This window comes from Pedobacter africanus, assembly GCF_040548825.1.
GTDB classification, from domain to species: Bacteria; Bacteroidota; Bacteroidia; order Sphingobacteriales; family Sphingobacteriaceae; genus Pedobacter; species Pedobacter africanus_A.
On sequence record NZ_JBEPSL010000007.1, the window covers coordinates 115,344 to 171,786 of the forward strand.

Consider the following 56,443-nt stretch of genomic DNA (forward strand, 5'->3'; position numbering starts at 1 on the left):
AAACTGATCGGGCTTAAGCTCCCGGTAACAGAAGATCATCCCTATGCCATGAGCTGGCAAAGCCTGATGTCGGGCGCTGCTGCTGCAAAAGCAAATGGTAAATCAAAGCCCTCGCGTGGGGCAAGGCCCGACAGGGGCCCCCGTCCTGAAAAAACAGAACGTCAGCCCAATTTAAGTGGCGCTAAAAAGAAGCCCTACAGGGGCAACCGCCATTGGAGTAAAAAATCATAAAAAAAGGTCCCGATATTTCGGGACCTTTCTGTTTATTCCTTTTTCGGCTCAGGAGCCTTTTCTATCAGTTCCATAAACTGGTCCAGTTTAGGTGTAATGATGATCTGGGTACGCCGGTTTTTTGCCTTTCCGGCCTCTGTATCATTGCCTGCCAGGGGGTTATACTCGCCCCTTCCACCTGCAGTTAACCGTTTCGGATCAACACCATAGGTATTTTGCAGGGACTGTACTACTGATGAAGCCCTCAATGCACTCAAATCCCAGTTGTTTCGGATATTGGTTTGAGAAATGGGCACATTATCTGTGTTTCCTTCGATCAATACATCATAGTCGCGATAATCTTTAATAATCTTGGCAATTTTGCTCAGGGTCTCTCCTGCTTTAGGCAATATTTCATAGCTACCCGATTTATACAGCATATTGTCTGAAAGGGAAATGTACACCACCCCTTTTAATACCTGTACATCCACGTCCCTTAACTCTTCCCGGCTTAAGGAACGGGTAAGATTATTGGTTAAAACCATATTCAGGGAATCGCTTTTGTTTTTGGTGTTTACCAGGTGCTGGATGTATTTATTAGATGAATTGATCTCATCAACCAGTTTGGAAATATTTACATTTCCCTGTTTGGTAGAGGACAGGCATTTATCTAAGGCTGCTTGTAGCGCGGCTACATTTTTACGCTCGGCAGCAATCTGCTCTTCCAGGCTTTTTACCCGGGCAGAAGAACCCGACAAATCCTGCTGACTGCCCTGATATTTCTGGTTCAGTTCGCGTCCGCGTTGCTGCAGATCAGCGTATTTAGCTTCCAGTTCCTTATACTTTTTATTACTTACACATCCCTGGAACAATATCGCCAGGGCAAGTGTACCCATCAGAAGATAATATTTCATGACTTATTATTTAATAAACAATAGCGAAAGCATTGCTGTTATAACGCCTGTCATCCAAAAATGTTTCGTTTGTCTGGCTATTACCAATCCACCTGCACACCCCAGACATTTACCAGGTCACCTGGTTTGCCGAGCGTGGACAATAAAAAGCGGCAAATGATCATTCGATCATTTACCGCCATCTAAATTAACGCTCTCTATATTAAAACAACTTTTTTTCCCGATTGTTTGAATAAATCATTAATTTTTATTCAGTTGTTCGGCCAGGCCAACCAGCAGTCCTTCGGTTCCACGAATGTAGCAGAGTTTGTAGGAATTCTCATATACTACTACTTCCCCAACTAGCTGAGCGCCACGTTTGATTAGCCTGGATACCAGTTCGTCAATATCCTCAACCGTGAACATCACACGTAAGTAGCCAAGCGAGTTTACAGGAGCAGTCCGGTGATCCGAAATAACAGCCGGATCGAGAAATTTCGAAAGTTCGAGCCTGCTATGGCCATCCGGGGTAACCATCATCGCAATCTCTACGCGCTGATTGCCCAGTCCGGTAACCTGGCCGGCCCATTCCCCTTCAATCATGGCCCGCCCTTCAAGCTTCAGGCCTATTTCCGAAAAAAATGAGATCGCATCGTCAAGGGATTCTACAACGATCCCCATATTGTCCATTCGCAGTAAGTTATTTTTTGCCATATTGTGTGTTTTAGCTTATTTGTTCACTATTTTTCAAATACTGAATTTCTCAATTAATTCCCACATATAACAACAAAACCCAGATGTTGTTGCGGAAAGTTTACCAAAACAATTGTGGAAAACCCACTGAATGTTAAAATCTATTTTAAACAATTACCAGCCTTCAGGGATTATACAAACATTAAATAATCAGACTTATGCAGAAAACTACACACAACAGCACAGACCTTCAAAAGTTTATAGAGAAATTTGAACCAAACAAATTTAAAATGCTGGCCAGGGGCATCGAGATCAGAGGGAACAACGACCTGCACCGCAGTATAACTTTTGCAAAAGAACTGATTGAGCGGATGAAACTGAAGCTCACTGTTCAGCATTCTGCCGAGATGGCATTGTATGGCGGATTTGAGGTTGTTTACGCGTAAACGATCCTAACTTCCTTTTCGCCGGGCCAAATTGCCTTTCTGCCTATTGTTCATTTCATGAGGCGGGCATTGTCGCTATTTTTGAGGGTATCTTAAGCTAAAATCTAATGGATACCCTCTTAAAAAAGACAATGATCAATTTTGAATGCCTTTATTTCCTGGACAGTCCGCAACTCTGCATTATTGAAATCAGCACGACGGACCTGCTCGCCGAAGTTCAGGACCACTATCAGTGGCTATTGATCAATAAAATGACCCTGGATGTAAAAGAACTGCAATTCAAAGCTATGGATGCCTCACACGAGATTGAAGAACGTTTTTTCGACCTTGGCTACCTGAAATTCGACACTGAAAAAGGGGTTTACATTTCCAAAGAACCTGCGGCGCAATACCCACTCCAAAATACGAGCTGTGATGCCATACCTGGCGACATTATGGAAGCCATTGCCCGGCATTTAAACGGGAACAGTATTATCTTTCTGTAGCATCCCTTTACATCAGGGCATACACCATTTATTAATCATTTTTTAATACAACCTATGGTTATTTTTTAATAACTTGTATAAGGCAATGAATTAACATTGCTTAAAAATTCTACTTAAACCATGAAAAAAATGATGAACAGAACAATGGCCATCCTGGTGGCCTTTACTGTAATTGCCGCAGCATTAACAGGCTGTAAAAGCAAACCAAAAGATGCCGATGTTAAAGCTGCTGTAGAAACAGCCATACAGGGAAACCCGGCTGCTTCAGGCACCACTGTAACGGTTGACAAGGGTGTGGCCACCCTTAGCGGAGAAGTTGCAACCGAAGCTGCCAAAGAAGAACTGGGCAAAGCCGCTGCAGCCATTGCTGGTGTAAAATCGGTAACCAACAACATTACCGTTGCCGCCCCGGCACCTGTAGCCATCACCATGGATGATCCGCTGACTGCGGCTGTAAAAGATGCCACCAAAGACTTTCCTACAGTTGCCGCTACTGTATCGGAGGGAGTAATTACCTTAAAGGGAGAGATCCAGAAAGCCAATCTTCAGAAATTAATGATGATGCTGCAGGCATTAAAACCTAAAAAGGTAGACAACACGCAATTGGTAATTAAATAATCAGGGGAGGAATAAAAATGGCTTTACAAGAAAAATATAAAGAACTGATAGACGCCGCCAATACCGCAGGCGTTTCTGATTTGAATGTACGCGAACAAGACGGTGTACTGTATATAGATGGCGCAACTACCGGCACTGTAAAACAGCAGTTATGGGATACTTACGAGCGACTGGACCCTAATTATGCATCGGGCGACCTGGTGATGAACATCAACAGTGTAGCCGGCGTTACGGAAGGCGCCAAACTGAAAGTAACCACCAACAGCTCCAACTTAAATATCCGCAAAGGACCCAGCACCAATGACGAAATTGTTGGAAAGGCTGCCCGGAACGAAGTGGTTACGCTTGTTAGCAAGGCCAGCGACCAATGGTGGCTGATCAGGACCGATCAGGGAGAAGAAGGATATTCCTTTACCCAATACCTCACACCATTAGCCTAAATAAAAACAGGGTTCTTACAGAAAAGAACCCTGTTTTTATTTCACTGTTAGCTATTTCTTCATCTTCAGCAGTCCTGCTTTCAGCGCCTCAACCACCTGCCTCAGTTCTTTTTCATCCATAGAGGCGAAACCAAACCGGAATGCATTTTCTTCCTTATCCCATCGGGTAATTTTAATCTGGCTGCTTGCCGCAAGTCGGGCAACAGGAAAATCGGCCCTTAGTTTTATCCAGATTGCCATTCCACCAGTAGGCATCGTATAGGAAACAGATTCACTTAATTCTTCTTTCAATAGTATATCCAAAAAATCCCTGCGCTGATGGTAACACTTCTTTGCTTTTTTCAGATGCCTTTTAAGCGCTCCCTCTTTGATCAAAGTAGCCAGTGCATTCTGCATATATCCATCACCACCAGCATCTATGATTTTTCTCAAAGCGGTACATTGTTCAACAAAATTTTTCGGAGCAACCATAAAACCAATTCGCAACGAAGGATCTAACATCTTGGAAAAAGAACCGATATAAATTACGTTTCCATTGTGACTGCCACTGGCCAAAGGCAGGTAAGGAGCAGATGTATAGTGATACTCGTAGTCGTAGTCATCCTCAATAACGACAAATGAAAATTGCCGGGAAAGTTCCAGTAACTTCACCCGTCGTTCTACGCTTAGTGTTACAGTTGTCGGGTAATGGTGATGTGGTATGACATATACGGCATCAATTTTTTTTCGCTTACATATGCGCTCAATAGCGAGGGTATCTATTCCTTTGTCATCTACGTTTACTTCTATAATTTTAGCGCCGGTTTGCTCAAAAGCCCTATCTGCAACAGCATAACCGGGTGTCCCCACAACAATAGTGGACGCAGCACTTAAAAGCAGCTGGGCAGCCAGATAGATGCTCATTTGTGCGCCATGTGTAATCAGCAGGTTATCCACCGAAATATTCAGCCCCCTGGTTACAGACAGATAGTTAACCAGTTCTTCCCTGAACTTCAGCGTTCCCTGCGCGGTTCCTGTATGGGCACTTTTAATGGCGTATTTTCTGGAAGTAAGCAAACGATAGGTTTTCAATAGATCATCGATTGGCGATAAACGCACATCCGGGTACCCGTCATCTATAACCACTTCAGAATAGGCAACCCCATTTTCACCTATCGGGTCCGCTTGCATCATCTGAAATGGAAGGTCCAGATCATGATCATAAGGAGCCTGTATACCGGTATAACTCCACTTCCGGGGTTTAAACAAAGGGATACACTCCGAAACGGCAACGTGTTTTCTTGGAACAACAGTAATCCAGCCCTGTGCATCCAGTTCCTCATATCCGGCAATCACCGTTTTGCGGTGTATACCAAGCATCTTAGCCAATTCGCGGCTACCCGGCAAATGCATCCCGGCTTTCAAAGTACCATTCCTGATTGCATTGCTGATCGAAATGGCAATTTGCCTGTAAACAGGGATTTTACTTTCTCTATCCATACGGATAACGTGTTCGTAAGGGAACATACTGGACTACCTTTTATATCTGAACTGGACCACAAAGGTAGTCCTATTAAAAAATAAATTTGCGCCATCAATCAAAATAATTAAAGTTATGAATTACAAAATCAGGAAAGCAGGTCTGGAAGACTTAGAAAAAACATCAGCATTATTTAATCTGTACAGGGTCTTTTATCGCCAGGCAGATGATTACGAAAAGTGCAGAAAATTTATACAGGAACGGCTAAATAATGAGCAGTCGCACATCTTCCTGGTTTATGTGGGAGATCAGGCAGTCGGGTTTGTCCAGTTGTACAAACTCTACCATTACATTAAGCTTGAAAAGCAGTGGTTGTTGAGTGATTTGTTTGTTCATCCCGATTACAGGGGCAAAGGACTTTCAGTAGCTTTGATAGACCGCAGCAAACAATGGTGCAATGAAACAGGGGCTTGTGGTCTGATGCTTGAAACCGAAAAAACCAACGATGTTGGGAACAAACTATACCCACGTTGCGGTTTTGAACATGATGGTTTACACAATTACTACTATTGGTGGAATTAGGGCTGTATTGCCCTAATTCGTTTTTCTGATGGTAATGATCCGCATCCAGTGCATCACTTTCATTAGCGGATAGGTCGGATCAAACTCAAACCAACGGGTAGCAAAATTTGGGTTGTTCGGTTTTTTATGGTGATTGTTCTGAAACAGTTCTCCGAGCATCAGAAAATCAAATGGCAGAGAATTTTTGCTGTGATCATTGTTGTCATGATTGGAATAACCATATTTATGACCACACCAGTTCACGATCGCGCCATGTATAGGCCCCATTAAAAAATGGATTGGCAGCAGCAGGAACATCCACCATGCCGTAGCAAAGGTAGCGTAGAACCATACGTAAAAACCGATAAAAACGATCCTTGTATACCAGGAATCCCCGATCTTATCGATCAAAGGCCAGGAAGGATATTTATCCCTGAACTGCTCTTCAGGCTCAACATTATACTTCGAGTAGTTTAAATAAATATTCTTGGTCTGTATCATCATACCCCATACATCCTTTACAAAATGCGGCGAGTGCGGGTCTTTTTCCGTATCGCTGAAAGCATGGTGCATGCGGTGCAAAATGGCATAGGCACGTGGATTCAAAAAAGAAGAACCCTGCGACAAAAAGGTTAGAATGTAAAAAAACTTTTCCCAGAAGGTGTTCATCTTAAACATCTTATGCGAAGCATAACGGTGCAGGAAGAAAGTTTGGGAAAACAGGGAGAGGAACCAGTGTAAAAGAAAAAAAGCCAGTATGATCATTATCTTCCGAAATCGTCCTGAACCCTAATAATATCGCTTTCATCTGATGGGTTCTCCAGGTCGGTATGCTGCCATATTTCCGAAACAATGCCCCAATCGTCAAGACCGATCAAGCGGTGACGTTCTCCTTGCTTCAATTTGATGGTCTGCCCCGGCGAAAACTGCTCTACAGGTCCTTGTTCATCATTGTCGCTTCTGCTAACCCCTACGGTTCCGTTTACCACTCTCCAGATTTCTGCGCGACGGTGGTGATATTGCCAGGAAAGCCTGGTATTTGGTGCAACAATTAGAATTTTAGGGCTCAGTTTACCCGAAATCTTCAGGTCATCTACATTCAGTTTATCAAAATATACATTTGCAAACTGCTGTGCCTGATTTTCATCTATTACAAAAAAACCTCCCCATGGGCGGGTCTCATCACGGTTAACAACATTAAAACCTTCAATTTTTAAACGTTGTGCTACACTATCGAATATTTCTTTTTTTTGATCTGACATCTTATTTTCAGTATTTTCCAATCCCCAAACTTAGATAAAATGCTTGGGCATTCATGAATACAATTGAAAAAAATTAAGATATTTTGTCGATATCCAGCAGGTCGGTATTTAAATCTGCGATAAGATCATACAACAGGTCTACATTTTTATCATTTGCCTGCAGGCTTTGGTTCAGCAGTTCAGTATACTTATCCAGGAACTCATCATCGTAAAACTCATCCGGAAGTTCAATCTGCCCCATTCTTAACTGGGTAGCAGTATGGTACAGGAGCCTGGATATGGTAAAATAAACCGCGTTGAGGTTCACGAGCACATCGTCGTAATCTTTATTTTCCCACTCAATAATGTAGATATAATAGTTATCAGAAGCCAGCTGATTGTATTCCTCATTTTCCATCACCTCAAGTTCATCGAGGTTGTTGATCAGGAAAAAAGTTTTGGAACAGTTGATCACTTTATCAATAGACCTGAGCAGCAATTGCACCACCTCATCATCAACAGCATCCAGCAGTTCAAAATCTTCAGCCGCAATGGAATCCGGTTCAATAAGCCCCTTCAAATCAGACAAATCCTTCTCATATGCAAGTAAAAAACCATACTTACAAAATTCGCTTACAATAAAGCTCAGCACATGGGGCACCAGCCCCTTTATCGCATCTTCCAAATTCCGTTCCGTTAATAATGGAATTGAAGTTAATTACATCGCGCGACTTTACAAAATCTATTGGGCAGGAACCTGACCGAAAGCTCCCGCTTTTCGCAGGGCCAGGAGCGCCGCGCCCGTAAAAACAACAGACAGGAGCCCGGCAAAACAACCCAGGAAAACAGCCAGCGAAGTACCGTTAAAACCGTAACCTTCAGGCAAGTTAAAATGCAGAACCAGCATGACCATCAATGAAGCTGCCAGGGTAAAACCACCATTGACACCAGCGGCCTTGAACATAAACGGGTACCTGGTAACTTTTTCCGGCAATGCCGGTCCGGCCCTGCCCGATGCATAAAGCACACTTGTTTTTTTAAGGATATCGAAGGTAATGATAAAGGGCAGCAATAAGGCCATGGGCAGCAGGAACCTGGCAAAACAATATTCACCCTCAAACAAATAAACAGTAGCTGTATTTTTGAAACTGAAGTAAGGAACAACAGTGTTAAAAAAGACATTGGTAAACAGGTAAAACAGCAGGTTCCGCTTAACCAGCAGCTGAAAAGCTTTACTCCCTGTTTTAAACATAACTCGGCTCCAGCTCTTTCAACAATATCACCATTGCAGCTTCTTTTATTGCCCTGGCCTCCTCCTCAGCTAAAAAAGCATCATTGGAGAAAAACGTAAAATCCATTTCATCTTTAAAGGTACTCACCACCAGGGTATTCGCATTTCTCCATGGAAAGCCAACAGTGGGACTGTATATGGTTTCCACTTCAAAAGAACTATAACCGCCGGGTATGGGTAGCCTGCCCATGTTAGACAGGGTTACATCATGCGTACCATCGGTTGACCGGAGGAACCTTACCATCCGGCTTACCGAAGCATGAAAATATTCGCTCATCACCAGCAGTTCATGAACCTTCATTTCTGCTACTTTTTTTACGAGGTCATCTTTTAACCTCCTGGCCTTTGTCCACAAATCTCCGCCCATTTTTGGGTTAAGGGAAAGTTCTGCTATTGGGGCAAATGCAAACATATGATCGGCTTTGATCTCGGGCACAAATTTCCGGACGTCGACCGGGCAGATGACTTTGCCATGGGCTTTTGCTCCCCTCACCTGTTTAAAAGCGTCCAGAAATGCCACACATAGCGCGGCATGAACTGTTGCACCGGCCGTGCGGCACGCAGCAGTAAGGGCGCCGGTGTCATCAGCGTTCAGCTTCCAGTGCAGCATGTAGGTCTTCCCTACAGGTTGCTCCCTTCTGGTCGATTTTAACAAAAAGAACAGCCTGGCCAGCATGGCAAAAAACTTTGCTTTAAAAACCTTTCCGGTACTGCGCGAAAATGTGGGGGCAAGCAGGCTTTCAATAGAACCAAAGGTCTGGTAGCTATCCAGTTCCAGTCCGGGCTGATCCAGCAGCATCAGCAACTCCCTCATCAGCGTTACAAATGTTGTCCCGTCGCAAACGCAATGCGGACAAACCAGCAGCAGTTCCGACACGGCTGTTCCCTTCAACCAGACTACCCTGGCCAAAGGCATATTTTCCCCATCAAAAAGCCGCTCCCATTCCAGCCTGGATTGCTCCTGCCAGTCTTCATCGCCCATACGTTCCTGCACCCTTACCGGAATTTCGTTTATCCGGTTGCTGCTTACAAAGTAGGGTACACCATTGCCATACGTTTTAATGCTGCTGCGAAGCAAAGGGTGTTTCTGCTGCAGCTTAAACAAAGCTTTATGCAGCGCTTCCCTACTGAAACTTCCGCAGATCTTAACTGCAAAAACACAATTGAGCGGGGTCAAAGCATCCACATACATGATCCTTTCCCCTACTATCATTCTTCTTTTCATACCTGTTGTGTTAAGATGGCCATCATCTGGTTTTTGATTGCCTGCGCTTCTTCATAGGGAATAAAACCCTCACTGGCAATAAAAGTAAAATCCATCTGGCCGCGGTAGGTTGAAGTAACCATGGTGGTGGTATTGCCCAAAGGCCCTATTACAGAAGGGCTGAATAGGGTATCCAAAGTAAACGAACGGTATACATGGGGGATATTGATCCGGCCCAGGTTAGAAAACATACAATCGTTGCCAGACTTTCCGTACTTCAGGAACCTGGTAAAGTTATTCAGGGCCGGATGTGAGGCTTCCATCATCATAATGGTGTCGTAGGCGTTCAGACTGGCAGTTTTCCGGTCTATGGCATTCTGCATTTCCCGCGCACAGTCAAAAAAGCCAGGCATTTTACCCAGCGACACCACGAACATCAAACCAAAAGCAAAAATGTTATCCTTCTTTATCCCGGGCGCAAACCTGCGGATGTCTACCGGGCAGGATACCTTATTGTGAAAATTCTCTTTTCTTACGGCTTTGAACGCCAGCAGCAAGGCGGTACACAAGGCTGTATTTACGGTAACCCCTTCAGCCTTACACCTGGCAATAAGCGGATCGCTCAGTTCTTTTTCTACCTTCCAGTGGATCATGTAATCCCGTTTTCGTTCAACCAGCTTTTTTTTCAGCGGGATCATCCACAATACAAAACTGGCCAGGCCACCGATCAGCTTTGCTTTGGCTCTTTTTCTTTTGCTCTTCAGAATTTCCTGCGGGATGATGTCGCTGGCATCCATAATTGGTTCTTCTACAGCAAAAGCTGCATCCGGATTGTCTGTCAGTTCGAGCAGAGCGGTTAAAATGGCCATCGCCGATCCTCCGTCGCAAAGGCAATGGTGGATTACCAGGATCAGCTCCGAATACACCTCTCCCTTTACCCAGATTACCCGCACCAGGGGACCTGTGGCCGTATCAAAAGGGATAGCCCATTGCTTTTCAGAAATGGTTTTCCAGTCCTCCTCTGATGTCCGTTTGATTACATGTACCGGAATTTCCAGACTTGCAGGATCTGTCAGCACAAACCAGGGCATAGCTGCCGCATCCTTTTCTACAAATGCATTCAGCAAGGGGTGTTTGTGCTGCAGTTTCCGCAATGCCCCTTCCAGATTTTCCGGAGCTATGTTTCCCTTAATCCGGAAAGGTATTACCGCGTTAAAAGGTGTACGGCCGTCTCCATGAAGCATTCTTTCTGCAAATAACAGTTTTCTCTTTGCGTTTTTCATGGCAGTTCATCAATGGTTATCACTGCCGCCTCGGTTTGCGCAAACGCCTCCAGCAATTGCAGGGCTCTGTCGTTTCCTCCGGCGGCAATAAACGTTTCTTTTATCTTTTCGGCGGCCATGCGGTATGCCGGATTTTCCAGCAGTTCAAATACAGCATTTTTGAGGTCGGCCACCCGCAGTCGTTTGTAGCGGATCTTGATGCCGCAGCCCGCATCCTCAATCAGTTTTGCGGTATGGAAATGATCGTAGGCAATAGGTGTGATCAGCATCGGCAGCCCATTCATAAAAGTATCGTTTACAGTATTAAAGCCGCCATGGCAAATCACCGCATCCATTTTTGGCATCAGCTCTGCCTGGGGAACAAAACCACTTACGATAAAATTATCGGGCCAGCTTTCAAAAATATCCGGGTTGGTGGCAGCCACTATGGTTACCGGGGCATCGGCAAAAGCAGCTATGAGCTTTTGAAAAAAGGCAGCCCTGATGTCTACCAGTAAGGTACCCAGCGATACAAATAGCTTAGGTGTAGTGGCCTTTTCCAGGCGCTCCCAGTCGAAAGCCACAGGATTTGGCCTGCCCTTTACCGGGCCAACAAAGTGCATATGTGGCATGGGGTCTTTAAGCCCGGCAAATTCTGCCGAGGTGAATACCAAATTCATTTTACGTGAATGGATATGGATTTCATCCCCATAAACGCCAAATTCATTTTGAAGCCCCTTGATCAGCCGCTCCTGCCATTCAAACACCTTTGGTGCGTTATTGGCGGTATCGCCCATCACATCAGGCGGTACGGGTGTAGTGGTTACGCAGGGTATCCCTTTGATGTGGGCGCATAAAGCACCGGCAAAAGTAATGCAATCGTTTACGATCACGTCAGGCTTCCATTCATCGGCAACTTTTGACAAGGGTTCCATCATCATGCGGGCAATAGGCACGTAGGTTTCCTCGAGGGCCAATTTCATCACTTCCGGGCCCGAGCATGCCGGACCATCATCCTGGCGCTTTAACAATTGCTGTAAAGCTTCCTGGTGTTGTAGTAAACCGGCCTCCGGATAAATGTATTTTCCACCTTCGGGTATATGGGCATCACTTAAGGGCACCACACCAAACCAGTGTACCTGGTGGCCTTTGGCGATGAGGCTGGCGCCAATGCTCAAAGTCGGACTGATGTGCCCGAAGAACGGGGGTACCACAAATAAGAACTTAGACATAAATTTCTGTTTTAATTAATAAATCGGCTGCAGCAGTAGTTCCGCCGGCCTCTTCAAATGAGGCCTTTATTTGCAGCGCGGCGTTGCGGTAATCGGGCTTACCCAGTATTTCTCTTACGGCTTCCTGCAGGTGTGCAGCCTTAAAGCGGTTAAAGTTGAGCCGCAAACCGGCGCCAACCCTGGCTACCCGGCCCGCTACGTGCGATTGGTCGTAAGCAATAGGGATCACCACCAGGGGCAGTCCGAAACTCAGCGTTTCGCATACCGTGTTGTGGCCGCCATGACAAACCACGGCATCCAGATGTGGCAGCAGTTCCAGTTGTGGGACATTGCGCTGTACTATAAAATTGGCGGGCCATTCCTCAAACAGTTCCGGATCAGAAACCACCAGTACCGTTAGGGGCTCATTGCCCAGCGCAGCAATTACCCGGGCAAAAAAACTTGTCTTATGCGCATGGTCAAAGGTAGTTCCTATACTTACCAGCAGCTTTGGCTGTGTTGTTGTTTGTAAGCGATGCCAGTCAAAAATGCTTGTATTTTTTCTTTTATAAATTACCGGCCCAACAAAGCGGTAATGTTCCGGCAGGGCCATCTCCCCAAAAAATGCTTTTGAAGTCAGCACCAGGGTGAGCAGCCCCGAACAGGCTACTGAATTTTCGCCCGCAATGCCCAGTTCCTTTTGCAATCCTACGATCTGGTTTACCTCCCATTCATGAATTTTAGGAAGTTCTTCCATCACCTTAATGGCCGCGGGTGCGGTTACAGAAGTTACATAGGGGATATTTTTATGGATGGCGGCGATGGCCCCCGCAAACAGCTGATGATCGTTGATCAGCACATCTGGCGCGTATCCTTCCAGAAGTTCCACAATCCCTTCATAACAATACCGGTTTAAAGGGATCAGGACTTCTTCGTATAAAAACTTAAGGCTGTCTATTCCGTACACGATTTTTTTTGTGATCGCATCCAGGTATTGTGCCCCATCCTGCTTCTGCCGGTCGTGTTTCGTATAACGGATCAGCAGCAATTTCCCTCCTTCCGGAAGCTTTTCTGCCAGATCAGGATCCAGACTGATCCAGGCCACTTCATGCCCCAGCCTCAGCAGCTCGGCACCGATACTTAGTGTAGGGTTCACATGACCCGTTAAAGGCGGTACCGTAAATACAAATCTTGCCATAAGCCTATTCCTTTAAAAATGCGTCTATCAGTTCTCCTACTGCTACAGGCTGCTGTATCGGGATGTTATGGTCCCCATCCAGTGTCAGCAACGCAGCATTTTTTATTTTTTCTTTGAGTTGCCGGCCAGCTTCCAGGCAGTTGGAATGCTTTCCATACAGCAGCAGGGTTTGATGGCCCAGCTTTTCTATTGTGCCGTAATCAAAAAAATCCCTTTCCTGCAACATGTCTTTTTTAATGCTGGTTTTCTGAAACAGGTATTCGTACATCCGGTGGTTACGCTCCATCTGCCGCTTCCCCATTCTCAATCTGGTGGTATCTGCAAAGTTCTCTACATAGTGTTCCAGAAACTCTCTGCTGTATTCGTCAATAACATTCCTGGTTCTGTCGTCTTTAGGGTTAGGCGCTTCCATGACCACCAGTTTCTTTACCCGGCCGGGAAAACGTACGGCCATCTTTAAGGCAATCAGCCCACCGAAACTGTAACCCGCCAGGTGCACCCGTTGCAGGCCCCTGCTTTCCATTAAGGCCAGCAGATCATCGGTCATGCTGTCCAGATCATAACCTTCCGGTGTCCTTTCACTCAGGCCATGGCTCTTCAGATCATACATCAGCACATGAAACTGCTCTGCTAAAATCCCCGCTATGTTAAAATAGTACACAGAAAGATTGCTGAACATGCCATGAACAAGCAATACCGTTTCCTTTGCAGCCCGGTTCAGCTCCTGAATGTGGACGCCCCTGTTTTTTACTTCAATGACTGGCATTCTTCAATATAATTCACAATATCCCCAAGCTTCAGATTGATCAGCTGATCAAGGTCCATGCCCGACAGCCAGCCGGTAAAATCTATATCTTCCCCAAAATGTGCTTTGATCTTTTCAGAGAACGAGACGATCTCTATGCTGTCCATTTCAAGGTCTTTGGTAAAAGAACTTTCCAGGCTAATGTCCATTTCTTCAACAAATTCTTCTCCTATTACTTCGGTAATAAATTGCTTAACCAGTGTTATTGTGTCCATCCTATGATATAATTTTTGTGTTTAATTGTTTTTATCCAAATTCCGCTGATGTTTAATTCTTCGCCCTGCACAGCGCTTACCACATAAGCTTTAGGATTGCCCTGCAGGCCCTTGCCCAGGTACTTGCCGTAAGCCTCTTTGGCTACCCAAAAGCGGGTTGCCCATTCATCTTGCGCTTTACCGGCCAGCAAAGTTCTTTCAGCCTCCGAAAATACCAGCTCACAGAAACCTTCGCTTCTGGCCTCAATACGTTCGATGTCAATCCCCACCGGTTTGTCGTATTGCGCTATACCCACGGCATCTGTGCCTTTGTGCGCCAGTGAAACATATATGCCGTTGGTGATCTGACCTTCCGGGTAAGGCCTGCCCAGCTCGTCAGATTTCAGTTCAAACTCGATGGGGAAACAGGCCTGATTTTTTGTTCTGTTCAATAAATTTCTTACTGCATCCTTTACCGCAACCCTGCTAATGAGCCATTCTTTTCGCTTATTTGGCATCAGGCTAAGGTGGTGGGCCTTTTCCTGCCGGTTAAAATATCTTTTCAGGATAAAGTCCCAGGAGACCACCCTGTTGTAAGCATTGTGGAACATAAAAACGCCGGGGGCTACCTCTTCTGATAAACGGTTGTTTAAAGGCGACATAGAGATCCGCCATAGCGGGCCGTCAATTTCCAGGCGTCTGTTTTGCCAGCCGGTAATGGCAGCCCATACCTTTCCTTCACGTTTTAAGATAAAATCGGCAGTTGCAAATTCATCTGTAAGTTCCGTTAGCTGGCAACTGCATTCAAAATTTCCCTGCTGGTCTTTAAAATCGCCATAAAATTCAATCTCCTGTATTTTTACAGGAAAGGCGATCCGCTCTTTGGCCAGTGTTAGCTGCAGCCACAAGCCAAACAACTGCCCTGCATTGTCCAGCAATGAACCTTTACCAGCGTCTCCTGTTATTGTTCCGCTGATGCCATTTTCGCCTATATGCGTAATTTCCTTTATCCCCTGATAGCCTGGCCCGTGGAACATATGCGATTCATAGATCTGTTCGCGGCTTTTGCTGATGTCAAGGGCTTTCCCCAGATCAAATTGTTTTAAGGGTTCCTGCGCATATTGTTTGCCCAGCAACACCTCGGCATTGGCAAAGCGGTCCAGATCAAGATAGGCCAGCTGCTGGTTTTTCCAGCTGCCTTCAATGGTTTCCCGGAAAGGCTTTGCCACATTCATCCACTGAAAAACCTTAATGTTCATGATCTTTTGCACGAGTTCTGTGGGCGACTGCTCAGCTGCAGTCTCTGCAAACAGTTCGAAGATCATCGTCATGGGAATTACAGGGTCCATATCTTCCACATCTGGCCAGCCTTTTGGCTGCCTCAATAAAGAATGGTCGATCAGATAGGGGCAGTTTTCTAAACTGATATCCAGTTTTTTCGAAAAAGGTACACGCCTGGAGATCACATTGGCAGCTGCTGCCTGGGTTTGCACAGGTGCTGTCAACCGGTCCTGGAATAACTGCAGCAGTTCGTTCTGTAGCGCTGCCATTTCTTCCACATTCTCGTTAAAAGCCTTCATGAGCGGATGCACAGCGTCAGCTATAACCTGTTTCTTCGTTTCCGGCTGCCGCAGGGCCAAAGCCTTCAGGCCCGGCATATTGCTGATCAGGGCTGAGCCCAGTTCAAGCCGGATGCCCCTGGCAGCTTTCTTTTTTGGATTGCAGTCCATAAGCCTGTCTCCCACAACCCTGCCTTCGGCAAATAAAGCTGCCATCACCCGCTGCAGCTGGGCTATACCGGAACGTAGGGGTACATTAGCCGATATGGTACTGATGTTTCTCCCCCGCAGTGTATCGTCAATAAAACCGATCAGGCCGCCCGATCCAACCTGGATGAACACCCTGGCGCCTTCGGCATAAAGCTGCTGGGTAAGTTCCCTGAAACGCACCGGCTGCAACAGATGGGCTACACTCAGTTCCCTGATGGCTTCAAAGCCTTCAGGGTAGTGTTCCAAAGTGGTGGCCGACCATAAAGGAATTTTTGTTTTTTTAAACTGCATGCCCTTCATCCCTTCCAGCATCGCATCCAGTTTATCTGCGATAAAAGGCGAATGAAAGCCCGACTGGAATGGCAACACCTGGTGAAAAATCTGCTTTGATTTCAACAGGGGCACAAGCCTGTCCAGCGCTGCATTTGTACCGCAGAGAATAACCTGTTGCGGACAATTGTCGTTAGACAGGTACAGGTCTTGAATACCTTCCATCAGCGGCTTAAGGATATCCAGTCCGCAGCCCACTGCAATGAACCTTGAATCTTTGAGTTCGAAGGTATCCGGGTTCAGGTAATTCAGCAGCTGTAAAACAGAGGATTCTTCTGTAAGTCCGGCCGACCTGGCCGCCAGCCATTCCCCTAAGCTATGTCCGGCATTCATATCGGGCAATACGCCCAATTGTTTGAGGGCAGTATCCAGCACATTGCTCTTGTACATTATTTTAAGCGCATCATTCAGCAAACCCTCAGTTTGCTTTTCGCTGCTGGTTGAAATGTTAAAATAGGAAGCCATGTGCTCCATGCTTTCCATAGCCCCGGCTCCACCCAAACCGTCCATTCCCGGAAAAACAAAAGCCACCTTGCCTCCGCTGGTCAGTAAGGGTTCATTATTATACCAGATGTCCTGCTTGTTTCTCCAGGGTTTGTTTTTGGCGACGATTTTCAGGGCTTTATTGATCCGCTCAGTGCTGGGCTCAAATACTGCAATGCGGTACGGGCCTTCGCCCTGTTCCCAGTCTTGTGTTTCCAAAGCGGTCATCAGCGCGGCATGACTGGGCCTGGCCAGCAAAAGTACCTCGTCCTTTTTAATTTCAGTTTTAGGGCCTGCACCGGTATAGGCTTCCAGCACCACATGTGCATTTATTCCGCCAAAGCCAAAAGCATTTACCCCGGCAATTTTAGGCAAGCCCGTATGCTGCCAGTCCTGCGCTTCCTGCACTGCTTCGAAACGGGTATTTTTCATTTGCGCTACCGGATTCTGGCAGTGCAGCGTAGGTGGTAAAATACCGTGATGTAAAGCCAGGGCAGTTTTAATTAAACCCGCTATCCCCGAAGCCGGCATGGCATGGCCGATGTTCGACTTTACTGTACCTAACCCAGCTTTGGGCAAGTCGGCACCATATCCGAAAAACTGGCTTAAAGTTTCCAGTTCCGTTTTATCCCCAAGCGCAGTACCTGTGCCATGTGCTTCAATATAACCAATGTTTGCCGGTTCCAGCCCCGATCTTTCCCAGGCCTGCGCAATGGCCTTAAGCTGGCCTTTTACCGATGGGCTCATCACACTTGTGCCGCTGCCATCGCTGCTCAGGCCCACGCCTTTCAGTACCGCATAGATCTTATCTCCGGCAGCTACGGCTTCTTCCAGGCGTTTCAACACCACAAAGCCGCAGCCTTCGGCTATCAATAAACCGTCGGCATCTTCATTAAAGGGACTTATTTTCCCTTTTTTGGATAAAGCCCCAAGCTGGGCAAATATACTCCAGAAAGCAGCATTCTGCCCTACATGCACACCGCCTGCAATCACCATATCACAACGCATGCTTTGCAGCTCCTGCACCGCCTGGTCTACTGCGATCAGCGAACTTGCACATGCCGCATCAAGCGTATAAGCTGCACCGCCCAGGTTTAACCTGTTGGCCACTAATGAAGCCACCAGGTTGGGTATAAGCCCCATTGCCGTGTCTGCACTAAAGCGTCCTTTGCGTGCCTGGTATTCCTGTTTAACTTTTTCAATCTCCGCATCCGCCAGGTATGGCATCAGGTCTTTGAGTACCCTGGCAATCTGCTCTCCGGTCCTTACCACTTCAATTGCACGAGTAGCACCGGGCCCTGCATAATTGCCTTTGCCAATTATAATTCCCGTTTTATCGAGTGAAAGTCCCTTCTCAAATACTCCCGCATCTTCCAGTGCCTGCTTTACCAGGCCCAGTGTAAGCAGGTGGTCGGGTTCGGTTCCTTCAACCGACAGGGGGAGGATACCAAAAGCCGGGGCATCGAAATCAAAATCAGGTATAAAACCGCCCCTGTTGCAATAAAAACGATCTACCCCGGTGCCGCCGTTCTCAAAATGAACAGGGTCAATCCTATCGGCAGGCACTTCGGTTGTCGCATCTACTTTGTTAACGATGTTCTGCCAGAAGGTATCTACATCTGCTGCACCCGGAAAGATGCAGGACATTCCTACAATGGCTATATCTGTTCTTTTCATTTTACAGACCTACCAGTTTGTTCCTGCCATGATCAGTACCTGGCTTTCGTTTCCGTATTTCAATTCATTTACAAAAGTCTCCATTCCCTCTTCCAGCGGGATCAGCTCTATTCCCCTGCGCTCATATTCTTTTTCGAGTGTAGCCGAAACCATACCTGCCCCCTTCCAGGGGCCCCAGTTTATGGCCATTACCTTTCCTTTTATTTTTTCTTTCAGCGCCCAGGCGTAACGGTCCATCACGCTATTTGCGGCAGCGTAATCGGTTTGCCCGCGGTTGCCGTATACAGAAGCGATGCTGGAAAAGAAAGTGACAAACTGTGTATCAGGCCTCAGTTCTTCGGCCAGTACCCGCAAAGGGTTCACCTTGGTATCGAACACCCTTTTAAAGGAATCCAGGGTCTTGCTGCGGAACAGCTTATCTTCCAGCAGTCCGGCACCATGAATTACACCATCCAAACGGTTGTATTGTTTATAGATACTGCCTATCAGTGCTTTTAAGGCAGTTTCATTCCTTAAATCCAGCGATACATAATCTACAGTTGATCCGGTGGCTTCCAAGGCTGTTATGGTTTCCATAACCTGGTTATTTTTAAAGACCCTCAGTGTTTCCTGTTCTATTTCTGCAGGTTTCTTAAGTTCGGCCAGCCTAACCAGTTCAGCCCTGATCTCTTCTTTAGTCTGCATTGAAAAAAACTGTTCCAGCCCGGTCAATCTCGGATCAGCAGAGCGGCCTACCAGGATGTACCTGCAAGGGTACTCCATCGCCAGGTGCCCCACCAGCTTGGCTGTGATGCCCTGCGCCCCGCCAAGTACCAGCACAACTGCCTCTTTTTCGAGTTTGATGTCTGATTCCTGTAAACCGGCAGCCAGGCGGGAAGATACAAGTTCAAAAACTTGCCTGTTACCGTCGTTGTAGATTACCTCCGATGGTTCGTCAGGGTTCAAAAGCTCATTTACGGCAATCGCAGCCACATCATCTGCCGAAAGTTTGGAGGTCAGGCTAATCAGCCTGCATTTTGTATTTTCATATTCTTTATCCAGGCTTTTGAACAGGCCTGAATAGCCCTGAAAGTTGCGCAACAGGCGTACATCAGCTGCATCGTCCATATGCCCTTTCGTATCTGAGATCAGGTACACCCAGTTCATTTGCTCAAAATCAAGTCCCTTGATCATAGCGATGTAATCAATGATGTTTACCTTATCAGGCGCATTGAACATGTTCAGGATTACCAATCCCTGGTAGCCGTTCAGGTTGTCGCTTACCGCTACAATATCTGCCTGCGCGCCCTGAGCCATCAATTGATCCCTTATCGCCACTGCCTGCTGGCCTTTATCATCGGTAATGGCAAAACGTAAACCTTTCAGCGTAACTTGTCCGGTACCGGTACGCGCTGAGGGGCTCAGTTCAAAACGAAGTCTTGATAGTCCTTCATTCGCTGTGGCAGTCTTTTCAGCAGCATTATCATTGATCCAGCTCACAAGACCGTTCAATGTTTTAATTCCTGCCAGTTCTTCCATAAAGCTGTCTTCACTTTTATCCGTACTGATGAATCCGCCCAGTTCGCTGCGTAAGGCCCCAATAATTTCCATACGCTTAATCGAATCGATGCTCAGATCGGCCTCCAGATCCATTTCCATGCCCAGCATTTCCTTAGGATAGCCTGTTTTGTCACTTACAATCTGCATCAGCAATGCCTTTACATCGGTCTGTACCGGAGCAGGTTTTTCCGCAACTTCTGGCAGTTGCCGGACCGGGGCAGGCATCTCCGGGCTTTGCTGAACCACCGGCTGCTGCACAACTACCGGTTGCGGCGCAGCTAAGGGCTGAATGAACTGCTGCTGATCAGCAGGCGGGTTTCCCGATTGTTGTCCAAGGAACTGCAGCATCACATCACGCTGTGCCTGGATCATCATTTTCATGCTGCTCAGGTATTCCTGCATCATCTGTTCAGCAGCATTTGCCGGGGTATTTATAATTTCTGTTCTGATTTCTTTTTCCTTCATTTTAATTGGGGTTATAATGGGCGTTGCACCGTAAGCCGGAAGCTTGCCGCTTAGTGGTACAGCATGCTGACCGTCGATGATCCATGTTGTGGCACTCTTTCTGTATTTTCCTGGCTCATCCAGGTTCAGAAACACTGCATTCCGGTCTTCAAAAAGTTTTTCTATTTTAACATTGCGGCCGGTTGCCATATAAGCGGCAATGGTACACAACAAATGTGTGATCTTGTTTTGTCCGCTATCCTCGGCATACAACAGCAGTTCGTCTTTACCCAGGCAGGCTTTGGTTAACGCGGTTAAAACTTTACCCGGGCCAACTTCTATAAAGATCCTGGCGCCATCCGCATACATTTGCGTTAGCTGCTCAGCAAACCTAACCGGTTTTACCAGGTGATCGGCAAGTCGTTCTTTGATGCCTTTTGCTTTTTCTGGGTATAAGGCAGCAGTAGTGTTAGACCAGACCGGCAGCTGCAGGTCATTGAATACAACACCTTCCAGCACCTGGGTATACAGGTCTTTAGACCGTGCGAGCAGCGGGCTGTGAAATGCACAGGCCACTTCCAGCCGCCTGAATGAGATCCTGTCGGTTTTCAGCGCTTCACTCAGCTTTTCAATTGCAGGGGTAGTTCCTGCAAGTACCAGTTGCGATGGGGAATTAAAGTTCACGGCGTAGATATCCTCCATGCCTTTAATTCTGCCGAGCAGTTCCTCTTCTCCGCAATTTACCGCTAGCATAGCCCCTGCATCATCTACATCAACTGCATCCAGAATGGCCTTTGCCCGTTGTTCGCTCAGGTAAACCAGCTGCTCTTCATCATAAGCTCCCGCAAAACATAAAGCAGGCAGTTCACCGTAACTGTGTCCTGCAACCATATCGGGTTCAATACCCAGATCTTTCAGAAAATTGGCCAGGGCCAGGTCTACGATGCCCAAAAGCGGCTGCGCCATCCTGGTATCTTTAATCCGTTCTTTCTGCGCTTTCATTAGGGCTTCATTAAATACCGCATCTGGAAAGAGCACCTGCTCATAATCCTTATGGATTTTCAATAGCCTGCGCATTTCAGGAAAAACCACAAAAAGGTCACGGGCCATATTGATGCGCTGACTGCCTTGTCCGGGAAACATGAAGGCCACTTTACCCTCTCTTTTTTTGGTGATGTAAGTGTCTTTGCTTTCTACTCCAGATAGCGCCAGGTCAATTTTCATGATCAGGTCTTCTGCCCTGTCGGCCACAATGCTCAGTTGAACCGGTTTGTCGTTCTCTGTAGCAAGGCTGAAAGCAATGTCCTTCAGGCTAATCTGATCGTTATCGTCTACCAGGCTTTTCACATTCAACAGCCGTTGTTTTGCCTCTTCATAATCATTACCTCTGAAAACAAAAAGTTCTGAAGGCCATGATTTTAAAACAGCACCTTGCTCTTCCCTTGTAGCCGGACTTTCTATTACCGCATGAAAATTTGTGCCGCCGAAGCCAAATGCACTCACACCGGCATAACGTTTTTCCTCCATCCACAAAGCCGCCTCTGTATGAAAGGCAAAGGGGCTGGTTTGGGGGTTATAATAACTGTTTGGATTTTTTAAATTAATGGTTGGGGGCTTTACACCATGGTAAACCGCCAGGCTTGCCTTGATGAGGCCGGCCAGTCCGGCTGCACATTTGGTATGCCCTATCTGTGTTTTTACTGAGCCCAGGTGCGTCTGACCGGTAGTGGCACCTGCCTGGCTCAGCATGTCCGTTAACGCGCTCAGCTCTGTGCGGTCGCCCACCACTGTACCCGTACCGTGCGCTTCTACCAAGCCAAGCGCTGCAGGCGATATACCGGCCTGGTTGTAAGCCCGCTCCAGCGCCTTCTGCTGCCCGGATTTGCGCGGTGCGGTAAGCCCCAGACTTTTGCCATCACTGGATCCGCCTATGCCTTGTATCAGCGCATAAATCCTGTCGCCATCCCTTAACGCATCTTCATGCCTTTTCAATACCACCATTGCAACACCTTCGCCCAGGGCTATGCCATCAGCTTCAGCATCAAAAGTGGCACATCGTCCCTTGCGCGACAAGGCATGGGTACTCGAAAACATCAGGTAATCGTTGATGCCATTGTGCAGATCGGCACCACCGGCAAGCACCATATCCGATTTTTCAAGAAACAGTTCCTGGCAGGCCAGGTCAATCGCTGCCAGCGAAGATGCGCATGCAGCATCCACTGTAAAGTTTCTTCCCCCAAGGTTCAGCCTATTGGTGATCCTGCCCGAAATCACATTTGCCAGTATCCCCGGAAATGAATCTTCGGTTGTTTTTGGCAATGCCGCATCCAGTTCGGCAGGCATCTCACCAAATACCTGCTTATAAAAGCCCCTGAAACTGTAACTGTTGGCCAGGTCATTCCCGCCCTCGGCACCAATAATAACCGATACATTTTCAGCATTAAAGCTTCCATCGGCATGACCGGCATTTTCAAGCGCCTGTTTAGCAACCATTAAACTCAACAGCTGTGTGGGCTCTATTGCAGCAAGCGATTGCGGAGGAATACCATATTCCAGCGGATCAAAATCTATAGCAGGGATAAAGCCGCCCCATTTTGAATGTGACATATCTGCAGCCGTTGAATCCGGATTGTAATACAAATCCTTGTTCCAGCGCTCATCTGGCACTTCAGTTACTGCATCTTTACCCAATATGATGTTACGCCAGTATTCTTCCAGGTTCTTTGCCCCCGGAAAAATACAGGCCATACCTACTATAGCCACGTTAAGTGACTTTTTGGTCGCCCGTGGCTGCTGCGGCAAAACGGCATCCAGCACATGCTTGTAATTTCCTTCGGCCACATCCTGGTGCAGGGCAGCAATTGGTACAATTTCATTGCGCATTGCGGCAACCTGTCCAATCATGTACATCCCCAGTTGCAGTTGTTCCTGCGCATCAACGCTCACCAGTTCGGCACCTCTGCGTTCAATTCCTTTGGCAGCAATCCGTAAGCGGCCCACGTTCAGGCTTTCCAGTCTCGCCCAGATCTCTTTCTTGTCAACACCCGCTTTCCCGAGCCTTTGCTTTTCCTCATTAAAAAAGCCGGCAAAGGCCGAGTCCAGGCAGCGGGTTTCATGCCCGGGTGCTGTTTCAAGCAATATGGTATCTTCAGCAAGCCTGGCCTGCTCCTGGAAAGTGTGCTGTATAGCCCCTGTATGCACAGCTTCGCTGGTATACAGATAGGCAGTCCCCATCAGCACCCCTACTTTTACACCCTTTGCAGCCAGCGGAGCAGCCATTACGGCAATAAATGCCGATGAAAGTGCATCGTGGATACCGCCGGCAAAAAACACGCTGATCTGTTCAGGATGATCTTCTGCCAGCAAACGTTCAATCTGCTTTTCCCAAAGTACCATGCTCGACAATGGACCTACATGCCCGCCGCATTCCCGGCCTTCAAATACAAACCGTTTTGCACCCTCTTTCAAAAACATATCCAGCAGGGCTACTGAAGGCACATGCAAAAAGGTTTTTATGCCCAGTTTTTCAAGAGGCCGGGCCTGTGAGGGTCGTCCGCCTGCAATCAAAACCACCGGCGGCATTGCCGTCTTAATGTACTCCAGCTGTTCATCGCGCAGCTCCTGTGGTGCAAAACCCAGTATGCCTATGCCCCAGGTCTTTCCTGCAGCGAGTTTTTTTGTTTCACTGATCAGCTGTTTTGCAGGCGCTCCTTTTAAAAGCGACAGGGCAATAAAAGGGAGCGCCCCGGCCCCGGCCACTGCATCTGCAAAAGGGGCCACATCACTTACCCTGGTCATGGGTCCCTGCGCAATCGGATAGGTGATGCCCAGGTCCTTGGCCAGGGGATTTCCGGTACTGATCACATTTAATGCTTTGGCCTGTTTCAAATGACCATACATGGCTTCCTGAAGGCCAAAAATAAGCTGATCTAATTTCTTATAGCGGTTGTGCAGATCGGAAGCAATTGCAATATCCTGCCCCATAGGCAGGTAATGTTGTTCCAGGTTCAGTCCCCCAAGATATTTTTCCAGCTCTTCAAACCCGGGGTCATCCGATAGCATTGGTGAATTTGGGCGCACCAGCAACCTGTAATTATTAAAAAGCCTGGTTTCATTGCCATTTAGTTTTTCACATACCTGCTTCAGGTTTTTTGGCGCGGTACATTCGGGGAACAGTACCAGCTGGCTATCCAGCACAATCCCTTTGGCACCCAATGCCGTTAATGCGGCTGCAGTGTGGCTGCCTATTCCGCCCTGCACATATATATCGGCATCCGGAAGCGCTTTTATCACACGCTGAAACAATACGTAAGCAGATTCGTAGGCCACTTTTCCGGCAGCCTCATTACCTTTTACAATAATGCCATCTGCAGCTTCGGCACTGGCCTTTAAGGCCTCGTCTATATTGTGAACCTGGTAAAATAGTTTTACCGCATTGGTCCGTTTAAATTTTAAACCATAAGGGACAATCACAATTGCTACCTTTTCAGGAAGAACAATGTCCTTTAAACCTTCGGAATTCAGGCAAACACCAAATTCGTCCGGGCATATTTGTGCCAAATGCGCAAGCGCAAGCTCGGCAGCGGCTTTATCTCTTCCAAGATGAAGCACAGAAAAAGCTTTTGCATCCGCTAAACTGAGCGCCAGATTTACATCCGGCTGTTCAAATGGCGTAATTCCAATAATTACAGGGGTTTTCATGTTATTGAGGGATGATTTAGGGTTCAACTTTCAGATGTTGCAGCAAATTGGCAAAACAACATCAACAGAAGCAGGACTTTTATACAGAAAACGCTATAAACTTATTCGAAATAGCTCTATACCAATAAATTCATATGTTTTAAAGAAGAAAATTTCACAACATTCTACAAAAACACAATTAAAAGCAATAATCCTACGCTTAAGTACCGGCGAAATTACTACTAAAGCCCTTCAAACCACCAGAAACACCGAAAATGAACAAAAAGAACAACCTAAAAATGCCGCTTTCAACAGCATCAACACAATAATTTAATACAACATTAATAAAATGCTAACATCTTCTGCAAAAGGGCTACCTGGCCATAACAGAAAATAAAAAAAATAAAGATGCCTTTGGTCAAAACTTCCCTGCAACTGGTCAATTAATTTTATTTAAAAGCCGGCTTCATCCTTTCTTCGCGAAGATTTACAAATCACAGCGATAACATATGAAGACTTTGAATTATTACCTGCTCCTGGTGGGGCTAGGATTGGGCATCACAACACGGGCACAAACAGGTTTTTCGGGTAGCCTTAAAACAGAATACGTACCTTTTTCCAACTATGTAAGGCCGGTAGACAGCGTTAAAACAGGATCTACCAGCGATTTTAAACGTATGCAACTGGCCTTTAACCTTCCCCTTTCCTTTAAAGTGGATACAACCGGCAGGCCAAAAATGTGGGCCCTTACCGCCGAAGGTTCCTATGCAAAAATGACCAATAGAAATTATGAGGAAACGTTATTTCCAACAAAAATGCTGAACGCCCAAATTGGGCTGGTACACATGCGCCCGTTGGGTAAAACCTGGTCTATACTGGCAATGGCCTCTGCAGGGGTATTTACAGATATGGAACAGATCAATAAGGATGACATCCTGGCGCAGGGCGGGGTTTTATTTATCAAACACTTTAACCCCAGGATAGCTTTTGGCTTTGGGCCCGTTGTAACCAATACTTTTGGTGTACCCATGGTACTTCCCGGACTTTATTTTAACTGGGTTACCCCTGGCAGGTACCAGCTGCGTGTCAATTTTCCGGAAGGCATAACATTTGGCATGCAAATGACACCTTCGGTCTCGTTAAATACAGTGGTGGAACTAAGTGGTATGACTGCCGAAAGAAACGTAAACAACAGGTCGTTTTTACTGGGCTATCAGCAGATCATTGCAGGTTTACGTCCTGAATTTAAACTGGGCAAATCATTAAGCTTTCAACTCACCGGCGGAACAACCCTGGCCAGGTCGTTTTCTACCACCAGCAGAAAACTAAAAGACTTCTTTAAATTCAAGGAAGAAGCCGATCCAAGGTTCACCACTACTTTTTACGGATCTGTTGGCCTTAAATGGGACTTCAGTAAAAAATAAAGCATTATTTACCAGGCTGCTTAACGGCTAAGCAGCTTGGTATATACCACTTCCTTTAGCAGTTCTTCTCTGCGGTTTCTGGATATGGGAAGTTCATTTCCATTGATAAAAACCCTTCCCCCTGAAACTGAATCGATATGCGCAATATTGATCAGGTACGACTTATGGATCCTGAAAAAGTTATCGGCCGGCAAGGATGCTTCCAATGAGATCATCGTTTGATGGATAACCAGCTCCCTGTCTTTAAAATATAGCTTGGCATAATTCTGCATCCCCTCAATGAACAGAATGTCTACCCAGGAAATCTTTTTAAAACCATCTCCCTGTCTGATGTATAAAAAGGTATCAACCGGCTGTGGTAATTTAACGCTTGCTGTGGCCAGGTGAAGTTGCCTGGCTTTTAAAGCTGCCTGGTAAAAACGTTTAAAAGCAATGGGCTTCAGCAAATAATCTACAATTTGCAGGCGGTAGCCCTCCAATGCGTGCTCAGAATAGGCTGTGGTCAAAATGGTAAGCGGTGCATGTTCCATAGATTCCAAAAATTCAAGTCCCGAAAGGTATGGCATATTGATGTCCAGGAACATCAGGTCAATATTCCCCTTTTGAATGTAATCTGCGGCTTCCAATGCAGTACCGCATGCGCCGGCCACCTGCAAAAAATCAAGCTGCGCACAAAAATCAATAATCCCTTCCCTGGCCAGGGGCTCGTCGTCAACAATAAGACATTGTAACGGGCTATCATTCCCGATTTTTGAAAGGTTCAAGCTCATAATGCAGATGTTTTAACAGGTAACGCTATGTTCAGTTTTACACTAAACAATTCCATTGTTTTCTCTATGTTCAACTCGTGTGAATCGGGGTATAACAGTTCCAGCCTTTTTCTCACATTCTCTAACCCCAGGCCATGATTGTTATGCTTTCTGGGTTGCTGCGCAGAGCTGGAATTTTCTATCACAAAAACCAGTTCCTGCCCGAGCTGCTGTAAATTCAGGTTTACAAAACCTTTTTTTGAAGGAAGGCGGGCCACATGCTTAAATGCATTTTCTACAAAAGGCACCAGCAAAAGCGGGGCTATTTGCGCGCGTCCATCATTAATGTTCCAGCAGCAATCTACCTGCAACTCGTCGCCCCAGCGTATTTTTTCAATGTCTACCAGATCTTTCAGGTATTTAACCTCACGTTCAAGTCCTACAGATTCGCTATTGCATTCGTATAACTGATATCTCAGGATGTCAGAAAATTTGATCAGCAAGGTGCCAGCCAGGCTTACATTTTTTTGCATCAGGATATGGATATGGTTCAACACATTGAACATCAGGTGCGGGTTGATCTGATCCTGCAGCAAGCGCAGCTGCGATTCCAGGTGTGCCTGCTGCAGCAATGCATGGTTCTTTTCAATTTTCTCATGTTCACGGTAAAAAGTCAGGCCGCAGGCAGCGCCGTTAATCAGGATAGCCAGTGGAAGTGTGCCCGTCAGTTTAACCCAGAATATGCCGTTATCCCTCATCAATGCAGCACTATCGTAAACAGAGCCATGCACAAAAAACCAGTAAAGCCCCACCGTACCGCCAGCAAGAATAAATGCCATAAACAACGTTATAACGATAAAACTAATGGCAAAAAAACGCATACCGCCGTTTGCTATAGCCCTTGGAAGCAATACATCGCTAAGCAAATGGGCACAAACCATGGAGCTCAGTATAATGAGGCAAACGGTATAAAGTGTTGGCAAATGTGGATAGTCGCGCACCACCTGCGACCAGAACGTAAGTCCCAGCAATAACCAGAATACACCGGCAATGAGCCAGCGTTTTTTAAGTGCAAATGTTTTCATCGGGCAGGTCAATTCATTAAGGGGATAAAAATACAATCAAAAAAAACAAATCTACCTGTGGGAAAAGAAACAATTTGACAAAGTGCAGTTATGGATAGACAGATGGTTGTATATTTGTTTTAATGAAGAACCTCAGCTTAAGGTGGTCAGACCTCGACCCCAATTTTCATCTGCGTCACAGCAGCTATTACGATCTTGCTGCCCAGGAAAGGATAGAGATCCTGCACCAGTACGGCATCACTATTGGCCTGTTACAGGAAACCCATATCGGGCCTGTCCTGTTTAAAGAGCAATGCGAATTCAGAAGAGAAATCCATCTGAACTCAAAAGTACACATCGTTACCAAATTACTAAGGATGCGCAAAGACGGCTCAAGATGGGTCATCAGGCACGAATTCCTATCAGACGAAAACCAGCTTCACGCCACCATTCAGGTTGAAGGCAGCTGGATAGACACCCTAAGACGGAAAATAGCCAGGCCAGTACCAGAAGCTATTCTTAGCGGATTGGAACGTTTCCCTAAAACCGAAGATTTCGAATACCTGTAATTTACACGATCATGGCAGACTATCTTTTTGAAATTGAGTTAAAAGTAAGGGATTATGAATGCGATCTGCAGGGCATCGTTAACAATGCCATCTACCAGTCGTACCTGGAGCATGCCCGCCATGAATACCTTGCTACCAAATCTGTATCGTTTAAAGAACTGACAGACAAAGGTATTTTGCTCATGGTTTCCAGGATAGAAATGGACTTTAAAAGATCCCTTACCAGTGGAGACCGCTTTGCCGTAAAACTAAGAACAGAAAGGCAGGGATTGAAGCTGGTATTTTACCAGGACATTTACAGGCTTTCCGACAATGCCCTGTGCCTGAAGGCAAAGGTAGATGTGATTGGCCAGATCAATGGCAAGTTAAACAGGGGCGATATTTTTGACACCCTTAATTTTTAAGCCCCATGCCTTTCCAAGCTAGCCTGTCAATTCCATACCCTAGGGTCTATTTATACAGACGGATTGTTCAGGCGAAGCTTTTCATAGACAACAATTACGCTGAGAAATTAGACCTCAACAACATTTCAGACGAAGCCTATTTCTCCAAATTCCATTTTCTGAGGCTGTTTAAGTCGGCCTACGGCAAAACACCGCATCAGTATTTAAAGTACGTAAGGATAGAAAAGGCAAAAGAACACCTCAAAAACGATATTCCTGTTACCGAGGCCTGCTTTCTGGTAGGCTTTGAAAGCCTGTCTTCCTTCAGCGGGCTTTTCTCAAAACTAGTGGGCAAATCCCCGTCAGCTTATCTGAAACACCATCAGCAAACTAAAAAGAACATCAGCAAAACACCCCTTGCTTTTGTACCCGGCTGTTATGCCTACCAACATGGCTGGCTGGAAAATAGCAATTTTGAAGAAACCGACAGCTGATTTATTGCTGATGTTTGTGGTAAGTTTAACATCAACCCGAAATACCATGATCACAAAAATGACCGTTACCAACATTCACGTTATTAACCAGGATAGCGCGTATGACTTCTATGTAAACAAATTAGGCTTCAAACTCGTAGACGATATTCCTATGGGGCCGGAAACACGCTGGCTAACGGTGTCGCCGCCGGAACAGCCCGACTTGCAACTGGTATTGTTCCCGGTTACCGTAAGCAAAATGTTTCCAAAAGAAGTTGCAGAGAATTTAATAGACCTTATCAAAAGAGGCATCTTCGGCTGTGGGGTATTAACCTGTAAAGACATCTTTGCTACTTATGAAGAGCTGAAAGCCAAGGGTGTTGAATTTATAAAACCCCCTTCCAAAGAATTTTATGGAACAGAGGCCTTATTCAAGGATGACTCCGGCAATTATTTTTCCCTGCAACCCTTAAACAATTTCGACAATGAAAACAATGTTTAACGCGGATGTAAGAGCTGAATTAGTATCAAGGGTAAATGCGCTTGATGAAAACAGCAAACCACTCTGGGGCAAAATGAACGTTTACCAGATGACCAAACATTGCAGCATATGGGATGAGTGGATCCTGGGGAAAAACAATCCTGTTTATAAGCAAGAGTTCCTGGGTAAGATTTTTGGCAAAATGGCACTCAAGAGCAATACCAAAGACGACAGGCCATTGGGCAAAAACATGCCGGCAGGCAAAATGGCCGTAAAAGAAAAAGCGGGCGATGTAAATGCCCAGAAGGCAATCTGGGCAGGCCTAATTGCCGATTATGGCCATTATTCCAATGAAAATTTCATTCATGATTTTTTCGGAAAAATGACCAAAGAACAAATCGGCATATTTGCTTACAAACATGCCGATCATCACTTAAGGCAATTTGGGGTATAAAGAATTGCGGGGCCTTAAGGCCCCGCAGTATTATTGAATTTCTTTCAGTTGTTCCAGTAATACCTTCATGTCACTTGGTCGTTTTGCATCCCAGTTAACTATTTCTCCTTTAGAATTGAAGATCAGGTACCGTGGTATCCCGACAAATTTAGGCACCTTTGCATCAATATCTTTTTTTAATGCTGTACCCGAACGAAGATTTATTCCTTTTAACGGAAACCCCTTCACCATCTCCTGCCATTTTGCGTCTGCATTGTCCCTGTCAATAGATAGGTAAACCGGTTTAACCCCCAGCTTTTCAAGCTCTTCATGGAGTTTAATGCTGTATTGCAGTTCCAATTTACACGGCCCACACCAGGTAGCCCACATGTCAACATAAGACACGCTGCCTTTCAAACGTTGCCCCAGCTCCTCAAGTGAGCTGATCTGTGCATAGTCCTTTAAAAACACAACCTCTTTTGGTGTAGCGAGCAACGATTTATGGTAGGCTTCAACCTTCTGCATTCCGGGTATTAATGCATTCCGCAGCTTACTCTTCGGAAAGGTTTGTTTGAATTCAGCCCAGTTGCTGAGCCAGACTTTCTCATTTTCATTATTACCTAAGCCTGTAGCAATGCCATTTGCCCAGGCATACTCCAGAGCATCCCCTTTTAACAGTACCTTAAAATCCCGGATCATTTGCAGGGCATAAGGAATGTCCTTTTCTTTTGGTGATTTATCTTTCAGATGCTGCAGGCTGGAATACCTCCCCATCAGCATACTAAAAAACTGTGATCTTAGCCAGTTTTTATTGCTGTTTACATCCGCATAGACAGCTGTCCATGCTTTCACGAACTCCGGATCAGGAGGATTTTTTGTATCCGCGGTTTCACTGTACACACCCGATCTCAGGCTAAAAAACATATCGGTAGAAAACAGTAACCTGTAATACATATCTGCTTCTGTTTCCATATACCTGTAAAATGTAGTATTGATCTTTTTATCGCTAAGTAAAGCTTCGAACTTTTGCAGGTCCGCTTTTTTCAGACTATCACATACCTGAAGACGCTTCGCAGCAAGCGGGTATTTATCCAGGTCCTGAAACCTTGACCGGGTGTTGTCCTCAAACAAGGTATTATACAGTTCCTGTCCAGTCGCATTATTCCCTTTAATCTGAACAGCTTTTTTACCCGGAACAAAAGTCAGTTCATATTTCTCACCGGCTTGCACCACCAGAAAAACTGAACGGAAGTCGTTGCTAACTTTAACAACACCGCCAGTATTTAATGGTACTGTGAAAAGTACCTTGTTATTGGCGTCCAATGTTTTGGTGATGGTATTGGGTTCAAAATAATTGCCATCAACAGGTAAGGAAATCACTACAGCAGGATCAGCAGCGCCGGCGGCCCCTACCTGTATTTTTACGTTTTGCTGGGCAAACGAGGGAACTACGGCACATAGTACCGCAATGCCCAATATTAATCTGATCATTATAATTTCCTATTTATTTTGCTGAATATCCGTTGACAAAGCCGACTCCGGTAAATGCAGGGTATAAGATGGACTATTTGGTTGCAACTCTATAAAGGTTCCGTTGGTAAAATAATGGCGTGCAGTAAAACCAAAATCAGGGTCATTGTTCAGTCTTCGCATGTCAAACCAGCGGGCGCCTTTAAACAGCAGTTCTTTTCTTCTCTCCAAAAGCACTTTTCTGATCGCATCTTTTTGATCGCTTGCGCTAAGATCGGTATAGTCTGCAGGTCTGTACCGGGTTTTGCGCAAGGTGTTCAGATCGGCCATAGCTGCTGTCAGATTATTGCCCCGGGCATATGCCTCAGCCCTCACCAGGTACATCTCGGGTACAGAAATACCCGGATTTACGTAAATAAACTGATCCATATAGGTATATATACCATCCCAGGTTATGTTGGCCTCTACATAAGGAATGAGGAAAACCCTTCTTAGGTCTTTGGCATCAAACAGCTGTTCTGTTGTTTTGGCAATAGGCTGATTAAACATCCCCCCGGTATAGGTGTACAGCTGTGCGAAGATATTTTCAGGGACGGTTAACCTGTCGGAAAAAGTAGTTACCCCGGTCTTTATACCAATATAAGCTACACCGTTTGATGCGGTCTTATTCGAATACACTGTATTGTAGTCTATCAGCCTGGAATTAAAAGAAAGCGCCTTGTCTGCAGCTTCCCCAGCCTTTACATAGTCCCCCAGCATCAGGTAAGTCCTGGCCAGGTACCCGTAAACTGCTGGCTTTGAAATTAAATAAGCATTGGCAGCTGCAATGGGAACATCATTTAAAGCTTCTGTGAGGTCTTTTAATATAAAATCATAAGTTCCCTGTACACTTCCCCGTCCAGGAAGATTTTTGGTCACTTCATTAGCAGTTACCAAAGGCACACCCGGGTCTGTTGATGCTGTTTGCTTATTGTAGGGCTTTGAGTAAAGATTAACGAGGTACCAGTATGACAGTGCCCTGCCAAATTTTGCCTGCGCCTTGGCACTGGCCACCCTGGCTGGCGTGGCGCCTTCAGCTTTATCAATACCATTCAGAATGGCATTGAACTGATAAATGTTGCTGTACAATGCCGCCCAGAAAGAATATTTGATTTCCTCTCGGGTTAAGTATGCGTCAGGCTGCCAGAAATACAAACGGGTCTGGCTGGTTTCAGCAAAATTCGTCCTGTCAAGGCTCCTGAAATAATAGTCATCCGAAAGAAAATCTATATCGGTAGCCAGGAACCTGAAATTACTTCCATCGTTCAGCAGACGTTCAAAATCTTGGATCTTTGAAGGGATCACGTATCCTTTAGGGGTAATATCTAGGTATTTTTTGCATGAAGAGAGGCCAACAAGGACCAATACCAGCAGTAATAGTGAATATTTCGTTTTCATTAGCTTATTTTTAAAATGTTGCGTTTATTCCAAAGGCATATGTAGGCATCAATGGCAATGTTCTGGCTTGTCCTGAAAATGCTTCCGGATCAATGTCAAACCGGTTATTGGTAATGGTAAGCAGGTTGCGGCATTGAACATTAAACTGCAGGCCTTTTAAATATTTAATTGCATTTAAACTTTTTGGAGATACATTATAAGTTAAAATAACCTCCCGTAATTTGGCATAAGATGCGTTAAACACGTTTGCATCCAGGAAATTGGCATAGTAAGCCCTTGCATAGGATGAACTCGCATCATTGATCACATTGGGGATTATGGTGGTATGCTCATCCCCTGGTTTTTTCCAGGCCTGAGCCAATCTTCCATCCATCCAATTAGGTCCGGCTGAGGCAAAAGGCAAACTTTGACGGGCTACATGCCCAGCATAAAAAACAAACATAAAGCTAAGGTCCAGGTTTTTATAACTCAGCATATTGGTAAGTGCTCCATTGTGTATCGGCCTTTTGCTGCCAGAAAAATAAGCAAAATCAAGCCTGCTGGTCAGCACCCCGTTAGGTTCAATATTCCCGTCAGCATTCAGGAGCCTCAGCTGACCTTTATCTGGCGAAAGCCCTGCAAAACGCATGCTGTAAAGACCGCCATAAGGCATGCCCACCAGGTAGGGAGAGCCATTGGCTATGCTGCGTGGATTGGTAAATGCGGGCGATAATGCAGAATGGGTAATTTTATTTTTATTAATGGCATACATTAAGGTGGTAGACCACCTGAAATCCCTTCCAACAATATTCTTAGTGGTTAATTGTGCCTCAAAGCCCTTATTGGTCATACTGGCAGAGTTGATCTGCGCGTTGGAAAAACCATACGTTGGATTGATAAATTCATCTCCCAGGATGTCTGTTGTGTTTCTATGGTAATAATCGAGCTTACCATTTATCCTGTAATTGAAAATTGCAAAATCAAGGCCCAGGTTGGTTGTAGCCGTACTCTCCCACCTTAATGAATTGTTGGCCGGTACAGTAATCCTGTTAGACGGCAGGTTGGTTACAAAATTAAGACCCGCAGTAGCAATCATAAAAGGCCCTGAATTTTTAGGGATGTTTCCATTTATACCATAGGTTGCCCTTAGCTGCAGGTTATTCAACACAGGGTGGTTTAGCAGAAAATCTTCATTCGTTGCGTTCCATGCCAGACCGGCCGACCACATAGGCTTGTATAGATATTTTGGGTCTGTACCAAATAAATTGGTCTGGTCTATCCGGATGCTTCCGCTCAGTACATACTTGTTTTTATAGGTATACGAAGCATTTCCAAATGCTGAAACAAATCGGTTCTCCTGATAAGTAATATAATCATTAATGCCGTTAAAACCATTGCCTATACTCCTTAATGTTAAAGGGAGGTTCTGCAGCTTTTGCCAATCCAGGTTAATAAACTGCAATGTAATGTCATCGTAACCATATTTGGTAACACTGTTGGCATTGTTGCTCGACTGTTTATTTTCTACTCCCAGCTGCGCCGCCACCTGGTGGTCGCCGGCAAACACTTTATCCACTGCAAGCACCCCTCTTATCACATGCCCCGTATAGTCAGATTTCACTTCTGTAAGCTTTGCACCCTGTGGAACATTGTAAGTTGGGGTAAGTAAGGTACCATCTACATTGGTTGCGATTTGTCCACTGGAATTCAGGGTGGGTGTAATAAAGTCGTTGATTTCCTTTATCAGGTCTGCCTGATCTGCATGAACATAATTTCTGTTGGCCATGCTTCCTTTTTCCAGCTGGTAACTCAGGTTTACACTAATACCTTCTGTAATTTTATAATTCAGTTCTGCCTGAATCCTTTGCGCTATACCTCTGTTTGTAAGCTCCTTGTTGTTTACTTCCTTTAAAGGATAATAAGATTCATCGGCCAGGCCCCAAGCCTTTCTTTGTGCAATGCTAAACGCATTGGAATTGTTCTGATTGGCCGGGTCTGCATTTCTGTTCACCACCATGGGGTTTCCATTGGCATCCTGGATCATGGCATAAGGTTTCAGCCTAAAAACACTGAGGGCTGAAACAGGGGCCTGTTGGCCATTGGAAAAGTTCAGATTGGCATTTACCCCGAAAGACAGGCGCTGGGTAACTTTATGCGAGGTTTTTAAAAAGACAGTATAGTTGTTGTTGCCTTCATGAAGGTTATATCCATTTGAGTTGGTATAATTAAACGATCCGTAATATTGGTTCCTTTCGTTACCCCCGTTAAAAGAAAAACTATGATTTTGTGTAAAAGATGTTTGCATCAGCAGATCTTTTATTTGCTGCGTATTGTCCAGTCCTTTTAATCTTTCCACCTCATTCAGATAAGTTGCAGGTGTAATCCTTCCGGCTACAGAATCCATGAACAATTGAGCAAATGCAGAAAATGCGCTCCGGTTAAATTGAATATTGCTTTCATATGCCGGCGTAAGCAGTTTACGTTCAATTGCGATGTCGTTTGCTGAGGACAACCGGTCTAAATAGCTGATATCCGGCTTAGCCTGAAACTGAAAGCTATTGTTGTACTGAAATGTAATATTCCCCTGCTTTCCCTGTTTGGTTGTGATCACAATCACCCCATTTGCAGCCCTCGCCCCCCAGATAGAAGCTGCTGCTGCATCTTTAAGGATAGTAATACTCTCCACATCGTTTGGATTAATCGAGTTGATATCACCCTCAATAGGAAAATTGTCGACCACAATCAACGGCCTTTTTGTACCATACAAAGTGGATACCCCCCGAATGGTCAGACCATCGTCCTGTGCCGGATTGCTGTTTGGATTGTCCTTTCCACCAATGAGCAACAAGCCCGGCGCCATTCCCTCCAGCCGTTCCAGCACATTGGTCTGGATCTTATTTTTTATTTCTTTACTACTGATCAGATCAAATGAACCTGTTGCCCTTTCCCTAGGTATTTTCTGATATCCTGTACTGAAAACAGTTACTTCTTCCAGTTTATCATCTGAAAGCTGCATTACAATCCTGCCGAGTTCAGGCGCAGCATTCAGCTCGCGGGTCTGATAACCCAGAAAAGAAATTTGGAGTACTGCCCCTTCAGCAATATTTTTGAAAGTAAACACGCCATTTTCATTGGTTCGGGTTACCTGATCTCTTCCCTTTACCTTCACTGTAGCCCCTGCCAAAGGCAGGCCGCTGGCATCAACAACCTTTCCTGTAACATCAATAGCTTTAAGGATATAGATCATACGGTCCAGAAAAGATGGTTCTCTTTTTTTAATGACTACAACCTTGTCTTCTATTTCATATTTCCAGGAGCGGTTATCCAGACTGCTTTTTAATACTTCGTCCAAAGGAGCATTCCGGAAATTCGCATTGATTTTTCTGGCCTCCTTAATTTCAATACCTGACCATAATACAGTATAGCCCGTTTGCTCCCTGATTTCGGTAAATAATTGTTCAAGGGAAATGTTATTCTTTTTTAGCGTTACCCTTTGCGCGAATCCTGCAGCACTGACCTGCACCATGGTTGCAATCATTAAAACCGTAACAAGTTTAATTTGCATGAGTAATTTCTCTTTAGTTGTTTTTGTAAACTGTGGTCTGGGCACATGGTGGTCTGCCCAAAATAAAATTCTGGTATAAATTTTATACATTTGGTTGTCTGTTTAGATTAAAAAATTAGTTCGTAAAAGCTCATTTTCAGTCAGACCGGCATTTCATTCAGGGGCGTTCGCTGCGTCCCTGAATCATTTCCAATCTGCTGATACTATGCTACCCCGCTGGTTTTGTTCCTGATTTTTTCATTGTGATTGGTTTAATTGATTTAGTTGTGATTATGATTTATTTACAATTACTTTTCGCCCTTCCAGTCTGAATTTCACATTTCCGGCTTTTTCAAGCATGTAAAAAACTTTTGATACGTTTTCATACCGGGAAATACTGCCTCCAAACACCTGTTTTTTGATTTCTGCGTCTTCATACTCAACCTCAAGATCGTACCAGCGGGCAACTTTATACATTACACTTTCCAGTGTTTCTTCATCAAATATGAAATATCCGTTCTTCCAGGCAATGGCATCTGCTATATTGGCCGGTGCAACATTTATTTTTCCGGTAGCCTCCAAAATGCCCTGCTGCCCCGGCCGGAGCACCTGATTATCCTTGTTACCTGTAATTTTTACAGCACCTTCCAGCAATGTTGTTTTTGTTACGCCCCCGGCATCATAGCCATTGATATTGAAATGGGTACCCAGCACCAGCACTTCCTGGCCTTTTGAACTTACTTTAAAAGGTTTGGTCCTATTGTGTGCAACTTCAAAATACGCTTCCCCGCTTAACTTAACCTCTCTTGTCTTGTCATTAAATCTAGCCGGGAACTGTAGTGAGCTCTCTGCATTTAACCAAACTTTTGTGCCATCGGGTAATACAATCTGATAAGTTCCGCCCCTGGGCGTATTTGCTGTCAGCATGGTATTTTTTTGCTCCTGAGAAAGTGATTCGAGAGGCGTACCGTCACTATAGGCAAAATTATGCCTTCCAATAACAACCCCGTTTTTGGCATGGCTGAGTTCTATCTTTCTGCCATCCCCCAATGTAATGGTAGCACTGTTTTTACCAGGTAAAACATCAGCAGAAGCTGATGTCAGCTGGCGTCGGCTGGCACCCTGGTAACGGAATGTATTAAAGAAATAAATCCCAAGAAACACCAAAGCCAGGGCAGCTGCAGCTGTCAGCCAGCCTCCCCACATTTTAAAAGTTCGGTTTCTACCTGCTGTAATGTTCGCTTTTTTAATGATGTTCTGGTACAGGCGTTCCCAGGCTTGCTCCCTGGTTTCTGTTCCTTTCATTTCGTAAATAGCATCGAAAGAATCGTACCAGGCTTCAAATGTCTGTTTTTCGGCATTGGTAATGGTTCCTTCCTGCCATTTCCTGGCTAGGTGCTTGATATGTTCCGGTGTATTTGAACTGGTCATTAAATCTGGCTCTTTAAGGTATAGCCAAATGAAAACCCATATACCCTACCTCATTTGGAAAGAAAAATCAAAAAAATTGGAAGATACTGCCCAAATTTTGTCCGCAGCGTTTTTATTGCTGCCCCCACATGCTTTTCAACTGCCTTCTCTGAAATCCCAAGGTCGGCTGCAATCTCCTTGTTGGTCATGTCCTTTTCCCGGCTCATCCTAAACACCAGCTGGCATTTAGGTGGCAAAGCCTGAATGCTGGCTTCCAGTTCAGTCCGGAGCAGTTCCAGATCAAAATTCCCCGAAGCATCCTGAACTAAACTGGTTATTGTACGCGTATAATTCTCGTTCCTGCTGCTTTCTCGTTGCTGCCTGGCCAAACGATTAATGATCTCAAATTTCAGGGCAACTGCAAAATAATGGTCAAAGCCAACACGCAGTTCAAGTTTTTGCCGCCGTTTCCAGAGGTTAAGAAATATATCCTGCAGTACTTCTTCAGCTTCATCCTGATCATTTAACCTTCTTCCTGCTACAACCAGTAATTTATCCCAATATTTACGGAATACAACAGCATAAGCTTGTTCATCTCCCTTTTTTATTAAGGTTAGCAACTCATGGTCAGTATATTTGCTGTAATCAGCCATTCCCCTTTGTTCCGATGTATAAACTATGAATAGTATTCTACAAACGTAGCAAATCCTGTTTAATAATACTATACCAGCAAGTTTTCCTTCATGGCATCCACATAAAAGTTTGCGTTTTTATTGCTTTTAAAATTGAGTTCTATCAGCCGCTGCAAGCGTAACAGTACCTGCATACTTCCCGCAGGTAAACTTATTCAGATTTTCCGACCTGAACACTGCCCTTACTTCTTTTGGCTTTTTACCTCCAGATACCTTAAAAGCCTTACTTAAAGTGCTGGCATGTAAAAAACCAATTCTTTTCGAAATCTCCTTAATAGGCAATGCCGTTTCCTGTAACAATCTGCAAGCTTCTTGCCTGCGCCGCTGCTGCAGATACCTGCCCAGGCCTATACCATGTACTTTTCTTACACAATTATCTAAGGTTTTAGTACAAACATTCAGTTCCCTGGCGTAAAGAGTAGCAGTACGCAACCTATCCATCTCTTTGTCAATTAAACCGTCCAGTCGCGCCATCAGGCTTTCTTTTTGAAGTTGCTGAATGTCAATACCCATTTTTACCCGATAAGCCTCCGGGCTGGTTCCCTCCAACATTTTAAAGGTTTTACAGAAAGCGCCACCACCGGAAAAACCAACTGCAAAAGCAATTTCTTTAATTTGCAAATCACTTTCCAGCAACAACCGGTAAGCCTCGGCATTGCGCTTAGCTACCAGGTATTTGCTCAGGTTAAGGCCATGATGTGCCATTACACATTTTTCCAGCCGGTATTGTTCAATACCCATTTGTTTTACATAAAAATCCGGAAGCTTCCCTTCGTGCAAATGCGCAGCTATCAGTTCATCTAACTGCAACATCATAGGCTCGTCGTAATCCTTCTTATTTGTTTTATATTCCAGCATCCTTTCCATTAAATCATCGTTAACACTCCTATCCAGATCAGTTTAAGCAGATACAAGGCGGTGTTGCATCCACACACACCGCCACTAACCAAATTTTAATTCGTGCCCAACAGAGATTGGGCTTCATAAAAAAACAAACACCCGGGGTAGACTAAAAACCCCAAGGTCAATTACTAAAACTTTATCATTCAATAAAGGAACTTAATGAACGATATACCTGAAATCGGGAAAACAAAATTAGGATTGACCATCAACAAAAAACTGCACTTTAGCGCATATTTACTGCACTTTACAACACCTGGTCCACCGCCCGTACACATTTAACAAGGGAATCACTCCAAAAATGAACATTTTGCCCTGAGGCAATAATCTAAAATTTAGGCAAAGTTATCCTTGCGTTTTCATTAAAAACTGCACTTCAACTTAAAAAACTATTACACTCATTGACTGGCAATACAGCGAGCAGCATTTGCATAATCAGATAAAACTCTCTTAATTTGTGTCATTAAAGTTTGTTAAACATATCATTATCAGCATGGCAGCTCTGCCTATGCTTTCGAGGCGGTTGCCTAAACCAGCCTGCAAGTATTTTAATGCATAATTTTTAACAAACCATATGAAACTGATAAATCCAGCGATAGCTGATTTCTATAATAAAAGTAACGAAGATACCCGTCTTCAAACCGGCCTGGGCCCATTAGAATTTGAAAGAAACAAAATCCTGATCAATCGTTATGCCGGGCCCCGCCCCTTACATATTGCAGATATTGGCGGCGGCACCGGACATTATGCCAGTTGGCTCACTGCTCTGGGCCACAAGGTAACCCTGGTAGACCCGCTACCCAAACACATCGAAAAAGCCAAACGTAAACCGGGCAGCTTTCGCTGTATCCTTGGCGAGGCCCGCAATCTTCCGTTTGAGAATGCCAGCTTTGATCTGGTCATTCTGCATGGGCCACTTTATCATTTGCAACTTCAAAACGAGCGGCTGCAAGCCATCAAAGAAGCCCGCCGTATAGTAAAACCAGGCGGAACAGTACTAGGCTTTGCCATTACCCACTCCGCATCGGCACTAGCCGCCTTACACAACGGAATGATTCATGATCCCAGTATTTTCGGCATGTGCAGTTCCGAACTTTTAACAGGCGAACACGAGGCACCTCAAGGCTTAAATGGCATCCTGCATTCCGCTTGCTATCACCGGCCGAATGAGCTTATGGATGAATTTAAACTGGGCGGCTTTTACATCAATGGCCTTCATGCGGTAGAAGGAATGGCCTGGTTGGATAGTAATTTTTTCCAAAGCTGGCACGACAGCAACAAGAAAGCAAATCTGATGGAACTGATCAGTATGACGGAGCAGGATCAGTCACTACTATGCTTAAGCCCACATATAATGGTTGCCGCAAGTCCGGCTTTTTAAAATTACGGCAGATGGATATCTAACCATCTGCCGCAAATCCAGGCGCTTTAACCCGCCCCAATCGAAACAGTGTTAGCTTACAAGTACCTCCCCCAAATAAACAGTAGTACTTACCGCATCACCCCTTTCATTTACAAAATGCTGCCAGCAGTGAACCCTATCACCGGCATATGCTGCTGGCAGCTGAAGTACGGCCTCTTTATCCGCTCTTTGGGCCACATTTTCAAAACTTACAAAAGCCTGCTTTGCGGGGTTATACACCACTATGGTTGCCTTATCATCATCATTATTAAATACGGAAGTACTGGCATTATCCCATTTAATATGCAATACAGCATCCATTAAGCCCAACACTTCTTTAATCAGCGGAATCAGCAATTCGCCCCTGCTAAAAATCACTTTTGCAAAATTGATCACATATTCCAATGGCGAATTGCCTGTAACCGCATGCTTCATATGATAAGACACACAGCCGTTCATTGGCGTTTTGCCGGTTACAAAAATCTGGTAGCCAATTTCAATAATGCGTTTTAATGGCTTGAGCCATTTGCTTACCATGCCCATTAAAAACTGCTGGTTTTTCTGTTTTTCGGTAAAAGCCTTTCCGCCCCTATCGGGAAGGCTTTTTAGATACTCTACGCCCCTCCAGCTCGAACCAACCACTGCGCCCACTTTCCCAGAAATCGGGCCGTTTATTCCGTTTTTATATCTTGCCATTTCTTTAAAATTTAATACGTCAAAGAACTTTTTCAAAAGTTCTCACAACTTTTAGTTCAACCATTTTTAGTTAATCCAGTCAGCAACCTTGCTAACCGTTTTTAGGTGCCTAACTTTTCGAAACACCCCGTGGCCTTCCCTGCTCCCGTTAGTATTGGTATTGCCCTCAATAGAATAAATGAGCTCTCCCTTCAGCCTTTCAATCAACCCAACATGCCCTATTCTTTTTAAACTCGAAAAATAAATTCCTATTACCATCGCTTCGCTCGCCCCTCCGGGGAGAGCTGCCGAAGGCTGAGAGGGGTAAACCAACCGTTCTTTTGGAAACATTGCAGGACTCCAAGCCGTTTTAGGCTCTGAATACCCCGCTTCACCAAAAACCCAACTCAAAAAGGAACTACACCACGGTGCCGGGGTCTTAATCCCTGTATAAGCTAAATACTCCCTAACCCTCTTCCCATCATTATTCCCAACTTCCCTCACTCCAATCTCCCCCCTGGCTATATTCACAACGTCATTGCGAGGCTGGACTTGAGCGAGCCGTGGCAACCTTCTTACGCCCCGGGAGGGCGACTCCAACCCTACATCACCCCCACTATCACCCCTACCGCAGCCCATAATAACGCCACAAAGCAGGCAAAATAAAACCCTAACTGTTCCCATGTCCGTAATCCTTTAAACCCCAAAACCATACTATTCAAATCCGGCAATCCCGCGCTTACCCAAAAGCGCTGTAACAACCACCAGCAAAGCCCTACTGTCAGTAAAAAACTGATCAGGCTTAACAAAACCAGTAGCCATATACTCTGGTCAATATAACCCGCTGTAACATCCCAACCGGCAATTACTGTTGGCAAAGTAAACCAGGCCAATACCATAATTGCCCCAATCAAATACACTTCTATTTGCTTCATCGACACCCTAACAGGCAGCTTAAAATTCAACGTTTTCATAATTCACATTTAAGTTCAACAAAAGGGTTGCGCTGCTACACGCAACCCTGTTAATTAAAGGACCGTAAACTGCCCGATGTAACTGCTATTGGAAACCTCTTTCCCGTCAGCACTTACAAAAGCAATCCACGCGTAGACTTCGTCCCCGCTCCAGTCTGGTGGCAACTGCAACACATATGCAGCAGCTGACCTTGCTGCCGCACCTGCCAGAGTCGCAAACTTGTTTTTGTCTACGTTGTAGGCTAAAACAGTTGCCTTGTCGGTTCCGCCAGTACCACCAGCCGGTGCATCATTTACCCAGCTAAAGTCCAGCTTGGCAGCTGTTGTTACAGCAACAGCAGGCGTGTTGGCTTCCAGCAAATCACCCACGCTAAAAATCACTTTGCTGTAATCAATAGCATAGTTCAATGAACTGGTTCCCGTCACCGCATTCTTCAAATGGTAGGACGTGGCTGCGTTCATCGGCGTAATGCCATTAGTGAAATCCTGATAACCAACCTTTATCAACGCCTTCAAACGTTTCAAAAATGTGGTTACCAACGATAGCTTTGCCCTCACATTTAATTGTGCTGGTGTAGGATTGTCATCCCCTACATCCGGTAAGCTTTTCATGTAGTGGATTCCGTTCCAGACGGCACCAACCACAGTGCCCACCCTACCCCTGAAAAAACCAAGGATACCTTTTTTGTATGTTCCCATAATTTAAAAATTTAATGGGTTTAATAGACGTTTGCAAACCTTTTTAAGCTGTGGTTAGCAACGATAGCATCAGCATTTCTTTAAGCTTACCAAAACACGAACCTGTATTTGGGCAATCGCTCAATCAATCTTTTAACCGCATCTCCAAATTCAGCAGCGGTACCTCTCCAATCAAATAAGGTCTCCAACCTTTCATTAAAACCAAGCTTGTGGAACCATAACTGTAGGTCAACAATTCCCCTGGCAAACTTGCAATCCAGCAGCCATTCCGTTCCGTTTACAGCTTTGAGTTCATAACCGCAATCCTGATGAGCACCCGTATCTATGGCCTTACTTAATTGATGCAAGCTTGCTACAAAAGGCAATACATTGCTCAACTTATCCAGTCTTAAAATCTGCCCAGCAGCTTTAAAGACCAGCTTACCATAATTCTGACGGTTAAAAAATAGTTCAAGTAACAGTGTATTCATATATCCTCCTTTCTATTAGATGTATTAGCTGTTCTTTAACTGTACAATCAAAGATACGGCACCCATCTACCCCAAACAGATACGAATCCGAACATAATTTTGTGTTTTTTCGAACAAAAAAAGATTCGAATTTGAACATCAGGAAAACTATCCCTTCCTTGCCTTCCTTACAGGCGGATATTTCGGAATGGCAACAGTAAAATCAAAGACTTCCGAAGGTTGTACCTCCAGGGCTTTGCAAACGGCGACAAGCCCGCTAACAGAAATATTATTGGTACCCCTCACTATCCTGTAAACCTGGCTATAGCTAAACCCGGTCCTGTCCCTTGGGTATATTTACGTATGGCAAAACACAACTATTCCACGGAACTTACATTCGGTCATAAATTCCAGCTGTTGCGTGAAACAGCTGGCCGGTCAGAAGCAGAAACAGCTATGCTTTTAAAAACCCCTTATTTCAGCTATCTAAGGCTAGAGGCCGATATACTTTACCCAACAGAAAGTACACTTCGCAAAGTGGCGAAGCTTTATGATATTACCAGGGAAGAGCTATTAATGTATAATGAAGCATAAAATTTCAATGATCTTATTTGCAACCGATACCTGATTTTTATGCCAGCAAACCAGAAAATCCTATTTGCTGCACGTTGAATTTGAATCTGGGATAGAGAAAAATTACTCAATTGCGTAATTTTGATAAAAAAAATAGATCCTACCATGTTAAATGTAAATTCATTTTGGAAAAAAGAGCGTGATATCCTATACAAGTGGGGAAAGCAAGATGCAAAGGCTGAGGCAGAAGCCAAAGCTTTGGAAGAAAAAAAAGCGATAGCCCGTAATTTGAAAGACAAGGGCATTGATCTTAAAATTATAGCAGAAGCAACGGGCTTCAAAAGAAAAGAATTAGAGGCATTATAATAGCCCTTACCCAGTTACCACCACATTCTTACCAAGCGTCTTAAACCTAACTCCATTTTCTTGTTCAACCGTTACGGTAACATGCCCAGTCTTGCTGGTATGAATATCTCTTACTGTACCAGATTTACCCTTGTGAGTACCTAATTTCTTATTGTATCCACCCATTTAATATTCTTAAAAATCATAAATAAGAATAGCTTCTCATCCTTCGAAGGCACTCTATAAGCTCCTTTCGCTTTCAGAACGTAAGCTGCAATGGCGGTCATTTCCCACCCATCTATTTCATCTGCCTTCCACTTGCGGTCTATGAGCTTTTTAAAACCTCTACTTTCTCCATAAGATTTAACCTTGCCAATTTCACTCTTAATCGATTATCAACTTTTTAACGCCATCGTTGCTAAAAGACAGTTCTCCGGTAGTCTGGTCGTAAAACCAATTCTGATAAGCACCGATACCATATTTTTTCTCACAACTGTCCTGCTGTGCATATAAGTATTCGTATGATTTAACAGAAAGGCTGTCGAATGATATACTTTCCAATTCGGACGTATTGTTTTCCATTTTTCTAATATTGTTTGTACAAGCAAGAGAAAATGCAGCTATTGATAACAAGGCAGTAAAAAGGTACTTTTTATAAGCACAAGTTTTAGCACTCACCAACCGCGAACTGCATCTATGTGTTAAAGTATCTAAAGATATAGATGTAAGTTGCCCGGGGTAGTTTGGAACTAAAAATGGTGTCAGCTTAAATGCGGAATCAGCGGCCAAATTCACCGGAATACCCACTAAACTTTTCATTTCCTTTTAAATCTTTTTAAGTGTGCCTTTAAACTGACCTTTTAAACTTCCGTTTTTGGTAGTAACATCCAGATCTATCACGTATTTCTCGCCATCTTTGTTAATTTTGACTGTACCACCATTAAACTCATCGTAAACATTATCAATGCCCACCTGTCCTCCACTAAAATTCTTTGCAGGATCATAGGGATTAATATTTCCATTTGATTTATAACTAAAACTACCTATCGGTATGGCATAATTTGCCAGGCCCTTGAAACGAACCTGGATAATATCTGAAAAATGGTGATCACTTGAATAGTCCATATGAGGAACCTTGTCCGTCTCTGTAATTGCACATAATCGAACCATCGGGCATTTTTACTATAAATTCTGTAATGCCATTGCCTTTCATAAAGGCAGCCACATTGCCTATTGGGGTATAAGTTTCTGTACGTAAATTGGTACCGACCTCAATGCCTACATTTACCTTATTGCCGATGGGATAGAAAGCATAAAAGAATTTAGGGTAACGCATAGCACCGTTTTGCGAATTATAATAGGCACCAGTAAATGTCTTGCCTGCTAACTGATCTTCAGTAGGTACCCTGATTAGCTCCGCCTTTGTAAATACCTGATCGGAGCTAATAATTTTTCCTGCTGCTATTTTAAATTTAAAGGTCGCATCCTGGCTCGCAAATGTTAGCTCATTCTCATTCCCATTTACAGTATATACGCCTGCAATTTCTCCCCGAAGCTGGTACATTTTCATACCGGATTTCTGATCATCGGGAAATACAAAAACAACCGGGGATCGTCCATTAGGATCGAAATTGGCTATAATGGCGTATCCTTGAGGTTTATGGATGTTAAACTGTGTTTCTTGTTCCTTTTTGCAGCCGCCAAATGTGGCAGTTGCCAATAGCAGAATGACGATTGCTTTTAATATTTTCATAGCTTTTTGCTTAATTCTTATTTAAACTCGCCGTATTTCGAATAATAAGTTCCACCATTGATGTCTGTGTAATTACATACGATATCGCCATTGGGCATCACCATTACAAATTCCACAAAATTGGTTTTCTTTACGAGCGCAGCCATATTTGCTGCCAGCACATACGTTTCGCTACGTATGGTTGTACCTGGCTCAAAACCTACATCTACTTTGTTGCCACTTTGAGCAAAAGCATAGAAAAATTTTGGCTGATGTACAGTTCCATTTGGATTATAATATATGCCTGTGAATGTTTTTCCTGCCAACCGATTTTCGGCGGGTATCTTCACCAGTTCTGCTTTTTTGGCCACGAGGTTATTACCAGGGACCTCGATTTTGTTATTCTCTATCCTAAATTCAAATAATAATTCACCGTTTTCCAGAAACTTTAGCTCGCTGCCATTTACGGTGTAGTTAAGGACGCGTTCACCGTTGCGGTCATACAGCATTGCCTTGCTGTTTTTATTATCGTTGGAAAATAGCAAAACACCTGAACTAATTCCCGGGTAATTAAAGTTGTTATAGGTAACCGCAATGACATAGCCATAAGGGTTGTTAATATCGAACTTTTCTTCTCTCATTTCCTGCCTATCCTTTTTGCAACCTGAAAATACCAGCAGTAGCAAACAACAGATACTTATTAATGATGATTTTTTCATGATCTTCAGTTTTTAAATTTTTATGTAGGCAGGTTAATTTCTTTTTAGAATAATGCCTGGTTTACCAAAAGCATCCGAAGATGTTGGTTGTACTCTGATTTATAAAAATGCAAAAGCATCTCGGCCCCGTCGTATTCAAACTCTGCTTTTTCAATTTTCACGGTCACAGGTTCACCTCCGTTTTGGTAGGTATAGCTGTTTCTCTCACCATAAAATGGATTCTCTTTATCCTTCTTGCTACAGGCCAGCAGCAAAAAGAGACAGCTAAATACAATACCCTTTGTTTTCATAAGAATGATTTTATTTAATAATCTGATTGACTTAGTTAAATGTGCGAGTAAAATCATCCTGTTTTTGCCGGGATGAGTGAATGTGCACTATGAATGAGCCAATATCCTTTTCTATTTAGTTTAGTCTACTGGTATTCAACAGAATATTATGTTATTTTGAATCGATCACTGCTTCTTTTCCGCTGCAGGGATTGGTTACCACCAGTTCATTCCCTTTGCCTGGCCTGATGTGCAACGTAACCATTGCACGGTAAGGCACACCATCTTCCCTGGTAAAATGTCCTTCAAAAATTACTGCTACGGTACCAAACTGGCTGTAGCGGTTGTCAAGGGCAACAGCAGTTATAAATTCACTGATCTCCTGGCTTCCATCGGTTATTTCTTTGGGCAGTACCAGTAAATTTCCTTTGTAATAAACCTCAAAATGCTGGTAAGTACCTATTGAAAAATGGCTCTTTTTTACCAGGTAAACTTTCCAATGGTACACACGGTTTTCCGACAACAAGGTTTTTCTTGTACCATAACAGGAACTGAGCACAACTGCGCAAATCAGTACCAGTACTATTGCAATAATAATTTTTAAGGCCATTTCAAAAAGGGTTTATTTTGTTTAATGCGTTCCAAAGCGGTATCAGGTCCTTCTTCCCTCAGTCCGGTTTCGCCCCACTCATCAGTTTCATAGACTTCAGCAACGAATACTTCTTCAAGCCCGTGGGTAGACGGCCGCTGCAGCCACTGCGCCTCCAGCGGATGTTTTACAGAAATATTCATGCCCATAATACTGACAAGCGCAGTTGTGTCTGCTACCTGCCGAATGAACACCGACATATCATCTGCCAGTATGGTTTTGGCCTCAACATACCCATTCAGGTACAGTTCACCATGATTGTACTTGGCCCAGATAAAATCGGCCGTTACTTTCCCTCCTATATAATGAACGTTACCAAAAAGATGGATATTTTGGCATTGTAGGTCACCGTGTACAATTAACGCAGGCGAATTGTCTGTATCAAATGCCATAAGATAAGTGTCAAGCTTTAGCCCCTTCAGAAAGATAAAGCCAAGTACCGTTATGTCGTCTACACCATCAATGCTGTAATCGAGTTCCAGCTTTTGCGCTTCAACTTCTTCTTCTGCCAGCAGAAAATATCCGTTTTCATGCCAGGTTGGGAAACGCCATTCATCCCATATGTCATACAAGGGGTCCATTCCAGGCAGGTCGGTAATCGTTGGCAGATAGGCCTCGACGGCTTTGCGGGTAAGTACCTTAAAAGTAATGCCGTTATGGTTCACCTCATCTACCGGGGCAGGTGGCTGATGTTGTTTCAGTTTTTCCAACTCCAGGGCATGTTGTGCATCGGCCTCTTCCAATAAAGATTCAACTTCGCTCAGGCGTTCTTTCAGTGCATCATCCCAGGGATGCAGGTTTTCTAAGGCGTATTGGAGGTTATCCATAGCCTCCTGCCGGATGTCTTCAGGCAGTACAGGGTTAACCGCAATAGTCCGCATGGTATCAAGGTAACGGGCTTGCTGTGGGTGGTTACTATCCTGCAGCAGCATATCCAATAAATGAATTGTGTACAATGTGGGCTTACGCTGCAACGATTCCAATAATTTTTCTTCATATATACCTCCCTCAAATGCTTCCAGGAACTGGCCCAGCGGGCCTGGACCGCCATAGTCGATATCCGGGCTACGTTCGATCAGCAAAAACAGTGGTTCTATAGCCTCCTCCTGATTTTCCAGCTCTTCCAGTTCAATGAACAGTTCCTGAGCAGGATCAATAAAATCGTACTTGTTGCCAGATTGGTGAGCCTTTTGTATATATATTTCCAATTGCTGAATAATGGAGTAGATCGATGCATTCATGTCTTTCAGTGTTGATGTTATTTATGTGTAAAAATGAAGCTGTACAGTTTTCTTGGTCCCGCAATGGGCGCAATCAGCAAGGCTGTTTTCAACCTGTTTTATATTGCCGCTTCTGAGTCCGAAAATGATCATTTTGTAAATTAGTTGTTTAAGTTATTAGCAAATCAACAAATGTCTTGGGATATCAATGGTACTATAATCCGCATACCAGTAATGCGGGTCATTGCAAAGACTGTACACCAAACCATTTACTGTATACTTGTTTTTAAAACGTTTGGTCATGGTCACGCTGATCGAACCCTGATCAGGGTAATTCCTGGTTACATCAGCCACCTTATTACCAGCTTTTAATTCTCCATCCAATACCTGTTGCAATACGGCTGGCAATTGGTTCAGCGCTTCCAGGGCCTTACCTATTTCCTGTTGCTGCGCCTCCGGGCTGCTGTGTTTAATATAGTCATGGTAAGTACCTGCAGCTATCATATCCATAATGGTTTGTTCTGAAAACTGCAAAGGTGGTGCTGCAAAATCATGATCAAGACATTTCTTTGTATACTTCTGTTCTCCCATTTTATTGTTTTATACGGTCGCCATAGCGCTGACCTTGAAAAATATGTACGCAGCCTGATTTGAACCACTACAGAAAGCCATTTTAGTTTTTTCAGAATCGTGGATAAACCACGCCAAACTGGTTCCTCTCCGCTCAGTAAAACAAATACATATAATATGCCAATATTATAACCGAGCAATTACCACAGTACTAAAGTCAATTTATTGTATCCCCAGTTTGAAACCATTAAAAAATGGATCAAGCAAAACAACCGGCTTTTTTATATCATCAGCATTGAATTTCGGCCAAATACCGGTAAACTCGGCTAACTTTATCTGCTTGGAATCTACCTTATCATCCTTACCGTCAAATATTAGTACGGGAAAAACTACTACTAGGTTTTTATAGATCTTTAAGGGCTTTAGCATTTCACGTACTGCGTTTGTAACAGATTTGCCCGGCTTTAATACCTGCTGAATTTCTACAGAAAGATTTTTCGATAGGTATACAGAGTCAACACCACCCTTGTCATTAAAAGACACCCCTACAGACATTATATGTAAAGCATCTTTATTGATTTTTTCTAATCCATCCCCATTCCATGAACTTGCGATGGCTTTCATGATGGGTATTCTTATATCCAGTTTTTTTCCCTCTTCCGTTATCCGGATTGGTTCAATGTCTTGATGCCCATAAACTTGTTTTTTCTGTCCATAGGACATCCCTATGAAAACAAAAAACATACAACATAATCCTAATTTTTTCATATTAATTACAATAGGTTCCTATTCTATCAGCTGCAAGAGCGCTCTTGCGGCTATTTTGGTCAATCTTGTTCACCTGTTCTTGCTCCTGAGGAGTCAACTTAAATTTAAAATAATTTGTTCTTTCTAAACCACCCCAGGAAAGGGCCCAAGCCTGGTTCCATAAATCCATGCTTACCTTTACCGTTCCAGTTTTTAAATCGCCTATAGCGGTTAAGTTTTTAGATCCTAAAAATGGTCTTAGCCTAACAGGTACCGTAACATTTGTTTGAGCGTTAGGTACAGTACCTTTTGTTTGGGCATAGCAAATAGAGGACAATAGCAGGATCATTAAAGTGCTTAACCTTTTTTTCATTACTTTAATTCAAGTGCTGATAAAATCCATGAGCCTTCATCACTTCTATTACATCATCAAAAGCAAAAACAATTGGGGTTAATCGATCAAAATTTCCTTCTGTATTCTCCCGCACAAAATTAATAACGTCACTATAGAATAAATTTAGTTGTTTCATTACATCCTGAAAATCTCTTTTTTCATTTTCTAATTCAAATGCAAATTCGCTATGAACGGTAACCACAAATAACAGATGATTTATTTTTTTATCCATATAATGCAAAGACCATTTCAATACAAAGTATTGCGTATTCAATTTGTATGGGAAGAATGTGTTTAGTACATAACTGGGCAAACCAAATTCCCCTTTCATAGGTGCAAAGAGTTCGTTGTAACTAAATTCAACTACTCGCTGTTTTGCATTAAATATTTTCATGATTTCCAGAATTATTTGTACAATTTGAGCTCAAGAGACCAATAACCTGTTCACTGTGATAGTTGTTCCGTCCGGTAAAAATTACGCATATATAACAACATTCATTTGTGTTTCGAATTTTATTACGCGAATGATGCTCTTTTCTGGGTGAATGAAATGATTGGCTAGGTGAACGCCATTAGGTCCCCAATTAGCGAGACGGTGTCTCGCTAATTGGGGACCTCTCAAAATTCTGTGAAAACATCCAATTTTTCACACAAAAACACAGTAAATTAATTACAGGGAAATATTTAGTTGTTTAAGTTGTCGCTACTATATTTGATTATAGCAATATCAAATATGAAAGCAGAGTGGATATTTCAGTAAAAGTGGGGAAGAACCATTTTTGTCCGGAATAGCCGGCCAGATTATTTACGGAATAAGCTGCCACATTCTCCGAATTTCCCAGTTCATTGCTATTTCAGTAAAGTAAAGCTTAATAACATTGAAATCAAATTGACAAAACAGGAATATGAAGGTTGGAGTTCGCCGATTTATTACTTTAATTTTAAAGAGCCGGTTAGCAATTTTGGAAAGCAGTCACTTATAAAAGAAATTGACACAAAACTAAAACAGAAATTTCCTGAATATAGCTTGGTTGATTATGGAATTTTACCCTTGGGAGAAGAAATTGATGAATAATGGAGTATTGCTGACAAGGATTTGCCCAAAGCGGGCAGGAAGTTATCAATTCACGTTTTGTGCTTCGGTAGAAATCTGTATTTTAGTTAAAGCTTCCGGCTTCGGTTTGCTCACCGCCACCAAGGCCAGAAACGTTAGCCATCACTTTATGACCTACCGAAAACACAAGAAGAAAGTATGAATATAACAGAACTTATAAATTTAATTAAGCAGGATCAAAACTGCGAAATCAGACCTGCGAATAAGGAAATTGCTTTGCCAACAAATATTCCTGACGACTTAAAAGAGTTTTACGAATTGACAGACGGAATTAAATTGTTTGAAAGCAAAACATACGGAATAACGATTATAGGACGAGAAGAATTTATTCCGACAAATAAATACTTATATCCAAAAGACGATGTTATTTGGGAAGAACTTGAAGGTGAAATTTGTAACGAATGGTATTTAATAGCAAAAGCCGATGAAATGAGCCAATATATTAGCATCGACTTGACAAGCGAACGAAATGGGCAATGTTATGACAGCTTCTACGAAACTCATTCGTTACAAGGCGACTCTGCAATTGTTGCGAAAAATTTTACTGATTTGTTAAAGAACTTGTATGCAAACAAAGGAGAACATTGGTATTGGCTACAAGAAGATTTTGAAAAATTAGGAGATGCTTATGACGAACCAATAGTGTAATAGCCCCACCATCGCAAAGCCCCGAAACGTTAGCTGCAATTTTAAACCGAACGTTGTACCAAAATTACTTGAATATAAAAAAACTAAAATGAATAAAGGATTATACTCTTTTGTAAAAGATGATGAATTGTTTGTTATAATATGTAAAACAGAAAATCCGACTGAATGGCAACAATTAAGGACATTGGATGGTTGGGAAGTTGAGTCAGATGACCAATTTTATATTATGGGAACTGATGCACGAGCTGAGTTAGAAAAAACGACATCTGAACCGTTATTAATATATAAATCAAATGAAGAGATATACTTTCAGTGTTCAATAAGTAATGAAATTGTTGATTTTTTGGAGACAAAAGAAACTCTTGGATTTTTTCTTATTCAATCAGAACTATCAATAGGAAAAGAACAAGCCTACAAAATGTTTTTAGAAAACGAAATTGAAAGTCTAATTTGTGCATTTTATACTGAAAATAAAAAGAATGAGATATTTGAGTTAGATGTTGAAGGAAATATAACAGGTCTAAAATAAAGTATCTAAAAATCACGAGTAAAAAAAACTGCCACTAACAAGGGTTTGGCAATAGCGGGCAGGAAGTTATCAATTCACGTTTTGTGCCTCGGTCGAAATTTGTATTTTAGTTGAAGGTTTCGGCTTCGGTTTGCCAGTCATCGTAAAGCCCCAAAACGTTAGCCGTAATTTTAAAACGAAACGCATAGACAAATGAAAATTGAATTATATCCAAACTTTGACGAAGTTTTTACTGACGAAACTCTTAAAGGAATATTTTATCCTTTATGCAGTTTAACACTTGACAAATATCCAAATAAAGTATTTCATTTTATTTCTTCGAATGGACTTTGGATTGACGAAAATTTTGAAACGGAAAATAGTACTTTCAGTTATACACTTTTCGACGTTGTAGAAAATAAATACAAATTCAATGGCAACATTAAGCTTTACAAAGGTTCAAAACAAGCAAAAAAAATATTCAGCAAACTGCAAAGTGATTTTGAACTTAATGGAAAAAATTATTTAGAAACTAAAACGCAAACTGACGATTATATCGAAAAACAAAAGCAAAATCTTGACATAAAAACTGATGACGAGTTTGATGCAGATTATTATATAAAAACATTTTATGAATTTTCAATTAACAAATTAAACCTTGAATTAACTAATGAATTTGGGGCATTTAGAGGAATAATTGACGGTTGGTCTGATGGCGATAAAATCAGTCCGATTGTTTATGATGAAACAACCGACGAACTAAAAGGAACTCTAAATTATTATGACAAACCAAAAATTGAAAACATTGATGACTTTGAAGTTATCGGAAAAATAGTTGGTTATGAATTCTTTACGGACGGAAATGACACGATTTTGTTCTTTAACAATTCTGACAAAATGCTTTGCATAAACTCATACTCATAAAAAAACTACTACCAACAAGGGTTTTGCAATAGTGGGGCGAAACTGCAAAGTTCGACGGTAGTTCTTCGGTTCAACTTTTGTGCAAAATTGAAGATTGGTGCTTTGATTGCCCCACCATCGCAAAGCCCCGAAACGTTAGGTACAATTTTAATAGAAACCTTCATGCAAAAAAGAGACCTGAAATATTTGTTGACAGTTTTATTATTGACATTTTCACAGATTGTAAAAGCACAAATAAAATCTGATACAGCTACCCTAATTGCCATCAAGAATGTGAATATCATTACAATGACATTAGAAAATAAAATCATTGAAAATGCAGTCATTCTTATTAAAGACAAAAAAATAGTCTCCATTAACGGGACAATTCCTAAGTCTGCTAAAACTATTAATGGCAAAGGAAAATGGCTAATTCCTGGACTTATTGATATGCATGTTCATGGACTTACAGATAGTTATTATAGTTCAACATATCCTACAAAAGGAGCTACATATTTCTTCGACACACAAGATGTGATGTTGCCTTATGTAGCAAACGGTGTTACAACAATATTTGACCTCAATGCTCGAGCAGAAAATTTTGGACAAAGAAACGAAATCATAAAAGGACATGTGATTGGACCTCGTATAGCGCTGGCTGCATTAATTAATGGAGGTGACGGTTCTGGCAGGATTGCCAATACTCCATCCGATGGACGTCAAACAGTTCGTTTAGCAAAAGCAGAAGGGTACGAGTTTATCAAAGTATATTCAGACCTAAACATTGAAACTTTTAAAGCTATAATTGATGAAGCTAATAAACAAAAAATTAAAGTATTAGGACATATCCCTGATGCATTCAAAAGCACAATAGAAGAAGCATTTAGTCCTAGCTTTAATATGATTGTTCATGCTGAAGAACTTGCCAAACAATCTAAAGATTACAGTGAAGAAGATATTCAGAATTTCGTGAAGCTATCAAAAGAAAACAGCATCTGGTTTTCACCTACTTTGATTACGATTGAAAGAATTCTCGACCAAACTATATCTTTAGACAATATTATTAAACTTAAAGGATTTCAGTACATACATCCGCTTATGAGGAGCAAATGGCTCACATCTAATCAATACAACAAACGGACAAGTCCTGAATTTATAGCTTATCTTGAAAGAATGATACAATTTAACAATCGATTGGTAAAAGCATTTCATGAAGCAGGAATACCTATTATTGCAGGAACAGATGCAGGAACTTCTGGCGTAATTTATGGTTTTTCACTTCACGATGAAATCGAACTTTTGGTTAAAGCTGGTTTAACTCCAGAAGAAGCATTAGCTTCTACTACAAGATTATCTGCAACATGGCTTGGTATAGCCGACAAAATAGGAACAGTGGAGGTCGGAAAATACGCAGACCTTGTTTTGCTAGACGAAAATCCGTTAAATGATATTCAAAACACACGGAAAATTTCTGGTGTTTTCTTTAATGGGAAATGGATAGCTAAAAAGAAAATTGATAATATGCTTTCAGATTTAGCAAAGCGAAACGCAGAGAATAAGAATAAATTTGACTGGAACAAAAGAAAAGACTTATAAAAAAACTGTGCCTAACAAGGGTTTTGCAATAGTGGGGCGAAACTGCAAAGTTCAACGGTAGTTCTTCGATTGAAGTTTTGTGCAAAATTGAAGATTTGTGCTTCGATTGCCCCACC

General features: G+C 43.5%; 62 protein-coding genes (1 of these 62 running past the window's edge). 21 read left to right on the forward strand and 41 right to left on the reverse strand.

Going from position 1 to position 56,443, the window contains the following annotated elements:
• Positions 1-231, forward strand: the end of a protein-coding gene (locus tag ABIE26_RS25980) for a DEAD/DEAH box helicase (RefSeq protein WP_310146904.1). It extends 1,083 nt beyond the left edge of the window; the window shows 231 of its 1,314 coding nt (coding positions 1,084-1,314); its start codon lies beyond the left edge, outside the window; it ends in the stop codon at positions 229-231.
• A 32-nt stretch (positions 232-263) separates the two neighbouring features.
• On the opposite strand, the gene ABIE26_RS25985 is transcribed toward ABIE26_RS25980, so the two are convergent.
• Entirely contained in the window at positions 264-1,124 is an 861-nt protein-coding gene (locus ABIE26_RS25985; RefSeq protein ID WP_310146903.1) for an OmpA family protein, read from the reverse strand.
• Positions 1,125-1,364: 240 nt separating this feature from the next.
• Positions 1,365-1,817 carry a VOC family protein gene (locus tag ABIE26_RS25990; RefSeq protein WP_310146901.1) on the reverse strand — a complete coding sequence of 151 codons (453 nt, stop codon included), beginning with the start codon at positions 1,815-1,817 and terminating at the stop codon, positions 1,365-1,367.
• 197 nt (positions 1,818-2,014) lie between these two features.
• Here ABIE26_RS25990 and ABIE26_RS25995 point away from each other — a divergent pair, with 197 nt between their 5' ends.
• From ABIE26_RS25995 to ABIE26_RS26010, 4 genes are all read left to right on the forward strand, one after another.
• Positions 2,015-2,242 carry a hypothetical protein gene (locus ABIE26_RS25995; protein WP_310146899.1) on the forward strand — a complete coding sequence of 76 codons (228 nt, stop codon included), beginning with the start codon at positions 2,015-2,017 and terminating at the stop codon, positions 2,240-2,242.
• Between the two features lie 107 nt (positions 2,243-2,349).
• Positions 2,350-2,727 carry a hypothetical protein gene (locus ABIE26_RS26000; protein ID WP_310146897.1) on the forward strand — a complete coding sequence of 126 codons (378 nt, stop codon included), beginning with the start codon at positions 2,350-2,352 and terminating at the stop codon, positions 2,725-2,727.
• A 129-nt stretch (positions 2,728-2,856) separates the two neighbouring features.
• Positions 2,857-3,345, forward strand: coding sequence for a BON domain-containing protein (locus ABIE26_RS26005; RefSeq protein ID WP_310146895.1), 489 nt, complete (start codon positions 2,857-2,859; stop codon positions 3,343-3,345).
• Positions 3,346-3,362: 17 nt separating this feature from the next.
• The gene (locus tag ABIE26_RS26010) at positions 3,363-3,785 is read left to right on the forward strand and encodes an SH3 domain-containing protein (RefSeq protein ID WP_310146894.1); all 423 of its coding nucleotides are present in this window, start codon (positions 3,363-3,365) and stop codon (positions 3,783-3,785) included.
• A 51-nt stretch (positions 3,786-3,836) separates the two neighbouring features.
• On the opposite strand, the gene ABIE26_RS26015 is transcribed toward ABIE26_RS26010, so the two are convergent.
• Positions 3,837-5,264, reverse strand: a complete 1,428-nt coding sequence (locus ABIE26_RS26015; RefSeq protein ID WP_310146892.1) for a PLP-dependent aminotransferase family protein — start codon at positions 5,262-5,264, stop codon at positions 3,837-3,839.
• A 115-nt stretch (positions 5,265-5,379) separates the two neighbouring features.
• Here ABIE26_RS26015 and ABIE26_RS26020 point away from each other — a divergent pair, with 115 nt between their 5' ends.
• A complete protein-coding gene (locus ABIE26_RS26020; RefSeq protein WP_310146890.1) occupies positions 5,380-5,826 on the forward strand; it encodes a GNAT family N-acetyltransferase in 447 nt (148 codons plus the stop codon).
• Between the two features lie 12 nt (positions 5,827-5,838).
• Here ABIE26_RS26020 and ABIE26_RS26025 read toward each other — a convergent pair whose 3' ends face one another.
• The 12 genes from ABIE26_RS26025 to ABIE26_RS26080 form a co-directional block, all read right to left on the reverse strand.
• Positions 5,839-6,570 (reverse strand): acyl-CoA desaturase, encoded by a 732-nt coding sequence (locus tag ABIE26_RS26025; protein WP_310146888.1) that lies wholly within the window; start codon positions 6,568-6,570, stop codon positions 5,839-5,841.
• The gene (locus tag ABIE26_RS26030) at positions 6,570-7,067 is read right to left on the reverse strand and encodes a phosphoheptose isomerase (protein WP_310146886.1); all 498 of its coding nucleotides are present in this window, start codon (positions 7,065-7,067) and stop codon (positions 6,570-6,572) included. The genes ABIE26_RS26025 and ABIE26_RS26030 overlap by 1 nt, the downstream gene beginning before the upstream one ends.
• Positions 7,068-7,140: 73 nt before the next feature.
• Entirely contained in the window at positions 7,141-7,731 is a 591-nt protein-coding gene (locus ABIE26_RS26035; RefSeq protein WP_310146884.1) for a hypothetical protein, read from the reverse strand.
• A gap of 57 nt (positions 7,732-7,788) precedes the next feature.
• Positions 7,789-8,298 carry a hypothetical protein gene (locus tag ABIE26_RS26040; RefSeq protein ID WP_310146883.1) on the reverse strand — a complete coding sequence of 170 codons (510 nt, stop codon included), beginning with the start codon at positions 8,296-8,298 and terminating at the stop codon, positions 7,789-7,791.
• A complete protein-coding gene (locus ABIE26_RS26045; protein WP_310146880.1) occupies positions 8,291-9,562 on the reverse strand; it encodes a phthiocerol/phthiodiolone dimycocerosyl transferase family protein in 1,272 nt (423 codons plus the stop codon). Before ABIE26_RS26045 ends, ABIE26_RS26040 begins: the two co-directional genes overlap by 8 nt.
• The gene (locus ABIE26_RS26050) at positions 9,559-10,824 is read right to left on the reverse strand and encodes a condensation domain-containing protein (protein WP_310146878.1); all 1,266 of its coding nucleotides are present in this window, start codon (positions 10,822-10,824) and stop codon (positions 9,559-9,561) included. Before ABIE26_RS26050 ends, ABIE26_RS26045 begins: the two co-directional genes overlap by 4 nt.
• The gene (locus ABIE26_RS26055; RefSeq protein WP_310146876.1) at positions 10,821-12,035 is read right to left on the reverse strand and encodes a glycosyltransferase; all 1,215 of its coding nucleotides are present in this window, start codon (positions 12,033-12,035) and stop codon (positions 10,821-10,823) included. Before ABIE26_RS26055 ends, ABIE26_RS26050 begins: the two co-directional genes overlap by 4 nt.
• Positions 12,028-13,212 carry a glycosyltransferase gene (locus ABIE26_RS26060; RefSeq protein ID WP_310146874.1) on the reverse strand — a complete coding sequence of 395 codons (1,185 nt, stop codon included), beginning with the start codon at positions 13,210-13,212 and terminating at the stop codon, positions 12,028-12,030. Before ABIE26_RS26060 ends, ABIE26_RS26055 begins: the two co-directional genes overlap by 8 nt.
• 4 nt (positions 13,213-13,216) lie before the next feature.
• Positions 13,217-13,978, reverse strand: a complete 762-nt coding sequence (locus ABIE26_RS26065; RefSeq protein ID WP_310146873.1) for an alpha/beta fold hydrolase — start codon at positions 13,976-13,978, stop codon at positions 13,217-13,219.
• Complete coding sequence (locus ABIE26_RS26070) at positions 13,960-14,232, reverse strand: acyl carrier protein (protein ID WP_310146871.1); 273 nt, start codon at positions 14,230-14,232, stop codon at positions 13,960-13,962. The genes ABIE26_RS26065 and ABIE26_RS26070 overlap by 19 nt, the downstream gene beginning before the upstream one ends.
• Positions 14,220-18,470, reverse strand: a complete 4,251-nt coding sequence (locus ABIE26_RS26075; protein ID WP_310146869.1) for a beta-ketoacyl synthase N-terminal-like domain-containing protein — start codon at positions 18,468-18,470, stop codon at positions 14,220-14,222. Before ABIE26_RS26075 ends, ABIE26_RS26070 begins: the two co-directional genes overlap by 13 nt.
• Positions 18,471-18,479: 9 nt before the next feature.
• Positions 18,480-25,154 carry an SDR family NAD(P)-dependent oxidoreductase gene (locus ABIE26_RS26080; RefSeq protein ID WP_310146867.1) on the reverse strand — a complete coding sequence of 2,225 codons (6,675 nt, stop codon included), beginning with the start codon at positions 25,152-25,154 and terminating at the stop codon, positions 18,480-18,482.
• Here ABIE26_RS26080 and ABIE26_RS26085 point away from each other — a divergent pair.
• Positions 25,153-25,467 (forward strand): hypothetical protein, encoded by a 315-nt coding sequence (locus ABIE26_RS26085; RefSeq protein ID WP_310146865.1) that lies wholly within the window; start codon positions 25,153-25,155, stop codon positions 25,465-25,467. The genes ABIE26_RS26080 and ABIE26_RS26085 overlap by 2 nt on opposite strands.
• A 175-nt stretch (positions 25,468-25,642) precedes the next feature.
• The gene (locus ABIE26_RS26090; protein WP_310146864.1) at positions 25,643-26,557 is read left to right on the forward strand and encodes a DUF6268 family outer membrane beta-barrel protein; all 915 of its coding nucleotides are present in this window, start codon (positions 25,643-25,645) and stop codon (positions 26,555-26,557) included.
• A 20-nt stretch (positions 26,558-26,577) separates the two neighbouring features.
• Here the strand turns inward: ABIE26_RS26090 and ABIE26_RS26095 are convergent, their stop codons facing one another.
• A complete protein-coding gene (locus ABIE26_RS26095; RefSeq protein ID WP_310146862.1) occupies positions 26,578-27,327 on the reverse strand; it encodes a LytR/AlgR family response regulator transcription factor in 750 nt (249 codons plus the stop codon).
• Positions 27,324-28,391 (reverse strand): sensor histidine kinase, encoded by a 1,068-nt coding sequence (locus tag ABIE26_RS26100; protein ID WP_310146860.1) that lies wholly within the window; start codon positions 28,389-28,391, stop codon positions 27,324-27,326. The genes ABIE26_RS26095 and ABIE26_RS26100 overlap by 4 nt, the downstream gene beginning before the upstream one ends.
• Positions 28,392-28,513: 122 nt before the next feature.
• Here ABIE26_RS26100 and ABIE26_RS26105 point away from each other — a divergent pair, with 122 nt between their 5' ends.
• Genes ABIE26_RS26105 through ABIE26_RS26125 form a run of 5 tightly spaced genes read left to right on the forward strand, consistent with a single transcriptional unit; the run spans position 28,514 to position 30,730 of the window.
• Positions 28,514-28,939 (forward strand): acyl-CoA thioesterase, encoded by a 426-nt coding sequence (locus ABIE26_RS26105; RefSeq protein ID WP_084237395.1) that lies wholly within the window; start codon positions 28,514-28,516, stop codon positions 28,937-28,939.
• An 11-nt stretch (positions 28,940-28,950) separates the two neighbouring features.
• Positions 28,951-29,343, forward strand: a complete 393-nt coding sequence (locus tag ABIE26_RS26110; RefSeq protein WP_310146858.1) for an acyl-CoA thioesterase — start codon at positions 28,951-28,953, stop codon at positions 29,341-29,343.
• A gap of 5 nt (positions 29,344-29,348) precedes the next feature.
• Entirely contained in the window at positions 29,349-29,816 is a 468-nt protein-coding gene (locus ABIE26_RS26115) for an AraC family transcriptional regulator (RefSeq protein ID WP_310146856.1), read from the forward strand.
• Positions 29,797-30,297 (forward strand): VOC family protein, encoded by a 501-nt coding sequence (locus ABIE26_RS26120; RefSeq protein WP_310146854.1) that lies wholly within the window; start codon positions 29,797-29,799, stop codon positions 30,295-30,297. Before ABIE26_RS26115 ends, ABIE26_RS26120 begins: the two co-directional genes overlap by 20 nt.
• Positions 30,281-30,730, forward strand: a complete 450-nt coding sequence (locus ABIE26_RS26125) for a DUF1569 domain-containing protein (protein WP_310146852.1) — start codon at positions 30,281-30,283, stop codon at positions 30,728-30,730. The genes ABIE26_RS26120 and ABIE26_RS26125 overlap by 17 nt, the downstream gene beginning before the upstream one ends.
• A 30-nt stretch (positions 30,731-30,760) precedes the next feature.
• Here the strand turns inward: ABIE26_RS26125 and ABIE26_RS26130 are convergent, their stop codons facing one another.
• The 6 genes from ABIE26_RS26130 to ABIE26_RS26155 all read right to left on the reverse strand — a co-directional run bounded on the left by ABIE26_RS26130 (position 30,761) and on the right by ABIE26_RS26155 (position 40,108).
• The gene (locus ABIE26_RS26130; RefSeq protein ID WP_310146850.1) at positions 30,761-32,200 is read right to left on the reverse strand and encodes a TlpA family protein disulfide reductase; all 1,440 of its coding nucleotides are present in this window, start codon (positions 32,198-32,200) and stop codon (positions 30,761-30,763) included.
• Between the two features lie 9 nt (positions 32,201-32,209).
• A complete protein-coding gene (locus ABIE26_RS26135; RefSeq protein ID WP_310146848.1) occupies positions 32,210-33,616 on the reverse strand; it encodes a RagB/SusD family nutrient uptake outer membrane protein in 1,407 nt (468 codons plus the stop codon).
• Between the two features lie 10 nt (positions 33,617-33,626).
• Positions 33,627-37,250: a SusC/RagA family TonB-linked outer membrane protein gene (locus ABIE26_RS26140; protein ID WP_354376264.1), complete on the reverse strand. Its 3,624-nt coding sequence runs from the start codon at positions 37,248-37,250 to the stop codon at positions 33,627-33,629.
• A 180-nt stretch (positions 37,251-37,430) separates the two neighbouring features.
• Positions 37,431-38,570, reverse strand: coding sequence for a FecR family protein (locus tag ABIE26_RS26145; protein WP_310146844.1), 1,140 nt, complete (start codon positions 38,568-38,570; stop codon positions 37,431-37,433).
• Positions 38,571-38,620: 50 nt separating this feature from the next.
• Positions 38,621-39,202, reverse strand: coding sequence for an RNA polymerase sigma factor (locus ABIE26_RS26150; RefSeq protein ID WP_310146842.1), 582 nt, complete (start codon positions 39,200-39,202; stop codon positions 38,621-38,623).
• A gap of 126 nt (positions 39,203-39,328) precedes the next feature.
• Positions 39,329-40,108, reverse strand: a complete 780-nt coding sequence (locus ABIE26_RS26155; protein ID WP_310146840.1) for an AraC family transcriptional regulator — start codon at positions 40,106-40,108, stop codon at positions 39,329-39,331.
• A 607-nt stretch (positions 40,109-40,715) separates the two neighbouring features.
• On the opposite strand from ABIE26_RS26155, the gene ABIE26_RS26160 reads away from it, so the two are divergent.
• Entirely contained in the window at positions 40,716-41,522 is an 807-nt protein-coding gene (locus ABIE26_RS26160; RefSeq protein ID WP_310146839.1) for a class I SAM-dependent methyltransferase, read from the forward strand.
• Between the two features lie 72 nt (positions 41,523-41,594).
• Here the strand turns inward: ABIE26_RS26160 and ABIE26_RS26165 are convergent, their stop codons facing one another.
• From ABIE26_RS26165 to ABIE26_RS26190, 6 genes are all read right to left on the reverse strand, one after another.
• The gene (locus ABIE26_RS26165) at positions 41,595-42,239 is read right to left on the reverse strand and encodes a DUF6266 family protein (protein WP_310146837.1); all 645 of its coding nucleotides are present in this window, start codon (positions 42,237-42,239) and stop codon (positions 41,595-41,597) included.
• Positions 42,240-42,305: 66 nt separating this feature from the next.
• A complete protein-coding gene (locus ABIE26_RS26170; protein WP_310146835.1) occupies positions 42,306-42,749 on the reverse strand; it encodes a peptidoglycan-binding protein in 444 nt (147 codons plus the stop codon).
• Between the two features lie 71 nt (positions 42,750-42,820).
• Positions 42,821-43,192 (reverse strand): hypothetical protein, encoded by a 372-nt coding sequence (locus ABIE26_RS26175; RefSeq protein WP_310146834.1) that lies wholly within the window; start codon positions 43,190-43,192, stop codon positions 42,821-42,823.
• 54 nt (positions 43,193-43,246) lie between these two features.
• Entirely contained in the window at positions 43,247-43,891 is a 645-nt protein-coding gene (locus ABIE26_RS26180; RefSeq protein ID WP_310146833.1) for a DUF6266 family protein, read from the reverse strand.
• 86 nt (positions 43,892-43,977) lie between these two features.
• Positions 43,978-44,361, reverse strand: coding sequence for a hypothetical protein (locus ABIE26_RS26185; protein ID WP_310146831.1), 384 nt, complete (start codon positions 44,359-44,361; stop codon positions 43,978-43,980).
• Positions 44,362-44,508: 147 nt separating this feature from the next.
• Positions 44,509-44,697: a helix-turn-helix domain-containing protein gene (locus tag ABIE26_RS26190; protein WP_310147090.1), complete on the reverse strand. Its 189-nt coding sequence runs from the start codon at positions 44,695-44,697 to the stop codon at positions 44,509-44,511.
• Positions 44,698-44,703: 6 nt separating this feature from the next.
• Here ABIE26_RS26190 and ABIE26_RS26195 point away from each other — a divergent pair, with 6 nt between their 5' ends.
• Positions 44,704-44,934: a hypothetical protein gene (locus ABIE26_RS26195; protein WP_310146829.1), complete on the forward strand. Its 231-nt coding sequence runs from the start codon at positions 44,704-44,706 to the stop codon at positions 44,932-44,934.
• 120 nt (positions 44,935-45,054) lie between these two features.
• Complete coding sequence (locus ABIE26_RS26200) at positions 45,055-45,279, forward strand: hypothetical protein (RefSeq protein WP_310146827.1); 225 nt, start codon at positions 45,055-45,057, stop codon at positions 45,277-45,279.
• 140 nt (positions 45,280-45,419) lie between these two features.
• Here ABIE26_RS26200 and ABIE26_RS26205 read toward each other — a convergent pair whose 3' ends face one another.
• The 12 genes from ABIE26_RS26205 to ABIE26_RS26260 all read right to left on the reverse strand — a co-directional run bounded on the left by ABIE26_RS26205 (position 45,420) and on the right by ABIE26_RS26260 (position 51,952).
• Complete coding sequence (locus ABIE26_RS26205; RefSeq protein WP_354376271.1) at positions 45,420-45,647, reverse strand: DUF6882 domain-containing protein; 228 nt, start codon at positions 45,645-45,647, stop codon at positions 45,420-45,422.
• Positions 45,643-46,077, reverse strand: a complete 435-nt coding sequence (locus ABIE26_RS26210) for a DUF6882 domain-containing protein (RefSeq protein WP_354376265.1) — start codon at positions 46,075-46,077, stop codon at positions 45,643-45,645. Before ABIE26_RS26210 ends, ABIE26_RS26205 begins: the two co-directional genes overlap by 5 nt.
• 6 nt (positions 46,078-46,083) lie before the next feature.
• Positions 46,084-46,383, reverse strand: a complete 300-nt coding sequence (locus ABIE26_RS26215; RefSeq protein ID WP_310146822.1) for a hypothetical protein — start codon at positions 46,381-46,383, stop codon at positions 46,084-46,086.
• Positions 46,367-47,011 carry a hypothetical protein gene (locus ABIE26_RS26220; RefSeq protein WP_310146820.1) on the reverse strand — a complete coding sequence of 215 codons (645 nt, stop codon included), beginning with the start codon at positions 47,009-47,011 and terminating at the stop codon, positions 46,367-46,369. The genes ABIE26_RS26215 and ABIE26_RS26220 overlap by 17 nt, the downstream gene beginning before the upstream one ends.
• A gap of 17 nt (positions 47,012-47,028) precedes the next feature.
• Positions 47,029-47,709, reverse strand: coding sequence for a hypothetical protein (locus ABIE26_RS26225; RefSeq protein WP_354376266.1), 681 nt, complete (start codon positions 47,707-47,709; stop codon positions 47,029-47,031).
• A 44-nt stretch (positions 47,710-47,753) separates the two neighbouring features.
• Entirely contained in the window at positions 47,754-47,999 is a 246-nt protein-coding gene (locus ABIE26_RS26230) for a hypothetical protein (protein WP_310146816.1), read from the reverse strand.
• A gap of 151 nt (positions 48,000-48,150) precedes the next feature.
• On the reverse strand, positions 48,151-48,588 hold the full coding sequence (locus ABIE26_RS26235) for a hypothetical protein (RefSeq protein WP_310146814.1): 438 nt from the start codon (positions 48,586-48,588) through the stop codon (positions 48,151-48,153).
• Positions 48,579-49,868: a hypothetical protein gene (locus ABIE26_RS26240; protein WP_310146812.1), complete on the reverse strand. Its 1,290-nt coding sequence runs from the start codon at positions 49,866-49,868 to the stop codon at positions 48,579-48,581. The genes ABIE26_RS26235 and ABIE26_RS26240 overlap by 10 nt, the downstream gene beginning before the upstream one ends.
• 156 nt (positions 49,869-50,024) lie before the next feature.
• Complete coding sequence (locus ABIE26_RS26245; RefSeq protein ID WP_310146809.1) at positions 50,025-50,438, reverse strand: hypothetical protein; 414 nt, start codon at positions 50,436-50,438, stop codon at positions 50,025-50,027.
• Between the two features lie 201 nt (positions 50,439-50,639).
• Positions 50,640-51,185 carry a hypothetical protein gene (locus ABIE26_RS26250; protein WP_310146808.1) on the reverse strand — a complete coding sequence of 182 codons (546 nt, stop codon included), beginning with the start codon at positions 51,183-51,185 and terminating at the stop codon, positions 50,640-50,642.
• Between the two features lies 1 nt (position 51,186).
• Positions 51,187-51,537 (reverse strand): hypothetical protein, encoded by a 351-nt coding sequence (locus ABIE26_RS26255; RefSeq protein ID WP_310146805.1) that lies wholly within the window; start codon positions 51,535-51,537, stop codon positions 51,187-51,189.
• 4 nt (positions 51,538-51,541) lie between these two features.
• Positions 51,542-51,952 carry a hypothetical protein gene (locus ABIE26_RS26260; RefSeq protein ID WP_310146803.1) on the reverse strand — a complete coding sequence of 137 codons (411 nt, stop codon included), beginning with the start codon at positions 51,950-51,952 and terminating at the stop codon, positions 51,542-51,544.
• Positions 51,953-52,447: 495 nt separating this feature from the next.
• On the opposite strand from ABIE26_RS26260, the gene ABIE26_RS26265 reads away from it, so the two are divergent.
• The 5 genes from ABIE26_RS26265 (at position 52,448) to ABIE26_RS26285 (ending at position 56,327) form a co-directional block, all read left to right on the forward strand.
• On the forward strand, positions 52,448-52,633 hold the full coding sequence (locus ABIE26_RS26265) for a hypothetical protein (protein ID WP_310146801.1): 186 nt from the start codon (positions 52,448-52,450) through the stop codon (positions 52,631-52,633).
• A 177-nt stretch (positions 52,634-52,810) separates the two neighbouring features.
• Complete coding sequence (locus ABIE26_RS26270; protein ID WP_310146800.1) at positions 52,811-53,320, forward strand: SMI1/KNR4 family protein; 510 nt, start codon at positions 52,811-52,813, stop codon at positions 53,318-53,320.
• Between the two features lie 88 nt (positions 53,321-53,408).
• Positions 53,409-53,849: a hypothetical protein gene (locus ABIE26_RS26275; RefSeq protein WP_310146798.1), complete on the forward strand. Its 441-nt coding sequence runs from the start codon at positions 53,409-53,411 to the stop codon at positions 53,847-53,849.
• A 192-nt stretch (positions 53,850-54,041) separates the two neighbouring features.
• Complete coding sequence (locus ABIE26_RS26280; protein ID WP_310146796.1) at positions 54,042-54,752, forward strand: hypothetical protein; 711 nt, start codon at positions 54,042-54,044, stop codon at positions 54,750-54,752.
• An 87-nt stretch (positions 54,753-54,839) separates the two neighbouring features.
• Positions 54,840-56,327, forward strand: coding sequence for an amidohydrolase family protein (locus ABIE26_RS26285; RefSeq protein ID WP_354376267.1), 1,488 nt, complete (start codon positions 54,840-54,842; stop codon positions 56,325-56,327).
• Positions 56,328-56,443 lie beyond the last annotated feature (116 nt).

Excerpts from the sequence above, each read along its gene's own strand:
- ABIE26_RS25985 (WP_310146903.1), bottom strand. The coding sequence starts at position 1,124 with ATGAAATATTATCTTCTGATGGGTACACTTGCCCTGGCGATATTGTTC.
- ABIE26_RS25990 (WP_310146901.1), bottom strand. The coding sequence starts at position 1,817 with ATGGCAAAAAATAACTTACTGCGAATGGACAATATGGGGATCGTTGTA.
- ABIE26_RS25995 (WP_310146899.1), top strand. The coding sequence starts at position 2,015 with ATGCAGAAAACTACACACAACAGCACAGACCTTCAAAAGTTTATAGAG.
- ABIE26_RS26000 (WP_310146897.1), top strand. The coding sequence starts at position 2,350 with ATGGATACCCTCTTAAAAAAGACAATGATCAATTTTGAATGCCTTTAT.
- ABIE26_RS26005 (WP_310146895.1), top strand. The coding sequence starts at position 2,857 with ATGATGAACAGAACAATGGCCATCCTGGTGGCCTTTACTGTAATTGCC.
- ABIE26_RS26010 (WP_310146894.1), top strand. The coding sequence starts at position 3,363 with ATGGCTTTACAAGAAAAATATAAAGAACTGATAGACGCCGCCAATACC.
- ABIE26_RS26015 (WP_310146892.1), bottom strand. The coding sequence starts at position 5,264 with ATGGATAGAGAAAGTAAAATCCCTGTTTACAGGCAAATTGCCATTTCG.
- ABIE26_RS26020 (WP_310146890.1), top strand. The coding sequence starts at position 5,380 with ATGAATTACAAAATCAGGAAAGCAGGTCTGGAAGACTTAGAAAAAACA.
- ABIE26_RS26025 (WP_310146888.1), bottom strand. The coding sequence starts at position 6,570 with ATGATCATACTGGCTTTTTTTCTTTTACACTGGTTCCTCTCCCTGTTT.
- ABIE26_RS26030 (WP_310146886.1), bottom strand. The coding sequence starts at position 7,067 with ATGTCAGATCAAAAAAAAGAAATATTCGATAGTGTAGCACAACGTTTA.
- ABIE26_RS26040 (WP_310146883.1), bottom strand. The coding sequence starts at position 8,298 with ATGTTTAAAACAGGGAGTAAAGCTTTTCAGCTGCTGGTTAAGCGGAAC.
- ABIE26_RS26045 (WP_310146880.1), bottom strand. The coding sequence starts at position 9,562 with ATGAAAAGAAGAATGATAGTAGGGGAAAGGATCATGTATGTGGATGCT.
- ABIE26_RS26050 (WP_310146878.1), bottom strand. The coding sequence starts at position 10,824 with ATGAAAAACGCAAAGAGAAAACTGTTATTTGCAGAAAGAATGCTTCAT.
- ABIE26_RS26055 (WP_310146876.1), bottom strand. The coding sequence starts at position 12,035 with ATGTCTAAGTTCTTATTTGTGGTACCCCCGTTCTTCGGGCACATCAGT.
- ABIE26_RS26060 (WP_310146874.1), bottom strand. The coding sequence starts at position 13,212 with ATGGCAAGATTTGTATTTACGGTACCGCCTTTAACGGGTCATGTGAAC.
- ABIE26_RS26065 (WP_310146873.1), bottom strand. The coding sequence starts at position 13,978 with ATGCCAGTCATTGAAGTAAAAAACAGGGGCGTCCACATTCAGGAGCTG.
- ABIE26_RS26070 (WP_310146871.1), bottom strand. The coding sequence starts at position 14,232 with ATGGACACAATAACACTGGTTAAGCAATTTATTACCGAAGTAATAGGA.
- ABIE26_RS26075 (WP_310146869.1), bottom strand. The coding sequence starts at position 18,470 with ATGAAAAGAACAGATATAGCCATTGTAGGAATGTCCTGCATCTTTCCG.
- ABIE26_RS26085 (WP_310146865.1), top strand. The coding sequence starts at position 25,153 with ATGTTATTGAGGGATGATTTAGGGTTCAACTTTCAGATGTTGCAGCAA.
- ABIE26_RS26080 (WP_310146867.1), bottom strand. The coding sequence starts at position 25,154 with ATGAAAACCCCTGTAATTATTGGAATTACGCCATTTGAACAGCCGGAT.
- ABIE26_RS26090 (WP_310146864.1), top strand. The coding sequence starts at position 25,643 with ATGAAGACTTTGAATTATTACCTGCTCCTGGTGGGGCTAGGATTGGGC.
- ABIE26_RS26095 (WP_310146862.1), bottom strand. The coding sequence starts at position 27,327 with ATGAGCTTGAACCTTTCAAAAATCGGGAATGATAGCCCGTTACAATGT.
- ABIE26_RS26100 (WP_310146860.1), bottom strand. The coding sequence starts at position 28,391 with ATGAAAACATTTGCACTTAAAAAACGCTGGCTCATTGCCGGTGTATTC.
- ABIE26_RS26105 (WP_084237395.1), top strand. The coding sequence starts at position 28,514 with ATGAAGAACCTCAGCTTAAGGTGGTCAGACCTCGACCCCAATTTTCAT.
- ABIE26_RS26110 (WP_310146858.1), top strand. The coding sequence starts at position 28,951 with ATGGCAGACTATCTTTTTGAAATTGAGTTAAAAGTAAGGGATTATGAA.
- ABIE26_RS26115 (WP_310146856.1), top strand. The coding sequence starts at position 29,349 with ATGCCTTTCCAAGCTAGCCTGTCAATTCCATACCCTAGGGTCTATTTA.
- ABIE26_RS26125 (WP_310146852.1), top strand. The coding sequence starts at position 30,281 with ATGAAAACAATGTTTAACGCGGATGTAAGAGCTGAATTAGTATCAAGG.
- ABIE26_RS26130 (WP_310146850.1), bottom strand. The coding sequence starts at position 32,200 with ATGATCAGATTAATATTGGGCATTGCGGTACTATGTGCCGTAGTTCCC.
- ABIE26_RS26135 (WP_310146848.1), bottom strand. The coding sequence starts at position 33,616 with ATGAAAACGAAATATTCACTATTACTGCTGGTATTGGTCCTTGTTGGC.
- ABIE26_RS26140 (WP_354376264.1), bottom strand. The coding sequence starts at position 37,250 with ATGTATAAAATTTATACCAGAATTTTATTTTGGGCAGACCACCATGTG.
- ABIE26_RS26145 (WP_310146844.1), bottom strand. The coding sequence starts at position 38,570 with ATGACCAGTTCAAATACACCGGAACATATCAAGCACCTAGCCAGGAAA.
- ABIE26_RS26150 (WP_310146842.1), bottom strand. The coding sequence starts at position 39,202 with ATGGCTGATTACAGCAAATATACTGACCATGAGTTGCTAACCTTAATA.
- ABIE26_RS26155 (WP_310146840.1), bottom strand. The coding sequence starts at position 40,108 with ATGGAAAGGATGCTGGAATATAAAACAAATAAGAAGGATTACGACGAG.
- ABIE26_RS26160 (WP_310146839.1), top strand. The coding sequence starts at position 40,716 with ATGAAACTGATAAATCCAGCGATAGCTGATTTCTATAATAAAAGTAAC.
- ABIE26_RS26165 (WP_310146837.1), bottom strand. The coding sequence starts at position 42,239 with ATGGCAAGATATAAAAACGGAATAAACGGCCCGATTTCTGGGAAAGTG.
- ABIE26_RS26175 (WP_310146834.1), bottom strand. The coding sequence starts at position 43,192 with ATGAAAACGTTGAATTTTAAGCTGCCTGTTAGGGTGTCGATGAAGCAA.
- ABIE26_RS26180 (WP_310146833.1), bottom strand. The coding sequence starts at position 43,891 with ATGGGAACATACAAAAAAGGTATCCTTGGTTTTTTCAGGGGTAGGGTG.
- ABIE26_RS26185 (WP_310146831.1), bottom strand. The coding sequence starts at position 44,361 with ATGAATACACTGTTACTTGAACTATTTTTTAACCGTCAGAATTATGGT.
- ABIE26_RS26195 (WP_310146829.1), top strand. The coding sequence starts at position 44,704 with ATGGCAAAACACAACTATTCCACGGAACTTACATTCGGTCATAAATTC.
- ABIE26_RS26210 (WP_354376265.1), bottom strand. The coding sequence starts at position 46,077 with ATGAAAAGTTTAGTGGGTATTCCGGTGAATTTGGCCGCTGATTCCGCA.
- ABIE26_RS26215 (WP_310146822.1), bottom strand. The coding sequence starts at position 46,383 with ATGGACTATTCAAGTGATCACCATTTTTCAGATATTATCCAGGTTCGT.
- ABIE26_RS26220 (WP_310146820.1), bottom strand. The coding sequence starts at position 47,011 with ATGAAAATATTAAAAGCAATCGTCATTCTGCTATTGGCAACTGCCACA.
- ABIE26_RS26225 (WP_354376266.1), bottom strand. The coding sequence starts at position 47,709 with ATGAAAAAATCATCATTAATAAGTATCTGTTGTTTGCTACTGCTGGTA.
- ABIE26_RS26230 (WP_310146816.1), bottom strand. The coding sequence starts at position 47,999 with ATGAAAACAAAGGGTATTGTATTTAGCTGTCTCTTTTTGCTGCTGGCC.
- ABIE26_RS26235 (WP_310146814.1), bottom strand. The coding sequence starts at position 48,588 with ATGGCCTTAAAAATTATTATTGCAATAGTACTGGTACTGATTTGCGCA.
- ABIE26_RS26240 (WP_310146812.1), bottom strand. The coding sequence starts at position 49,868 with ATGAATGCATCGATCTACTCCATTATTCAGCAATTGGAAATATATATA.
- ABIE26_RS26245 (WP_310146809.1), bottom strand. The coding sequence starts at position 50,438 with ATGGGAGAACAGAAGTATACAAAGAAATGTCTTGATCATGATTTTGCA.
- ABIE26_RS26250 (WP_310146808.1), bottom strand. The coding sequence starts at position 51,185 with ATGAAAAAATTAGGATTATGTTGTATGTTTTTTGTTTTCATAGGGATG.
- ABIE26_RS26255 (WP_310146805.1), bottom strand. The coding sequence starts at position 51,537 with ATGAAAAAAAGGTTAAGCACTTTAATGATCCTGCTATTGTCCTCTATT.
- ABIE26_RS26260 (WP_310146803.1), bottom strand. The coding sequence starts at position 51,952 with ATGAAAATATTTAATGCAAAACAGCGAGTAGTTGAATTTAGTTACAAC.
- ABIE26_RS26270 (WP_310146800.1), top strand. The coding sequence starts at position 52,811 with ATGAATATAACAGAACTTATAAATTTAATTAAGCAGGATCAAAACTGC.
- ABIE26_RS26275 (WP_310146798.1), top strand. The coding sequence starts at position 53,409 with ATGAATAAAGGATTATACTCTTTTGTAAAAGATGATGAATTGTTTGTT.
- ABIE26_RS26280 (WP_310146796.1), top strand. The coding sequence starts at position 54,042 with ATGAAAATTGAATTATATCCAAACTTTGACGAAGTTTTTACTGACGAA.